Origin of the sequence: Xanthomonas sp. AM6 (assembly GCF_025665335.1) — a bacterium.
Taxonomy (GTDB): Bacteria; Pseudomonadota; Gammaproteobacteria; order Xanthomonadales; family Xanthomonadaceae; genus Xanthomonas_A.
Genome location: NZ_CP106869.1, coordinates 307676 through 362235 on the forward strand (window position 1 = coordinate 307676; position 54560 = coordinate 362235).

Here is a 54560-nt window from a genome sequence, read left to right on the forward strand (position 1 = left end):
TGGATGCGCATCCGCTGGAGTAAGTGCGTGTGCTCGCGCGGCTGGCATTGCAGACGCGCGAGCAGGCCGGCATCGCGCATCCGCAACGGGTCGCCTCGAAGCTGCAGGGCGATGCCGTGTGCGTGATGGAAATGACGCCCTGATGCCGCACCAGGCTGGACATGGCCGAACCGGCGCCTGCGTTGCAATGCACGCTCGGCCAGGGCGGTGCAGGCGCAGGAAGCGCAGCGCATGCAGGCGGACGTGGACCGTCCCCGGCCCGCTGGCATGGAGCGATAGCCGCCCCGGCGCGCGCGCGGGCGCTGGATCATCGCTGGCGCCGGGAACGCAGCGGGCTCATGCGTCGGGAAGATTGCGTTCGACCACGCCGTCCCAGTCGGCCGCGACCAGCAGCGGCAACCCATGCGCCAGCCGCGACTTGTCGCATTGGGCGCTGCGTTCGCCGAACTCCAGCGACGCGGGCACCGCGGCGCAGACCGACGGGCGCCGGTCGTGGATCGTGCAGCGGCTGTAGCGTCCGATCTCGGCATCCAGCGCCACGCAGCGCGGCTGCGATTGCGAGGTGCCGCGCATCACCCGCTCGTGGGTGCGCAACGGTTCGGTGAGTGCGAACGGGACCCGGCCGCCCAGTTCGGGATCGGCTTCGCTCCAGTGGAAGCTGACGCGGAAATAGGCGCAGCATGCGCCGCAGGTGAGGCAGGGGTGGGCCATGGCAGCCGGGCCTTGCGCGGCAAAGAGCGTTGGGGGGCGCGGCATTCTGACCGAACCGCGGCGCGCTGCAAGCGGCGCGGCGTTCAGGCCTGCGGATCAGGCCAGTCGCGGCGCGACCTGCTGCTGCAGGAAGGCGACGAAGCTGGCGAGCTTGGGCAGCGGCTGGCGGTCCTGCCGGTACAGCGCGTGCACCGGCCGGCCGGTTGGCAGGTAGGCATCGAGCACGCCGACCAGGCGCCCCGCGGCCAGGTCCTCGGCCACCAGCACCTGCGGTTGCAGCAGCAGCCCGGCGCCGTGCAGTGCGGCCTGGCGCAAGGCCGCGCCGCTGTTGCAGCGCAGGACGGTGCGCGCCGGCCAGCCCGCCGCTGCGCCGGCCGGGTCCAGCCGCCAGGCCGTGCGCGGGTTCCAGGCGGCGTGGCCCAGGCAACGGTGCGCGGCCAGGTCGGCTGGCGTCGCCGGCACGCCGTGGCGCGCCAGATAGGCCGGCGCGGCGCAGATCACCATGCGGTAGTGGCCCAGCGGGCGCGCCACCAGGTCCAGCGCGGGGTCGAGCGCGCCGATCCGGATCGCCAGGTCGATCCCGTCCTCGATCAGGTCGACCACGCCGTTGCTCAGCTCCAGTTCGACGCGCACCTGCGGAAACCGCGCCTGGTAGTCGGCCACCGCCGCGGCGATCACGCATTCGCCCAGCGTGGTGGCGGCGCTGATCCGCAGCAGCCCGCTGGGCGAGGCGGCCAGGCGCTCGACCGAACTCTCGGCCCAGCGCAGCTGTTCGAGCACGCGCTTGCCCTCCTCGTAGAAACGGCGGCCGGCGTCGGTCAGGCCCTGGCGGCGGGTGCTGCGCTCCAGCAGGCGGGCGCCCAGGTGGGTCTCGAGCTGTCGGACCAGCTTGCCGACCATCACCGCGCTGATGTCCAGCCGGCGCGCGGCGGCACTGAAGCTGCCGGTGTCCACGGCGGTGGTGAAGACCTCGATGCTGCGCAGCTTGTCCACGATTGCGAACCCTGGGTTTGCAGTGCCGGAAAGTCTGCGCCATTTTTCGTCCCGCGGCACAGGGTAAGACTGCTCGCCTCACAACGCAGGAGAAGGTCATGAAGGCAATCGTCATCGGCGGGACCGGCACCTTGGGCCGGGCCGTGGTGCAGGAGCTGGCGCGCGACCACGAGGTCGTCGCGGTGGGCCACACGCGTGGCGAACACACGGTGGACATCACCGACGATGCCAGCGTGCAGGCGCTGTTCGCCGCGCTGGGGCCGGTGGACGCGATCGTCTCGACCAGCGGCGAGCTGCATTTCGGCGATCTCGCCACGCTGCAGCCGGCGCAGTTCGCGCAAGGCCTGCAGCACAAGCTGCTGGGCCAGGTGCGGCTGGCGCTGATCGGTCAGCACCATCTCAACGAGGGCGGGTCGATCACGCTGACCGGCGGCATCGTCGCCGACGAACCGATCCGCGGCGGCAGCAACGCCACCACGGTCAACGCCGCGCTGCAGGGCTTCGTGCGCGCGGCGGCGTGCGAGCTGCGCGGCGGGCGGCGCATCAACGTGGTCAGCCCGACCGTGCTGACCGAATCGGCCGCGCAGTACGGCGCGTTCTTCCCTGGGTTCGAGAGCGTGAGCGCCGCGCGCGCGGCGCTGGCCTACCGCCGCAGCGTGGCCGGCATCCAGAGCGGGCGCACGTACCGGGTCGGGTAGCAGCATGGCCGACGCCATCGGCGATAATCCGCCGATGACCACGACCTGCAACATCGCCGCGACGCTGCCGCGGCTGGCCCGCGAGCGTCCCGACCAGATCGCCATCCGCTGCCCCGGCCGCCGCGGCGCCGACGGCCTGGCCGCCTACGACGTGACCCTGAGCTACGCGCAGCTGGATGCGCGCAGCGACGCGATCGCCGCCGGCCTGGACGGCTACGGCATCGGCCGCGGCACGCGCACGGTGGTGATGGTGCGGCCGTCGCCGGAATTCTTCCTGCTGATGTTCGCGCTGTTCAAGGCCGGCGCGGTGCCGGTGCTGGTGGACCCGGGCATCGACAAGCGCGCGCTCAAGCAATGCCTGGACGAAGCCCAGCCGGAGGCGTTCATCGGCATCCCGCTGGCGCAGCTGGCGCGGCGGCTGCTGCGCTGGGCGCGCTCGGCGCGGCGCATCGTCACCGTCGGCCGGCGCTGGGCCTGGGGCGGCACCACGCTGGCGCGGATCGAGCGCGCGGGCAGCGGCGCCGGCAGCCAATTGGCCACGACCGCGCCCGACGACGTGGCCGCGATCCTGTTCACCAGCGGCTCCACCGGCGTGCCCAAGGGCGTGGTCTACCGGCACCGCCATTTCGTCGGCCAGATCGAGCTGATGCGCAACGCCTTCGACATGCAGCCCGGCGGCATCGACCTGCCGACCTTCCCGCCGTTCGCGCTGTTCGATCCGGCATTGGGGCTGACCTCGGTGATCCCGGACATGGACCCGACGCGCCCGGCCAGCGCCGATCCGCGCAAGCTGCACGACGCGATCGACCGTTTCGGCGCGACCCAGCTGTTCGGCTCGCCGGCGCTGATGCGGGTGCTGGCCGACTACGGCCGGCCGTTGCCGAGCGTGCGCTGCGCGACCTCGGCCGGTGCGCCGGTGCCGCCGGAGATCGTCGCCAGGATCCGCAGCCTGCTGCCGGAGGACGGCAAACTGTGGACGCCGTACGGCGCCACCGAATGCCTGCCGGTGGCGGCGATCGAAGGCCGCGAGCTGCAGGACACGCGCGCGGCCACCGAAGCCGGCGCCGGCACCTGCGTCGGCGCGGTGGTGGCGCCGAACGTGGTGCGCATCGTCGCCATCGACGATGCGGCGATTCCCGACTGGTCGGGCGTGCGCGAACTGCCGGCGGGCACGGTCGGCGAGATCACCGTGGCCGGGCCGACCACCACCGACACCTATTTCAACCGCGACGCGGCCACCCGCATCGCCAAGATCCGCGAACGCCTGGACGACGGCAGCGAGCGCATCGTGCACCGCATGGGCGACGTGGGCTATTTCGACGCGCAGGGCCGGCTGTGGTTCTGCGGGCGCAAGACCCAGCGCGTGGAGACCGCGCACGGGCCGCTGTACACCGAACAGGTCGAGCCGATCTTCAACACCCTGCCGTGGCTGCGCCGCAGCGCGCTGGTCGGGATCGGCGCGGCCGGCGCGCAACGGCCGGTGCTGTGCTACGAACTGCAGCCGGGCGTGGCGGCGCCGGCGCAGCCGCAGGCCGAATTGCGCGCGTTGGCGCAGGCGCACCCGCACACCGCCGGCATCGCCGATTTCCTGTGCCACCCGGGCTTCCCGGTGGACATCCGCCACAACGCCAAGATCGGCCGCGAGAAACTGGCGCTGTGGGCCAAGGACCGCGTGCGCTGAGGCCGTGGCGATGGGCGAGCGCTACCGGCTGGACGACCTGCGCATCGACGTGGCGCGGCAACGGGTCGAGCGCGACGGCGTGGCGCTGGAACTGGGCGGGCTGAGTTTCCGCCTGCTGCACTACCTGCTGCGGCAGGGCCAGCGCGTGGTCGGCTTCGACGAACTGATCGCGCAGGTGTGGGCGCCGGCGCTGGTCAACGAGGAGACCGTGACCCAGCGCGTGCGCCTGTTGCGCCAGGCGCTGGGCGATGCCTCGCGGCAACCGCGCTACCTGCGCTCGGTGCGCGGCCAGGGCTACCAGTTGTGCGCGCCGGTGCGCAGCGACGACGACGGCGACGACGGCGCACCCGTGCGGTCGCGGCGGCGCTGGCGCGTCGCGGCGGTCGCTGCGTTCGTCGTGCTCGGCGTCGGCGCGCTGGCGGCGCTGGCGTGGCGGTGGCATGCGCCGCCGCAGCCCGTGGCGACGGCGCCGCTGCTGCAGCGCGCCGACTACTACGCCGGCATCGGCCAGCGCGACGACAACGAACGCGCGATCGCGCTGTACCGGCAGCGCCTGCAGCAGGCGCCGGACGAGCCGCGCGCGCTGCTCGGGCTCAGCCGCGCCTACAGCGCGCGGGTCTGCCAGTACGGCGGCGATGCGCAGCTCGCCGCGCTCGCGCAGCGCCTGGCGGCGCAGGTGATCGCCGCGCAGCCGCGGCTGGCCGCCGCGCATGCCGCGCTCGGCTACGCGCACGATTGCCGCGGCGAGTACGCGGCCGCCCTGGCCGCCTACGAGCGCGCGCTGCAACTGGATCCGCAGGCCGACGCGGTGCGCGGTTCGGCCGCCTACCTGTACGAACGCAAGGGCCAGCTGGCGCAGGCGCTGGCCGCCAACCTGCAGGTGCGCGACCCAGCGCGGGTGCGGTTCCTGCCGATCCAGATCGCCAGCAACCTCAATCTGCTCGGCTACGTCAGCGCCGCCGAAGCGCGCTATCGCGACAGCTTCCAGCTGTATCCGGACAGCGCCTTCTCCAATCTGGCCTGGCCGAGCTTCCTGTTCGCGCACGGCCGGACCGCCGAGGCGCAGGCGGCGCTGGACGAGGCGTTGACGCGCGGCACCGACTACGCCGGCCTGTACCTGCTGCAGGCGGAACTGGCGCTGGCGCAGGGCGATCGGGCGCGTGCGCGCCAGGCCAGCCTGCAGGCGCTGCGGCTGCGTCCGCACGGCAGCCTGGCGCAGACCGTGGCGTGGACGCTGGACGCGCAGCCGCGGCCGGCGGCGCCGGCACTGCGCGCGCGGGCGCAGGACCTGCTGCGCGGCATCGCCCATGGCGCCGATCCGCTCGACGCCCTGGACGCGGCGCTGTTGCTGCAACTGGCCGGCGACCTGCCCGCGGCGCTGGACGCGCTGCGCCAGGCGCAGGCCGCCGGCTATCGCGACGGCGCCTACCTGCGGGCGTCTGCGCTGCTGGCGCCGCTGCGCACGCAGGCCGGCTTCGCCGCGCTGCTGGCGCGCAACCAGGCCGACATCGCCGCACAGCGCGCGCAGGTGCGCCGCGCCGGCCTGCTGCCGCAGGAGACCGGCGCGGCTACGGCAGCGCCTTGAGCACGTAGTCGGCGAGCAGCGCCTGCGACTGCGGATGCATCTTCGGCGTGTTGTAGGCGCTGCGGGTGATCACCACCACCAGCCGTTCCTCGGGCAGCACGAACACGTAGTTGCCGCCGTTGCCGGACATCGCCCACACCCCGCGCTCCACCCCGCGCACCGGGAAGCGGAAGCGCCACAGCTGGTAGCCGTAGTCGGCGTCCTCGCGCGCCTGCGCGTGCACCGTGGTCATCGCCCGCACCCAGTCCGCCGACAGCACCTGGCGGCCCTGCCAGCGGCCCTGGTCGAGCAGCAGCTGGCCGAACTTGGCCAGGTCGCGGCTGCGGTAGCGGGTGCCGCCGCCGCCCATGCCCACGCCTTCCGAGGCGCGGCCCCAGCGCGCGTCGGTGATGCCCAACGGGCGTTCCAAGGCCTGCGCGGCGAAATCTTCCAGGCGCTGGCCGGTGGCTTTCTCCAGCAGCGCGCCGAGCAGGAAGCTGCCGGCGGTGCAGTAGGAAAAGGCGCGGCCGTGCGGGCTGTCCTCGGGGCGGCGCATCCACGGCGCGTAGCCCTTGATCGGCAGGTCCAGCGCGAACTGGGTCCAGTCCGCGCTGACGTACATGCGTTCCTCGTTGCCGCTGGAGAACGCGTTGTCGTCGTCGCATTCCAGTTGCGAACTCATCGTCAGCAGGTCCTCGACGGTGATCGCGCGCTTGCGCGGGTCCGGGTTCTGCCAGCGGCGCTCGCCGAAGGAATCGTAGACCCTGGCCTGCGCGCCGGGCAGGCGGCCGCGGTCGATCGCCGCGCCGACCAGCAGCGCGGTGACGCTCTTGGTCGCCGAGCGGGTGTCGTGCAGGGTCTGGCGGTCGGCGCCGCCGAAGTAGCGTTCGTAGACCAGCGCGCCGTCGCGCGCGATCAGCACGCTGCTGGTGCCGGGAGCCTTGCCGTCGGCGATGGCCTGCTCCAGCGCCGCGAGCGTGGCCATGTTCCAGCCGCCGGCCTTGGCGTCGGCGACCTGCCAGCCGTCGTCCAGCGCCGGCGGCGCAGGGGCGGCGATGGCGGCAGGCGCGGCGTGGGCGGGAGATACGGCGAGGGCGAGCAGGGTGCACAGCAGGAAGGGGACGCGCGGCATGGTGGACCTCGGGTTGGATGTGGTCCGCGCACTGCGCCAGCGCCGCGGCTGAAGTGCCTGATGCCACGGTGAAGATTTATGAAGTGGCGTCGGATCAAGGACTTGGGATGCGCCGCGGCGCGCCCGCGGGTTCGCGGATCGCGTTCCCGGGCGCCCCCGGCTATCGTGTGCGCCCTGGTGCGATCGGTGCGGCGCGATGAAGATTGTGGTGACGGGCGGTGGTGGATTCCTGGGCCAGGCGCTGTGCCGCGGCCTGGTCGCGCGCGGGCACGAGGTGCTCAGCTACAACCGCGGCCACTATCCCGAGCTGCAGGCGCTGGGCGTGGCCCAGGTGCGCGGCGACCTGACCGATGCGCAGGCGCTGCACCATGCGATCGCAGGCGCCGACGCGGTGTTCCACAACGCGGCCAAGGCCGGCGCCTGGGGCAGCTACGACAGCTACTACCAGCCCAACGTGGTCGGCACCGAGAACGTGCTGGCCGCCTGTCGCGCGCACGGCGTGGGGCGCCTGGTCTATACCTCCACGCCGAGCGTGACCCACCGCGCCACCCATCCGGTCGAGGGCCTGGGCGCGGACCAGGTGCCGTATGGCGAGAACTTCCAGGCGCCGTACGCGGCCACCAAGACCATCGCCGAGCGCGCGGTGCTGGCCGCCAACGATGCGCAGCTGGCGGTGGTGGCGCTGCGGCCGCGGCTGATCTGGGGGCCGGGCGACAACCAGATCCTGCCCAAGCTGGTCGCGCGCGCGCAGGCCGGGCGCGTGCGCCTGGTCGGCAGCGGCGACAACCTGGTCGATTCCACCTTCATCGACAATGCCGCGCAGGCGCATTTCGACGCGTTCGCGCATCTGCGCGTCGGCGCGGCCTGCGCCGGCAAGGCGTACTTCATCTCCAACGGCGAACCGCTGCCGATGCGCGAACTGCTCAACAAGCTGCTCGCCGCGGTCGGCGCGCCGCCGGTGACCAAGACCCTGTCGTTCAAGGCCGCCTATCGCATCGGCGCGGCCTGCGAAACGCTGTGGCCGCTGCTGCGCCTGCGCGGCGAGCCGCCGCTGACCCGCTTCCTGGCCGAGCAACTGTGCACGCCGCATTGGTACAGCATGGAACCGGCGCGGCGCGATTTCGGCTACGTGCCGCAGGTCTCGATCGCGCAGGGCCTGCAGCGCCTGGCGTCATCATGGAGCCGCGACATTCCCGTCACTTCCTGACGACCGGCGGTTTCCGAAGATGGCTGCGCGCCGATTCGGCACGACAACTTTTGGACATTGCCATGCTGCATTACGCCATCATCTTCTTCGTCATCGCCATCATCGCCGCCGTGCTTGGCTTCAGCGGCATCGCCGGTGCGGCGACCAACATCGCCTGGATCCTGTTCGTGGTGTTCCTGATCCTGGCCGTGATCTCGATGTTCCGTCGCGGCAAGGTCTAGTCCTTCCCCGCTGCGCCCGAAACGGCCCGCGGTCACGGAGCGCTGCTCCGCGACCGCGGGCCGTTTCGCATGTATGACAGGCGGAATGCGGAGCTTCGGTCCTCGATCGGCGCGCTCGTTTTCCGTTGATTCAGGCGTCCATGCGCGTGTGCAGCGCCTCGACGCAAGCGCAGTGTGCACGCACTTGCTGCAGCAGGGCCGGTGCAGCGCCCGGCACAGTCGACCCGCAGACGCCACCGCTCAATCATCGCCTCCGGGTACGTCCACCGCGCTGCGCAGCGCCGCATCCTGCGCATGGCGTTCCAGCGCCAGCTCGATCAGGCGCGTGACCAGCGCGCGGTAGTCCATTCCGCTGGCCTGCCACAGCTTGGGGTACATGCTGATGCGGGTGAAGCCGGGCAGGGTATTGATCTCGTTGACGACGATGCGGCCGTCGTCGCCCAGGAACACGTCCACCCGCGCCAGCCCGGCGCATTCCAGCACCCGGTAGGCGCGCAGCGCGACGGCGCGGATGCGCTCCTGGGTGGCGTCGTCGATCGCCGCCGGCACCACCACCTCGGCGCCGGTCTCGCTGATGTACTTGGTTTCGTAGGAATAGAACGCGTCGTGCACCACCACCTCGCCGCACACGCTGGCCTGCGGCGCGTCGTTGCCGAGCACCGCGCATTCGATCTCGCGCCCGTCGATCGCCGCTTCCACCAGCGCCTTGTGGTCGTAGGCCAGGGCCAATGCCAGCGCCGCAGCGAAGCCGGCCGCGTCGTGCACCTTGCTCACGCCCACCGACGAACCCTGGTTGGCCGGCTTGACGAACAGCGGCAAGCCGAACTGCGCGGCCAGCGCGGCGAAATCGGCCTGCGCCGCCTCGGCGCGGCGGATACAGGCGAACGGCGCCACTTCCAGACCGGCATCGCGCAGCAGGCGCTTGGCCACGTCCTTGTCCATCGCCAGCGCCGAACCGAGCACGCCGGAGCCGACGAATGGCAGCCCGGCCATGCGCAGCAGGCCCTGCAGCGAGCCGTCCTCGCCGAGGGTGCCGTGCACGATCGGGAACGCCACGTCGATCCGCTCCAGCGCCTGCGCCGGCTGCAGCGCGCGCAGGGGCTGCGTGGCGTCGCCGGGGATCACCGCCACGCCGCGGCCGCTGCGCTGCAGCGCGATCCGCGCCGGATCGTCGGCATGCAGCAGGAACCCCTCGCGGTCGCTGGCATGCCAGCGGCCCTGCTTGTCGATGCCGATCAGGATGGCCTCGAAGCGCTGCGGGTCCAGCGCATCGACGATGTTGCGCGCCGACTGCAACGAGACCTCGTGCTCGGCCGACTTGCCGCCGAAGAGGATGCCGACCCGGATCTTGCGCATGCACGTCCTCGCCGCAGGGCGCCGCTGTGGGGCGCATAGGATGAGGGTTTTCGCCGCCGCGGCCCAGTCCGGCACGCTGTCGCATGGCGCCACGCCGCGGCCTTGTAGAATGCCCGCATGTCGCCTTCTCCCTTCGATGCCCTCAAGCCCCTGGCCGGCCGCGCGCTGGAAGCGGCGCTCAACCGCGCGCTGGCGCTGGACCCGGATACCCGCGAGGCGCTGCGCGGCCTGGATGGCCAGCGCGTGGCGCTGACCCTGGAGGCGCCGGCGCTGGCGCTGCAGGTCCGGGTGGACGGCACGCGCCTGCAGGTCGGTCCGGTGGACGCGGCGCAGGAGCCGGACCTGGCGGTGCGCAGCACCCTGGGCGGGCTGTTCGCGCAGTTGCCGTTTCTGGCCCAGGCGCGGCGCGGCGCTAGCCCCGGCGGGCGGGTGCGGGTGTCCGGCGACGCCGAGCTGGCGCGGCGCCTGCAGCAGTTGGCGGGGCGCTTCGACCCGGACTGGCAGCGGCCGTTCACCCAGGTGTTCGGCGACGTGCTCGGCGTGCAGTTGGCCAATGCCGCGCGCACGGCGCTGCAGCAGGCGCAGCGCGGCGCGCAGGATCTGGCGCAGAGCGCGGCCGAATACGTCACCGAGGAATCGCGCGACGTGGTGCCGCGCGCGGAGCTGGAGGCGTTCTACGACGACGTGGACGCGGTGCGCGACGACGTCGAGCGCCTGGCCGCGCGCGTGGCGCGCCTGCAGCCGGGGCGCGGCGCATGAAGGCGATGTTCCGCGCCAGCCGCATCGGCCGGGTGATCCTGCGCTACCGCCTGGACGACCTGCTCGACGGCACCCCGGCCGAGCGCTGGCTGCGCCTGGCCAAGCCGTTCGTGCCGCGCGCCAGCCCGGACATCGCCGCGCAGTCGCGCGGCGCGCGGTTGCGCCTGGCACTGCAGGACCTGGGGCCGATCTTCGTCAAGTTCGGGCAGATCCTGTCCACGCGCCGCGACCTGATGCCGCCGGACGTGGCCGAGGAACTGACCCTGCTGCAGGACCGGGTGCGTCCGTTCGACGGGCAGGCCGCGCAGCGCATCGTCGAGCAGGCGCTGGGGCAGCCGATCGCGGTGGCCTTCGCCAGCTTCGACACCACGCCGCTGGCCTCGGCCTCGATCGCGCAGGTGCACGCGGCGACGCTGCACGACGGCCGCGAAGTCGTGGTCAAGGTGCTGCGCCCGGACATCGAGCGGCAGATCGGCGCCGACATCGCGCTGCTCAAGTCCGCCGCCGCGCTGGTCGACCGCGCCCATCCGCGCGCCGACAAGATCCGCCCGCGCGAGGTGGTCGCCGAGATCGAGACCACCCTGGCCGCGGAACTGGACCTGCAGCGCGAAGGCGCCAACGCCAGCGTGCTGCGCCGCTTCTGGCTGCATTCGGACGACCTGTACGTGCCGGAGGTGATCTGGAGCCACACCGCCGAGCGCGCGCTGACCCTGGAGCGGGTGCGCGGCATCCCCTCCGACGACATCGCCTCGCTCGACGCCGCCGGCATCGACCGCAAGGCGCTGGCGGCCAAGGGCGTGCGCGTGTTCTACACCCAGGTGTTCCGCGACAACTTCTTCCACGCCGACGCGCACGCCGGCAACATCTGGGTCGACAGCGATCCGGCGCGGCGGATCAACCCGCGCTTCATCGCGCTGGACTTCGGCATCATGGGCCAGCTGTCGCAGGAAGATCAGTACTACCTGGCCGAGAACTTCATGGCCATCTTCAACAAGGACTACCGGCGCATGGCCGAGCTGCACGTGGAGGCGGGCTGGATGCCGGCCAACGTGCGCATCGACGAACTGGAGGCGGCGGCGCGCTCGGTGTGCGAGCCGTACTTCACCCGGCCGCTGTCGCAGATCTCGCTGGCCGAGGTGCTGATCAAGCTGTTCCGCGTCGCCCAGCGCTACCAGCTGACCCTGCAGCCGCAGCTGATCCTGCTGCAGAAGACCCTGCTCAACATCGAAGGCGTGGGCCGCCAGCTGGACCCGGAACTGGACATCTGGGCGGTGGCGCGGCCGGTGCTCGAGCGCATCCTGATCGAGCGCTACAGCCCGCAGCGCGCGCTGCACGAACTGCGCAAGCGGCTGCCGGAAATCATGACCCACGCGCCGGACATGCCGCGCCTGGTGCACGGCTGGCTGCGCCAGCAGGTCGAAGGCCGCCACGAGCTGTCGATGCGCTCGCGCGACCTGTTCGAGCTCAACCTGATCCTGCTGCGCATGCAGCGCCGGGTGGTCACCGCGATCACCGGCGTGGGCCTGCTCACCGTCGGTACGCTGCTGTACGCGCTCGACGCCGGCGGCCCGCAGCTGGGCGGGGTGTCGCTGTGGGCGTGGGTCGCCGGCGGGGTCGGTGCGCTGAGCCTGCTCGCGGCGTGGTGGCGGCGCTGACCGCGGCCGCGCTTCCCGGGATCGGCTCGGCCATGTCCGGGCGCTTGCCGGGAACCTGCCCGCCCGACCGCGGCACGCGCCGGCACCGCGTGCCGTCGACGACCTGAGCGAGCACAGCATGCAGGACGACACCCTGCACCGTGTGCGCGCCGAACTCGGCGCCGCCGGCCCGCGTCACGACGCCAACGAAACCGAGCGCGCGCGCCGCCTGCTCAACATCACCCCCGAGACCGGCGAGCTGCTGGCGCTGCTGGTGCGGGCCACCGCCGCGCGGCGCGTGCTGGAGATCGGCACCTCCAACGGCTATTCCACGCTGTGGCTGGCCGAGGCGGCGCAGGCGCTCGGCGGCCGCGTGGTCAGCGTCGAGTACGCCGCGCACAAGGCAGAACTGGCGCGGCAGACCTTCGCCCGCGCCGGCGTGCAGGAGACGGTCGCGCTGGTGCACGCCGAGGCGGGCGCGTGGCTGGCCGGCGCGGGCAGCCACGCCTTCGACCTGCTGTTCCTGGATGCCGAGCGCAGCCTGTATTGCGCCTGGTGGCCGCAGCTGCGCCGCGTGCTGCGGCCGGGCGGCCTGCTGGTGGTCGACAACGCCACCTCGCATGCAGCGGAGATGGCGCCGTTCGCCGCATTGCTGCAGGCCGACCCTGCGTTCGCCTGCACCACGGTGCCGGTCGGCAACGGCGAACTGCTGGCGGTCAAGGCCGGCTGAGCGCCGCCGCTCAGTGCCCGGCCGGCACCCCGGCCACCTTGGCGAAGAAATCGTAGATGCCCTGGTCGCTCATCTTGCGCGCGTTCGCCAGTTCGCCTGCCTTGGTTGTGTAGCGCGGCTTGCCGTCGGCGCCGACCACCACCGCGGCCGGAATGCCCTTCTGGATCGGATCGCCGTAGGCCTGGCTCAGTTCGAGGTTGTGGTCGAAGTTGCCGACGTCGATCTTGACCACTTCGAAATGCGCGTTGACCAGCGCGGCGTTCCTGGCCGTGTGCAGCGAGGCGTCGAGCGCGCGGCAGTCGCCGCACCAATTGGCGCCGAAGATCAGCAGGGTCGGCTTGTGCGCCTTCCTGCCGGCCGCCAGCGCCTGTTTCACCTGGGCCTTGGCGTCGGCCGCGGCGTCGTAGGGCAGGTCCAGCGCCTGCGCCAGCGGAACCACGGTCAGCAGCGACAACAGCAGCCAGCGTTTCATGGGGACTCTCCGCAGCGTGGGGGGGGAGGTCATCGTCGAGCCGCGGCACGGCAGCGTCAACGGCTGGCATGGGATGCAGTGTGGCGCGCACATTGTGGCCGGGGCTGCCGCGCGCGGATAATCCGACGGTGAGCACCTCCCCCGATTCCCTGCAGATCCTCCATCTCGATGCGTCCCTGGCCGTGGTCGACAAGCCGGCGCGGCTGATGGTCCACGACAGCAAGCTGGCGCGCGGCGAGGACGACTTCCTGGCCGATCGCCTGCGCGAGCAGCTTGGCCGCCCGATCTTCCTGGTGCACCGGCTCGACCGCGCCACCAGCGGCTGCCTGTTGCTGGCCTTCGACCGCGACACCGCCAGTGCGCTGGGCAAGGCGTTGATGGGCGGGGAGGTGGACAAGGACTATCTGGCGATCTGCCGCGGCTGGCCGGCCGAAGAACGGTTCGACGTCGACCACGACCTCGACGGCGGTCCCGGCAAGCCGCTGAAGAAGCCGGCGCGCACGCGGTTCCAGCGCCTGGCCTGCGGCGAGTTGCCGGTGCCGTCGGGCGAGTTCGGCACCTCGCGCTACGCGCTGCTGCGCTGCAGCCCGGTGACCGGGCGTTTCCGCCAGATCCGCCGCCATCTCAAGCATCTGTCGCACCACCTGATCGGCGACACCAGCCATGGCGACGGCCGCCACAACCGCATCTTCCGCATGCATGGCGTGCACCGCATGCTGCTGCACGCCGAGCGGCTGGCGTTCCCGCACCCGGACGGGCGCCGGATCGAGGTGGTCGCCCCGCTGGACGCCGAGTTCGTGCGCGCGTTCGGGCTGTTCGGGTGGTCGGCGGCGCCGTGGGCGCCGGGCGGCGTTACCTGTTAGCTGGTTTCTGGAGCCGGCGAGAGAGTCCTGTAGGAGCGGCTTCAGCCGCGACAGGCTTTACCGGCAACGCCCGTCGCGATGAAGTCGCTCCCACAATGGGTTCCGTTCGGCGCAACGTTTCCAGATGCGGTGGGAGTATTCGGCCCTGGAATTCCGCCGCAAGCGGGACGCGCACCGCTTCGCTCGTCGCGGTTGACACCGCTCCTACAGCAAGCGCGGCGCAGGACGTGCGGCGATCGGAACGCAGGCGTCGCGTTCGTGCTGGAGCTGCGGCGACGGCAACGGCGCCGCGGCGCGACAAGGGCGGCACGCGCACAGCCACCCGCGCGCCGCCGTCACGGCAGGACTACGGCTTCGCCGGCGGGGGCGTGTTGACGGTCTGTTCCAGGTCCTTCTGCAGGTCGGCGAACAGCGGGGTGATCTTCTGCTGGATCGCGCCCATCAGGTTCTGCATCAGCTGCGGGGTCTTGTCGAGCATGCTCTGGCCGGCCGGGCTCTCGTAGAACTCGGCCATCGCCAGCACGTCCTGCTTGGAGAACGACTGCTTGTACAGGCTCACGTACAGCGGGCGCATCTCCTGCCACGACAGCGCCTTGCGCACGGTGGCCTGGGTGCGTTCCTGGATCTGCTGCACCTTCTGCTGCTGCGCCGCGTCGAGCGGGCGCTGCGCGGTCAGCTGCGCGAACTGCTGGCGCTGCATCGCCTCGATCTGCGGCAGCATGCTGTCGAGCATGTTCTGCGCGCGCGAGGCCGACAGCAGGCGGTTGACGTCGCCGTCGCTGGGCGGCTCGGCCAGCGCGGGCGCCGCGGCCAGGGCCAGCAGCGCGGCCAGCAGCAGGCGCTGCGGCCAGGTACGGGAAAAGATCGGGGTCGGGTTCATCGAGCGTCCTGCAAGGCGGTGACCGGCGGCCAGGATACGGGAATCGCCGTGGCCTCGCCGTCTGCGCCCTGCGGCGAGCCGGCCTGCCGGCAGGTTGGCGATCGGGCGGGCCGCGGCAGGGGAATCCGGGACCGGGCCGCCCGCGACGGCGGCGCGCGCGCCCGCCGTTCAGCCCGCGCGCCAGGGGAAATCAAGCGGTATGGCGGATGCCCTACAATCCGCGGATGGGTAACGGGGCCATCCACATCTCGAGCAGCCTGGCGATTCCGGAAACGGAAATCGTCGAGCGCTTCGTGCGCGCCAGCGGCGCCGGCGGGCAGAACGTCAACAAGGTCTCCACCGCGGTGGAGCTGCGCTTCGACCTGGCCGGCTCGCCGTCGCTGCCGGAGCCGTTGCGCGCGCGGCTGCTGGCGCGGCGCGACCGCCGCATCACCGCCGAGGGCGTGCTGGTGATCGATGCGCAGCGCTTCCGGACCCAGGACCGCAACCGCGACGACGCGCGCCAGCGCCTGGCCGAGTTCATCGCCGCCGGGCTGTCGGTGCCGAAACGGCGCATCGCCACCAAACCCTCGCACGGCGCCAAGCTGCGACGCCTGGACGCCAAGCGCGAGCGCAGCCAGATCAAACGCGGCCGTTCGCCCGGCCGCTGGGAGTGACTTTTGAGCGAACGCGATTTCTCGTTGCCGCCCGCGACCCCGAACATGCCGATGGTCAAGCCCAGCCGCTTCGTGCGCTGGCTCGGCCGCACCGCGCTGCGCCTGACCGGCTGGCGGGTGGTGGGCGAGTTCCCGGACGTGCCGAAGCTGGTGATGATCGTCGCCCCGCACTCGTCCAACTGGGACGGCTTCCTGGGCTTCGCGGTCAAGTTCGCGGTCGGTTTCGACGTGCGCGTGCTCGGCAAGACCCAGCTGTTCTGGTGGCCGCTGGGGCCGCTGCTGCGCAAGCTCGGCGGCATCCCGCTGGACCGCAAGTCGCCGCGCGGGGTGGTCGAGCAGGCGGTGGCGCTGATCCGCGCCGCGCCGCGCATGTGGTACGTGATCACCCCCGAAGGCACGCGCAAGCGCGTGGAGAAGTGGAAGGTCGGCTTCTGGAAGATCGCCCACGGCGCGGAGATCCCGATCTTCCCGGTGTACTTCGACTATCCCAGCCGCACCGTCGGCCTGGGCCCGCTGTTCCACACCAGCGAGGACATGCACGGCGACGTCGCCGCGATCCGCACCTGGTACCGGCCGTGGCGCGGCAAGCATCGCGATACGTTGTGAGGCCGGCCGGCACGTCGGTGCGGATGCGGTTCCTGTAGGAGCGGCTTCAGCCGCGACAGGGCGCTGGCGGTAAAGCCCGTCGCGGCTGAAGCCGCTCCTACAAGGGCGCGCGACCTGCAGCAGCCGAACATGCCTGGCAGCGCCGCGACAGCACGCTGCCGCCGGACTGTGCGTGTACTGCAGGTACAGGCCGCGACCTCCCGTCGAACCAGGACACCGCGTAGGCGGGCGCAGTGCACGTGCGTCGTGGCGGCATCATCGGCCACGCGATCCCACCTGCAGGAGCGACTTCGGTCGCGACTGAAGTCGCTCCCACACTATCGCCGCGACCTGCAAGGAGTCGAAAAAAGCCCCCGGCGCGGTGCCAGCGGCGTCGCCGCTACAGCGCGCTGCCGCCGAACTTGTGGGTGTACTGCAGGTACAGGCTGCGGCCCACCGTGTCGAACCAGGACACGTCGTAGTACGGGTACGCGGTGTAGGTGCGGTCGTGCGGCGGCATCTTGTCGAACAGGTTGGTCACCGCCAGCGACAGTTGCGCGTGGTCGCCGATGCGGTACTGCACCGAGGCGTTGTAGCGGTAGGTGGCGCCGATCCACGGGCTGTCGCCGCTTTCGGGGTCGAAGATCTGGTCATAGGAATCGGAACTGGGCAGCCGTCCCAGGCGCTCGCCATGCAGCGTCGCCGACCACGCCTTGCGCTCCCACGACACGCTGGCGCTGGCCTTGGTACGCGGGATGTCGTAGCCGCTGTTGACCGCGAACTCGTCCACCATCGCTTCGCCGGCGTAGACCTGGATGTCGTGGCGGCGCACCCAGGTGTAGCTGCCGCCGAAGCGGAAGGTGCCGATCGCGGTGTCCAGCCGGTAGTGGGTGCTCAGGTCGATGCCGCTGGTGCTCTCGCGGGCGATGTTGATCGGGTTGACGAAGACCCCGTACAGGTCGCCGTCGGCGCTGCGGGTGACCCGCGCCAGCGCCTGCCGGCAGGTGGTCGAGGCCGCGTCGAGTTCGCCCAGCCGGCACGCGGATTCGTCGCGCAGCACCTGGTCCACGCGCAGGTCCTGCACCTGGTTGCGCATGTCGATGTCGAAGTAGTCCACCGACACGTCCAGCTCCGGGCGCGGCGACCAGACGACGCCGGCGGTCCACGAGGTGCTGGTCTCCGGATCCAGGTCGCGGTTGCCGCTGCGGCCGCGGATGATGCCCTCGTCGTTGTAGCTGCAGTCCTCGATCGCCACCCCGGGCTCTTCGCTGGCGCAGCGGTAGTAGTCCACGCCGGAGGTCTCGTCGTTGCCGGGGCCGGCGTAGACGTAGTGCAGGTCCGGCGCGCGGAACGCGGTGCCGTAGGAGCCGCGCAGCAGCAGCGTGTCCAGCGGCCGCCATTCCAGCCCGCCGCTGTAGGTGAACTTGCCCAGGGTGCGGCCGGAGAAGCGGTACTGGTCGTAGCGCCCGGCCAGGCTCAGCGACACCGTCGACAGCACCGGCAGGCGCAGTTCGCTGGCCAGCGCCCAGCGGTTGCGGCTGCCGTGGCCGTCGGAGTCCTTCCAACTGTAGTAGTAGTACTGGGTGGCCAGCGGATCCGGACGCAGGTCGTAGCCCTGGTTGCCGAACTCGGCGGTGGCCGACAACCCGGCGTCGCCGCCGGGCAGCGCGAACAGGCTGGTGTTGGTCACGGTGAAGGCGGCGGTGTCGGTGCGCGAGCGCGGCTGGTAGACGCTGCGCCGGGCGATGCTGTCGTACTCCTCGCGGCTCAGCGGCGTGTACAGGCGCTGCGGATCGGCGTTGAAGATCGGCAGGCCCGAATCGTCGTCCACGCCCAGCTGCGGGCCGAGGAACAGCGCATTGGCGCGCTCGGCGACGATCTGCGGCCAGCTGATCGTGGCCTGGTATTGCGAATGGCTGAGGCTGGCCTCGTAGTCCCAGTCCGCGGCCAGCTTGCCCTTGAAGCCGGTGGTCAGGCTGAAGGTCTTCTGCCGCGTGCGGATGGTGCCGGCGTCCAGCCCGCCCATTTCCTCGGGGCTGAACTGGCGGCCCCAGGCTTCGATCTGATCGGTGGCCTGGTTGTAGAAATAGCCTTCCTCGTTGCCGTCCGGGGCCATGTACCCCCACTGGGTCACGTCACGGAACAGCGACAGCTCGTGGTAGCCCAGCTGCAGGTCGGCGAACCACTGCGTGCCGCCGTCGAAGGCGTAGTTCAGCGAGGCATAGGCGTTGATGCCACGGCGCTTGTTGCCGATGGTGCCGTAGCCGATCGAGGCGCTGCTGCCGCAGAACTCGCCGTAGCCCGGGCGCGAGGCGTAGCCGGTGCTGCCGCGGTTGAGGCCGGCAACCGCCTCGCAGGTGGCCGCGCCCGGGTCGAGATAGTTGTCGTCGTAGTCGGTGCGCAGGAAGGTGCGCCGCGGCACCTGCGAACGCTCGGTCGGGCCGTCCAGGGTGCTGTCCTGGCGGCTGCGCTGGTAGGCCCACAGCGGATTCTGGGTGACCGCTTCGGCGCCGAACACCGCATCGAACGCGCCGCGCGAGAAGCCGCTGCTGATGCTGAGGTTGAAGCTGTCGCCGCCGCCGCCGCTGGTGTCGCCGAAACGGTAGTCCAGGGTGGTGCCGTCGGCCTGCTTCTTGAGGATGAAGTTGACCACGCCGGAGATCGCGTCCGAGCCGTAGATCGCCGAGGCGCTGCCGGTCAGGATCTCGATGCGCTCGATCATCCCCAGCGGGATGTTGGAGATGTCGGTGAAGTTGCTGCGGCCCTTGAACGGCATCGGGAAGTCGGCGATGCGGCGGCCGTTGACCAGCACCAGGGTGTGGTTGGGGCCGAGCCCGCGCAGGTCCACCTGCTGCGCGCCCGGCGAGAAGTCCGCGCCGCTGGCCGACTGCGGGCTCTGCGTCTCGCCGCCGTTCTGGGTCATCGCGCGCAGCACGTCCGGCACCGAGGTGAAGCCGTTGGCCTTGATCTGTTCGGCGCTGATCACGCTGATCGGCGCCGGCCCTTCCAGTTGCGCGCGCGGGATGCGCGAGCCGGTGACCTGCAGCGTCTGCAGGTCGGCGACCGGTGCGATGGGCGCGGCGGCGGGCAGCGCGGCGCGCACCGGCTGCGCGCGCGGCGGCGCCGGGTCCTGGCGCCGTACCAGCCAGGCGCCGGAGGCATCGCGCTGGGCGAGGAAGCCGCTGCCCTGCAGCACGCGCTGCAGCGCCTGCGCGGTGTCCAGCTGGCCGTGCGCACCGCCGCTGCGCGCGTCGCCGAGCTGGTCGGCGCGGTAGATCAGCTGCGCGCCGGATTGCCGCGCCAGCGCTTCCAGCGCCGCGCGCAACGGGCCGGCGGGAACGTCGATCCGCACGCTGGCGGCCTGGCCGCCGGCAGCGGGTTGCGCCTGCGCCGCGCAGGCGGTCGCACAGGCCATGCTCAGCAACAGCACACGCATCGGATATCGCATCGCGTTTCTCCCCTGACACAGGCGCAAGGCCACGCCCCCGCTAGTCAGGACGAACGACCCGCGCAAATCCCCCCCGGCCTCGATGCACGCCCGCGCATCGCAGCGCTCAGCGGCTGTGCAGCAGCACCTGGTCGCCGCGGCGCTCGGCGCGGATCGGGAAGCCCTGTTCGAGCAGGCGCACGAACGCCTCGGTGTTGGACCAGCGGAAGTTGCCGCCCACGCGCAGCGCGCCGGCGCCGGCGTCGGCCACCTGCAGCTTGACCGTGTTGTAGCGGTTGAACTCGGCCACCGCGGCCTGCAGCGGGGTGTCGTCGAAGGTCAGGTAGCCGTTGCGCCAGTCCAGCGCGCGTTCGGCCTCGGCCAGCGCGACCCGGCGCACCAGCACCCCGTGCGAGCCGGCCAGGGCGATGCTGCCGGCCGGCAACAGGGTCGGCGGCGCCTGCGGATGGGCGGCCGATTCCAGCCGCACCGTGCCTTCGGTGACGACCACGCGCAACGCGTCGGCATCGCGGCGCACCGCGAAGCGCGTACCCACCGCGACCACCCGGCGCGCGCCGCTGGCGACCACGAACGGCCGCGCCGGATCCTTGCTGACCTCGAAGAACGCCTCGCCGCGCTGCAGGTCGATGCGCCGCTGCGCGCGCGACAGCGCCACGTCGATGCGGCTGTCGCTGCTCAGCGTCGCGTGCGAGCCGTCGGCCAGGGCCAGCGGACGCAGGCTGCCGGTGGCGCTGGCGTAGGCGACCGGCACGACCGTGGCGGATGGGCGCCAGCCCAGGCCGAGCACGGCGCCGAGCAGCAGCGTCGCCGCCAGCGCCAGCGGCCAGCGCCGCCGCGCGCGTGGCGGCGGGCGCGGCGCGAAGCGCAGCTGGCCAAGCTCGGGCCGTGCGCCGGGTGCGGCCGTTCCCGGCATGCCGTCGCCCGCTTCGATGTCGTGTGTCGCCAGCCCGCGCCAGCTGCCGCGCGGCGGAACGCCGCCGCCACGCTGGCCCGCGCCCAGCGCCTGCAGCCGGCCGCTTTCCTGCCATGCGGCCTGCAGCCGCACGAACGCCACGCGGTGCGCGGTGGCCGCCGCCAGCCAGGCGTCCAGCCGCGCCTGCTGCCGCGGCGACCAGTCGCCGCGGTCGCGCCGCGCCAGCCATGCCGCCGCGCGCAGCTCAATCCGCCTGCTGTCCATCCTGCGCCCGTGCCTGCCGCGGCGCCGCGGCCGCACGCGCGCCGTCGTCGCCATGAAAATGGTCGGCCAGCAGGCGCATGCCCTTGGCCACGTGCTTTTCCACGGTCTTCTCGCTGATGCCCAGGCGCATGGCCACCTCCTTCTGCGACAGTTCCTCGACCCGCCGCAGCCAGATCACGCTGCGGCAGCGGTCGGGCAGGCGGTCGAAGGCGGCCGCCAGCCGTCCCAGCACCTGCCGCCCGCCGCACCAGCGTTCCGGCGACAGCTCGTCTACCAAGACGTGCATCGACTCCAAATCACCCACTGCCTCGATCGACACCACCCGGCTGCGGCGCAGCCGGTCGGTCATCAGGTGCCGCGCGGTGGCGAACAGGAACGACTTGGGCAGGGTCGGCCGCGCCTTGCCGGCGGCCTCGTAGACGCGCACGTAGATTTCCTGGCGCAGGTCGTGCCACTCGTCGCGGTGCGGCCAGCAGCGTCGCAGGTAGCCGCTCAGCGCCTGCTCGTGGACGAGGATCTCGTGGACGAACCAATCGTCGAGGGAAGCGGGCATGCAGTCCACATTAGCCGATCGCCCGCCCGCGTGGCAGCGCCCGCACGCCGCCGCGAACGGGTACAACACGACGGGGGAAACCGCGCCGCCGTTCGTCCCCTCTCTGCAACGGGCCGCCAGGCCCGGTTTCCGCCCGCCCCTCGAGGAGATCCGCATGACCCGTTTCGTCGGCACGTTCCGGCCCTGGATGGTGGCGTTGCTGGGCCTGTGCCTGGCCGCGCCCGCCGCCGCGCGCGACTACCGCCAGTACCTGGTCGGCGACCCGACCCTGCCCACGCCCGGCCCGGTCGCGCCGGGCCTGCTGCTGATGGGCGGCGGCGACCGCAACTACGACGCGCTGCGCTGGTTCATGGCCAAGGCCGGGCACGGCCACGTGGTGGTGCTGCGCGCTTCCCAGGGCAACGAGGTGGCCGAGGAGTTCTACCGCGACGTCGGCGGCGTGGCGTCGGTGGAGACCTTCGTGTTCAAGGGCCGCGGCGCGTCCAGCGATCCGGCGCTGCTGCGCAGCCTGGCCCGCGCCGACGGCATCTTCATCGCCGGCGGCGACCAGTCGCGCTACGTGCGCTACTGGAAAGGCACGCCGGTGGCCGCGGCGCTGGACGCGCACGTGCGCGCCGGCAAGCCGCTCGGCGGCACCAGCGCCGGCCTGGCGATGCTCGGCGAATACCTCTACGGCGCGATGGACGGCGGCAGCCTGACCAGCGCCCCGGCGCTGGCCGATCCGCTGGGCCCGGCCACCACCATCGAGACCGATTTCCTGCACCTGGACCTGCTCAAGCGGGTCATCACCGACACCCACTTCAAGGAACGCGACCGGCTCGGCCGGCTGTTCGCGTTCCGCGCCAAGGCCGCGACGCTGGCGCCGGCCGGGCAGCCATTGATCGGCCTGGGCGTGGACGAGAGCGCCGCGCTGGCGGTGGAAGGCGACGGCAGCGCGCGGGTCTACGCCACCGATCCGCAGGCCGGCGCCACCGTGGTCGCCGGCCCGCTGCAGCCGGCCACGCCGCCGGGGCGGCCGCTGCAGGCCGCGCGCATCGAGACCGTCGGCGTGGGCCCCGGCTCCACCCTGCACCTGCCCGAGGGCCGGGTCGACGCGCCGGTGTTCCACCGCTACTACGCGGTGCAGGACGGGCGCATGCGCGAGATTCCCGCCACCACCCTGGTGATCCACGGCGGCGCCGGGGTCGAGCGCGCCAGCAGCAGCGCCGCCGACCTGGCCGAGGCGCGTGCGGCGATGGAACACGCGCTGCGTGCCGGGCAGGCGCTGCTGGCGCAGGGCAAGCCGGCGGTGGACGCGGTCGCCGCGGCGATCGCGGTGCTGGAGGACTCGCCGCAGTTCAACGCCGGCAAGGGCGCGGTGTTCACCCACGACGGCCGCAACGAACTGGACGCGGCGATCATGGACGGCGCCAGCGGCAAGGCCGGCGCGGTGGCCGGCGTGCACCGGGTGAAGAATCCGATCCGGCTGGCGCGCGCGGTGATGGAGCAGTCCGAGCACGTGATGCTGGTCGGCGACGGCGCCGAGACGTTCGCGCGCCAGCACGGCGTGACCCTGGTCGCGCCGTCGTACTTCCGCACCGACAAGCGCTGGAAGCAGCTGCAGCAGGCGCTGAAGGAAGAGGCCAACAAGCAGGCGCACGCCGACCTCGAAACCGCCAAGCACTTCGGCACCGTCGGCGCGCTGGCGCTGGACACGCAGGGCCGGCTGGCCGCGGGCACCTCCACCGGCGGCATGACCAACAAGCGCTACGGCCGCGTCGGCGACTCGCCGATCATCGGCGCCGGCACCTATGCCGACAGCCGCTGCGCGGTGTCCGGCACCGGCTGGGGCGAGTACTACATCCGCGCGGTGGCGGCCTACGACATCTGCGCGCGGGTCAGGTACGCCGGACAGAGCCTGGCGCAGGCGGCCGAGGCGGTGATCGACCGGCAGATCCCCAAGGCCGGCGGCGACGGCGGCGCGATCGCGCTCGGCGCCGACGGCAGCGTGGCCTTCCCGTTCAACACCGAAGGCATGTACCGCGGCTGGATCGGCGCCGACGGCGTGCCGCACGTGGCGATCTTCAAGGACGAGGCGCTGCCGCTGCCCGGGGCGCCGTAACGCCAGGGCAACATGTGTTTCGGGCAAGTCCCTGTCGCGGCTGAAGCCGCTCCTACAGTGCACCCAGCCGCCTTGTAGGAGCGGCTTCAGCCGCGACAGGCTCTATCCGCAAAGCGCCTGCCCAGGTCGCTGCGCCGAGGCGTTGGGCGCCGTGTCCACGCCGCGACCCCCACCCCCAGATCCAATGGCACATGCCCGCCCCGCGCAAACCGCGTAGCGTGCGCGGCTGCCTCGCCATCATGTCCCTGTCAGGAGTTCCACCCCATGTCGCGTACTGTCGTTCTGGCCGCCGCCATCAGCCTGGCGCTGGCGGCCTGTTCCGGTAAGGAGTCCACCCCCGTGCCCGCCGCCCCCGCCGCCTCGCAAAGCCCCGCCCCCGCCGCCGCCAATCCGCTGTTGAGCGCCAGCACGCTGCCGTTCCAGGCGCCGCCGTTCGACAAGATCAAGGACGCCGACTACCTGCCTGCCTTCGAAGAGGGCATGAAGCAGCACCTGGCCGAGATCCGCAAGATCGCCGACAACGCCGAGCCGGCCACCTTCGCCAACACCATCGAGGCGATGGAGCGCAGCGGCGAGACCCTGAACCGGGTCAACCGCATCTTCTTCGGCCTGGTCCAGGCCGACACCAACGACGAACGCCAGAAGATCCAGGAAACGGTGGCGCCGAAGCTGGCCGAACACCAGGACGCGATCAGCCTGGACCCGAAGCTGTTCGCGCGGATCAAGACCATCTACGACCAGCGCGACACCCTGAACCTGGAGCCGGAGCAGAAGCGCCTGGTCGAGCGCGACTACGAGGAGTTCGTGCGCGCCGGCGCGCAGCTGTCCGACGCCGACAAGGCCACGCTGCGCAAGCTCAACGTCGAGGAAACCACGCTGGCCACCCAGTTCCACACCAAGCTCGTGGCGGCCACCGCCGCCGGCGCGGTGGTGGTGGACGACAAGGCCAAGCTCGACGGCCTGTCCGAGGGCGACATCGCCTCGGCCGCGCAGGACGCCGCGGCGCGCAAGCTCGACGGCAAGTACCTGCTGGCGCTGCAGAACACCACCCAGCAGCCGGTGCTGGCCTCGCTGAAGAACCGCGAGCTGCGCACCCAGGTGATGGCCGCCTCGCAGTCGCGCGCCGAGAAGGGCGACGCCAACGACACCCGCCAAACCATCCAGCGCCTGGCCCAGCTGCGCGCGCAGAAGGCCAAGCTGCTCGGCTTCGACAGCTACGCCGCCTACAGCCTGGGCGACCAGATGGCCAAGACCCCGGCCGCGGCGCTGAAGCTGCTCACCGATACCGTGCCGGCGGCCACCGCCAAGGCGCGCAGCGAGATCGCCGAGATGCAGAAGGTGATCGACGCGCAGCAAGCCGGTTCAAAGACCGGCGGCTTCAAGCTCGCCGCGTCGGATTGGGACTTCTACGCCGAGCAGGTGCGCAAGGCCAAGTACGACCTGGACGAATCGCAGATCAAGCCGTACTTCGAGATGGACAACGTGCTCAAGAACGGCGTGTTCTACGCCGCCACCGAGCTGTACGGCATCACCTTCAAGGAACGCACCGACATTCCGACCTACCACCCGGACATGAAGGTGTACGAAGTGTTCGACCAGGACGGCACCTCGATGGCGCTGTTCTACACCGACTACTACAAGCGCGACAGCAAGTCCGGCGGCGCGTGGATGGACGTGTTCGTCGAGCAGGACGGCCTGACCGGCGCCAAGCCGGTGGTCTACAACGTGTGCAACTTCACCAAGCCCGCGCCGGGCCAGCCGGCGCTGCTGAGCTTCGACGACGTCACCACCATGTTCCACGAGTTCGGCCACGCGCTGCACGGCATGTTCTCCAAGGTGAAGTACCCGTCGATCGCCGGCACCAGCACCTCGCGCGACTTCGTCGAGTTCCCGTCGCAGTTCAACGAGCACTGGGCCACCGACCCGAAGGTGTTCGCCAACTACGCCAAGCACTACCAGACCGGCGCGCCGATGCCGCAGGAACTGGTCGACAAGATCCAGAAGGCCAAGACCTTCAACAGCGGCTACGCGACCACCGAATACCTGTCGGCGGCATTGCTCGACCTGGCCTGGCACACCCAGCCGGCCGACGCGCCGCTGCAGGACGTGGCCAAGTTCGAGGCCGACGCGCTGAAGAAGTACAAGGTGGACCTGGCCGAAGTGCCGCCGCGCTACCGCACCACCTATTTCGACCACATCTGGGGCGGCGGCTACTCGGCCGGCTACTACGCCTACTTCTGGTCGGAAGTGCTCGACGACGACGCGTTCGAATGGTTCAAGGAGAACGGCGGCCTGTCGCGCAAGAACGGCGACGTCTTCCGCGCCAAGATCCTCTCGCGCGGCAACACCGTCGACCTGGCCACCCTGTACCGCGATTTCCGCGGCAAGGACCCCAGCGTCGAACCGCTGCTGGAGAACCGTGGCCTGAAGGACTGAATGTCCTGACGCGCTGCACGCGGTAACGAGAACGGGATGGCCAGCGGCCATCCCGTTTTTCGTTGTGGCGGATGCGAAACGGCGGCCGCAACCCCTGTAGGAGGGGCTTCGGCCCCGCGAGCATCCGCAGCCGCAGGCACGCGCGTGTGGAGCGTCATGGTTTGCGAAGCCGGCCGCCAACCGGCTCCGTGCCCGCAACCGATGGTCCGAGGCTTCAGGGGCCTCTCTCATGGAGCGCATGCGCTTGCCGGCCGGGTGCACTGTGGGAGGGGCTTCAGCCCCGACAGCCGTGAACCCGTCAGCGCCCGACTCCCGGCGGCGGAAGCGCCACCCATGCCTTCCGTCACTGGCAGGCCACGCGGCCACGCGCGCACTGTCGCCAAGGCATCGCCACGATGCACGCCCGCCCCGATCCCACAGGTGTCCCATGGCCTCGACCGACCCGCAAGACTCCCGCCTGCACCGCGCCGCGCGCTGGACGCGCAAGGAACTGCTGCCGATCGCGGTGATGCTGCTGTTGCTGACCGCCGCGCGCTCCTCGTTCGCCAACCACTACGTGGTGCCCACCGGTTCGATGCAGCCGACCCTGCAACCCGGCGACCGCGTCGCGGTGGACATGAGCGCCTACGGCCTGCGCGTGCCGTTCACCCTGTGGCGCGTGCTCGAGCGCGGCCGGCCGCAGCGTGGCGAGGTGGCGGTGTTCGATTCGCCGCGCGACGGCACCCGCCTGATCAAGCGCGTGGTGGCGGTGGCCGGCGACCGGGTGGACATGCGCGACGGGCACCTGTCGATCAACGGCCAGCCGCTGCAGCTCGGCGGCGAGGGCGACAGGGAACGCTTCGGCGCGCGCATCGCGCAACTGGACCTGGACGCCGGCGGCGGCCCGGACCTGCACGACGTGCGCGTGCCGCCCGGCAAGCTGCTGGTGGTCGGCGACCATCGCGGCGACAGCCTGGACGGCCGCTACTTCGGTTTCGTCGACGCCGACAGCGTGTACGGCAAGGCGCTGGCGGTGTACTACCGCCGCGGCGAAGGCCTGGAGTGGTCGCCGCTGTAGCGGGATTGCGCGCGTGCCGGTCGCAAGACGCGGCCGGCCTGCGCAGTATCCGCGCGCGACGCCGGTGCAGGCTCCGCATGCCGCCGCTGGCGGTCGGAGCGTCTGCCCGCCTGCGCGTCAGCGCGCCGCCGCGGGAACCTCGGCCAGGCTGCGCCACCAGCGCCCGCCGGCGGCAGGCGCGTCCAGGTCCACCCGCTCGCCCATGCGCGGCGTGGCCAGCGGCACGCCGGCCGCCTCTGCCAGCGCGACGATGCGCTCGAACGGTTCGTGCCAGGTGTGCAGGGCCAGGTCGAAGGTGCCGTTGTGGATCGGCAGCAGCGTGCGCCCGCCCACGTCCAGGTGCGCCTGCAGGCTCTGCTCCGGCTGCATGTGCACGTGCGGCCACTGCGCGTCGTAGGCGCCGGTTTCCATCAGGGTCAGGTCGAACGGGCCCAGCCGCTGGCCGATCGCCTTGAAGCCGTCGAAGTAGCCGCTATCGCCGCTGAAGAACACCTTCAGCGCGTGATCCTGGATCGCCCACGAGCACCACAGCGAACGGCCGCTGTCGAACAGCCCGCGGCCGGAGAAGTGCTGCGACGGCGTCGCGGTCAGCGTCACCCCGTCCACGGTGGTCGACTGCCACCAGTCCAGCTGCCGCACCCTGGCCGGGTCCACGCCCCAGCGCAGCAGCAGGTCGCCCACGCCCAGCGGCGTGACGAACACGCCGACGCGGTCGGCCAGGCGGCGGATCGTGGCGCGGTCCAGGTGGTCGTAGTGGTTGTGCGACAGGATCACCCCGGCGATCGGCGGCAGATCGTCCAGCGCGATCGGCGGCGCATGGAAGCGCTTGGGGCCGGCGAACGCGAACGGCGAGGCGCGCTCGGAGAACACCGGATCGGTCAGCCAGAAACCGCCGCGCAGCTTCATCAGCACCGTGGAGTGGCCGAGCCGGAACAGGCTGTGGTCCGGCGCGGCCAGCAATTGCGCGCGGGTCAGCGGTAGCACCGGCAGCGGCCGCGGCGGCACCGTGTGCGCCGGCTTGTTGAACGCGAACTCCCACAGCAGCCGCAGGGTCGGGAAAAAGCCCAGCGCGCTGGTCGCGGTGGGCACCGTATTGCGGAAGCGCCCGTCGCGGTACTGCGGCGAGGCCGCATGCGACGGCGAAGGGGACATCTGGCAGGCGGAGGCGAGCACGGCGGATTCCATCAGGAGGGAAGGGACGGCATCGGATGGACGCCGGCGGAACTTACACTACACAGTGTAGTTTTCTTTCCAGAAAAGTAAACTGCCCGGTGTAAACTTCCCCCATGTCCAGTTCATCCGCCCCCGCGCCGGCCCCGGTGCGCCTGACCGAGCGCAAGCGCCAGGCGATCCTGGAGGCGGCGATCGCCGAGTTCCGCAGCCAGGGCTTCGACGCGACCAGCATGGACCGCATCGCCGCCAGCGCCGGCGTGTCCAAGCGCACCGTCTACAACCACTTCCCGAGCAAGGACGCCCTGTTCGCCGAGATCCTGCGCAGGCTGTGGCAGCGCAGCGCGGACATGCTCAGCGTCCCGTACCGGCCGGAGCGGCCGCTGCGCGAGCAGCTGGTGCAGATGCTGCAGCAGAAGCTGCGGCTGCTCGACGACCCGGCCTTCATCGACCTGTCGCGCGTGGCCATCGCCCAGGGCGTGCACTCGCCCGAGCGCGCCCGCGAACTGATCGCGCAACTGGGCAGCAAGGAAGAGGGCACCACGGTCTGGATCCGCGCGGCCCTGGACGACGGCCGCCTGCAGCCGCTGGACCCGCAGTTCGCCGCGCAGCAACTGGAGGGCCTGGTCAAGGGCTTCGCGTTCTGGCCGCAGATCGCCATGGGCCAGCCGGCGCTGAGCCCGGAGCAGCAGGCGCAGGTGGCGGAGTCGGCGGCGGAGATGTTCCTGAAGCACTACGCGCGCGGATGAGCGCGTAGCGCGTGGCGCGCCATCGCGGTGGCGCGCCGCCGGCTATCGAAGGTTTCCGCGCCGCGCGCCGCGGCTCAGCCCTCCGACCACACCGCCAACTCGTAGCCGTCCTGGTCGGCGAAATGGAAGCGGCGGCCGCCCGGGAAAGCGAAGACCGGGCGCACGATGCGGCCGCCGGCGGCCTCGATGCGCGCCTGGGTGTCGGCCAGGTCGTTGGAGTACAGCACCACCAGCGCGCCGCCGGGTTGCGCGGTGCCGTGGAAGAAACCGCCGGTCAGGCGGCCGTCGCGGAACTCGCAGTAATCGGGACCGTAGTCCTGGAAGGTCCAGTCGAAGGCCTGGCCGTAGAAGGCCTTGGCCGCGGCGATCGAGGCGACGGCGAATTCCAGGTAGTCGATGCGGTGCTGCTGGTCGGCGCGGGGCATGGCGGGCTCCGTGAAAAGGGAGTCCAGTATCCACCGCCACGCCGGCGCCCGGCTTGGCGAAAACGGCCAGCTCAGCGCGCGTGCCGCCGCACCAGTTCGCGCGGGCTGAGGCCCGTCAGCTGGCGGCTGTCGCGCACCAGGTGCGGGGCATCGCCGTAGCCGGCCTCCAGCGCCGCCGCGGTCAGCGTGGCGTGGCCCGATGCCAGGCGCAGGAAGCGTTGCAGGCGCAGGATCCGCTCCAGGGTCTTGGCGCCGTAGCCGAACGCGTCCTGGCAGCGGCGCCGCAGCGAGCGTTCGCTGATGCCCAGGCTGCGCGTCAGGTCGGCCATGCGCGGCGCGGCGTCGCCGGCCAGTTGGGCGAACACCCAGGCCATCGGCAGGTCCGCCGCGAGCGGGCGGCTGGCGCACAGCGCGTGCAGCAACGGCAGCGGATCGGCGCCGTCTTCCAGCCGCGCCTGCCAGTCGCGGCCGCGGCCGCCCCACAGCGCCTCCAGCGCGATGCGCTGGTCGACGATGGCGTGCAGCGGCTCGCCGAGCAGGCCGGCGCCGGCGCCGGCGGCCAGGCGCACGCCGCTCAGCACGCTGCCCGGCGCCAGCGTCGCGGTGCTGGCGCAGCGGTCCGGCCCGGCCACGAACAGCGCGCGGCCGTCCCAGATCAAGTCCACGCAGCCATCGGGCAGCACCTGCGCCGGCAGCGGATCGGCGTCGCCCTGGCGGAAGCGCCAGCTGCAGCGCAGGCGATCGCGCAGTGCCGGCGGCGCGGCGGTTTCGGTGTAGCGGGAGTCGGTGGGCAAGGCGGCGGTCATCGCGCGATCGCGCCGGTGCACCGGACGGCATGCGCCGCGGCCCGGCGCAGCCTGGCGGCGTGCGCCGATGCCCCGGGTTGCCGGTTCGCCGCAAGCACCGCGGGCCCGCCCGGCATCTGGCGCTCAGCGATTGGAGCGGCCGGCGCCCAGCGCGCCGGCGCCGGTGGCCTGCCGTTCGCGATGGAACCAGGCCACCATCGGCGAGGCCATCAGCGTGGTCACCAGGGTCATCCCGAACAGCAGGGTGAACAGGTCCGGGCCGATCAGGCCGCTGTCCAGGCCGATCTTGATCACCACCAGTTCCATCAGCCCGCGCGCGTTCATCAGCGAGCCCACGGTCAGGCTGTCGCGCCAGTCGTGGCCGCTCAGGCGCGCGCCCAGCGTGCAGCCGAGCAGCTTGCCGAGCACCGCCACGCCGACCACCAGCACGAAGCCGGCAAGCCCCGCGCCGGCGAGCGCGCTGGGGCTGGTGGCCTGGCCGGCGACCGCGAACAGCACCGGCATCAGCAAGGTGATCGCCAGCGGTTCGATGCGCCCGGCCAGGTGTTCCAGCAGGCGGTCCTCGCGCGGCAGGCAGATGCCGAACAGGAACGCGCCGAAGATCGCGTGCAGGCCGATCCATTCGGCCGCGGCCGCGCACGCCAGCAGGCCGATCAGCACCCACACCAGCGCGGCCGGGGCGTAGCCGCCGTCGCCGACGCGCGGCCGCAGCAGGCGCGCATACAGCGGGCGCAGCGCGCCGAAGACCACGGCGATCAGGGCCAGGGCGCCCACCGCGGTGAAGCCGACGCCGCCGTGCGCGTTGCCGCCGGTCAGGGTCAGCACCACCGCCAGGAAGATCCACACGGTCGCATCGTCGATCACCGCCGCGCCCAGCGCCAGGCGCCCGGCCGGGGTGCGGGTCATGGTGCGGTCCTTGAGGATCCGCGCCAGCACCGGAAACGCGGTGACCGACATCGCCGCGGCGATGAACAGCGCGAACGGCCAGAAACCGATGCCGTGCGGCGCGAAGCGCGGGAACAGCCACGGCGCCGCGGCCAGGCCGAGCAGCAAGGGCAGCACGATCCCGGACAGCCCCACCGTGATCGACGAACGCACCTGCGCCTTGGTGCCTTCCGGCGCGCGCAGCTCCACGCCGACGATGAACATGAAAAGCACCACGCCGATGTTGGCCAGGCCCGACAGCGGCGGCAGGCTGGCGCGCGCGAACAACGCGCCGTGCAGCTCCGGCAGCCATGCGCCGAACGCGATCGGGCCGAGCAACAGGCCGGCCGCCATTTCGCCGATCACCGGCGGTTGGCCGAAGCGTTGCAGCAGCTTCCCGCACAGGCGCGCCGCGCCGAGGATCACCGCCAATTGCACCAGCAACAGCGTGGTTGGATTCATCGCATCAGCCCTTCCATTGGATCGGATCGACGCGGCTGGGCAAGCCGGCCGCGGTGTGCATGCTCGTCGGCCCGCTCCCCGGCGCAGACCCGTCGAATCGCCCAGCGCCGATGGCGCAGCGTCGGCTAGTCTATGCCGACCCGGGCGCGCGAGTCAGCCGCGGCGGCGGCTGGCATCGAGGCCGCCGGCCAGCCGTCCCGCCCGCCGTGGCACGCACGGCCGGGTGCCTCTCCGGCCACGTCCGGCAACGCCGAATCCGCGCCGCGCTGCCACGCGCGCACGTGGCGACGGCGTGGCTCAGCGCTCCGACGGCCCGCTCTCGTCGTAGCCGCGCGGGGTGAACAGGTCCGGCTGGATCAGTTCGATGAAGGCGCGCGCCTGCGGCGACAGGAACTTGCCCTTGCGCACCACCACCCCGTAGCTGCGGGTGGGGAAATAATCGCCCAGCGAGCGCGTGGCCAGCCTGCCGCGGTCGGCCTCGGTGACGCAGATCGAGCTGACGATGGAGATGCCCATGCCCATCGCCACGTACTGCTTGATCACCTCCCAGCCGCCCACCTCCAGCGCCACCGTGTACGGCACCCGCGCCTGCTGGAACACCAGGTCGACCAGGCGGTAGGTCACCTGGCGCTTGGGCGGCAGGATCAGCGGGTACGGCGACAGGTCGTCCAGGGTCAGCTTGGGCTTGCCCGCCAGCGGGTGGTCGCGCGGGGCGATCAGCAGTTGCTCGAAGCGGTACACCGGCGCGTAGCTGAGGTCGGCCGGCACGTCGAGCATCGAGCCCACCGCCAGGTCCACCGCGTCCTCGCGCAGCAGGTCGGTGCCGTCGGCGCTGATCGCGTTGTGCAGGGTCAGGCGCACGTCCGGATGGCGGGCGCGGAAGTTCTCCACGATCTTCGGCAGCAGGTACAGGATGGTGGAGCTGTTGGCGGCGATGTTCAGTTCGCCGGCATCCAGCCCGCGCGCCTTCTCGCGGAAATCGGCCTCCAGCCGGTCCAGGCTTTGCACCAGCGGCTGCGCCATTTCGTACAGCAGCTGGCCCTCGCGGCTGGGGATCAGACGCCGCCCGCTGCGTTCGAACAGCACCACCCCCAGTTCCCGTTCCAGCGCCTGCAATTGCAGGGTCACCGCCGGCTGGCTGACGAACAGCGCCTCGGCCGCCCGCGAGACCGAGCCCAGCCGCACCGTCTGGCAGAACGCGCGCAGCGGCTTGAGCCGGTCGGATTTGTAGGGAAAACGGGGGGTTGCGGTGCCGCGCGTGGGCATGGCGTGACAACTATAAGGTGTACTTATTTAATGCATTGATAAAACTGTATTGTCAAATAGTTGCTTCGGAAGCACGGTGAGGGCCCGGAAACACCGAGGAACCCCACCATGTCCGCCGCCGCCTTCGCCGCTTCTTCCCCTCCCGCCGAGCGTTCCACCCCCGGCATCACCCTGACCGCCTCGCTGGCCGGCCAGGACGCCTTGCTGCCGCCGGCGGCGCTGGCCCTGCTGGTGTCGCTGCACCGGGCGATCGAGCCGGAGCGGCAGGCACGGCTGGCCGCGCGGCGCGAGCGCCAGGCCTGGTTCGACGCCGGCGGCCTGCCGGACTTCCGCACCGACACCCAGGCGATCCGCGACGGCGACTGGCGCGTGGCGCCGCTGCCGGCGGCGCTGCAGGACCGCCGGGTCGAGATCACCGGCCCGACCGATCCGAAGATGGTCATCAACGCGCTGAACTCCGGCGCCAAGGTGTACATGGCCGACTTCGAGGACTCGACCGCGCCGACCTGGCGCAACCTGGTCGCCGGCCAGCGCGCGCTGGCCGAGGCGGTGGCCGGCACGCTGAGCTTCAGCGCGCCGCCGGCGCGCGACGGCAGCCCGGGCAAGCGCTACGCGCTCAAGCCCTATGAGGAGCAGGCGGTGCTGATCGTGCGCCCGCGCGGCTGGCACCTGGACGAGAAGCACGTGCTGGTCGACGGCCAGCCGCTGGCCGGCGGCCTGTTCGACGCGGCGCTGTTCGCCTTCCACAACGGCCGCGCGCTGCAGGCCAAGGACCGCGGCCCGTACCTGTACCTGCCCAAGCTGCAGTCGATGGAAGAGGCGGCGCTGTGGGAGGCCGCGCTGTCGCACATCGAGGCGATGCTGGGCCTGCCGCAGGGCCAGATCAAGGTCACCGTGCTGATCGAGACGCTGCCGGCGGTGTTCGAGATGGACGAGATCCTGCATGCGCTGCGCGAGCGCATCGTCGGCCTGAACTGCGGCCGCTGGGACTACATCTTTTCCTACCTGAAGACCTTCCGCCGGCACCCGGACAAGGTGCTGCCCGAGCGCGGCCAGGTGACCATGACCCAGCCGTTCCTGAAGGCGTATTCGGAACTGCTGATCCGTACCTGCCACCGCCGCGGCGCGCATGCGATGGGCGGCATGGCGGCGCAGATCCCGATCGGCCACGACGAGGCGGCCAACGAGCAGGCGATGGCGCGGGTGCGCGCGGACAAGCTGCGCGAGGTCACCGCCGGCCACGACGGCACCTGGGTCGCGCACCCGGCGCTGATCCCGATCGCCCGCGCCATCTTCGACGAGCACATGCGCGCGCCGAACCAGCACGATGTGCGCCGCGAGGACGTGCAGGCCGACCGCGACACGCTGATCGCCCCGTCCGCGGGCACCATCACCCGCGCCGGCTTCGAGGGCAACATCGAGGTGTGCGTGCGCTACCTGGCGGCGTGGCTGGACGGCAACGGCTGCGTGCCGATCCACCACCTGATGGAGGATGCCGCCACCGCCGAGATCAGCCGTGCGCAGCTGTGGCAGTGGCTGCACGTCGGCGGCCTGCACCTGGACGACGGCACCGCGATCGACTTCGCGCTGTTCGACACGTGCATGCGCCAGCTGCCGGCGCGGCTGGGCGAGCGCGCGCTGCTGCCCGGCGGCAACCGCGTGGACGATGCCATCGCGCTGCTGGATGCGCTGACCCGCAGCGACGAACTGGCCGAGTTCCTGACGTTGCCGGCTTACCAGATGATCGATTGAAAGGCCGGGAGTGGGGATTCGGGCATGGGGAATCGTGGAAGCGATGTCCCTGGGTCTGATCCCTTCCGAGCCTTCCGCGTCTTTTCACCCGCACGACCGCTCCACCGTTCCATCGCCGTATCCATTCCGAGGAGAACGCAAGATGAGCACCACGTTGCAGACCGCCGAACAGATCCAGCACGACTGGGACACCAATCCGCGTTGGGCCGGGATCACCCGCAACTACACCGCCGCCGACGTGGTGCGCCTGCGCGGCACCGTGCACGTGGAGCATTCGCTGGCCCGGCTCGGCGCCGAGAAGCTGTGGAAGTACCTGCACGAGAAGGACTTCGTCAACGCGCTGGGCGCGCTGACCGGCAACCAGGCGATGCAGCAGGTCAAGGCCGGGCTCAACGCGATCTACCTGTCCGGCTGGCAGGTCGCCGCCGACGCCAACCTGGCCGGGCAGATGTACCCGGACCAGTCGCTGTACCCGGCCGATTCGGTGCCGGCGGTGGTCAAGCGCATCAACAACACGCTGCTGCGCGCCGACCAGCTGCACCACGCCGAGGGCAAGGACGAGATCGACTTCCTGCAGCCGATCGTGGCCGATGCCGAGGCCGGTTTCGGCGGCGTGCTCAACGCCTTCGAGCTGATGAAGGCGATGATCGAGGCCGGCGCCGCCGGCGTGCACTTCGAGGACCAGTTGGCCTCGGTGAAGAAGTGCGGGCACATGGGCGGCAAGGTGCTGGTGCCGACCCGCGAGGCGGTGGAGAAGTTGAACGCCGCGCGCCTGGCCGCCGACGTGCTGGGGGTGCCGACGCTGCTGGTCGCGCGCACCGACGCCGAGGCCGCCGACCTGGTGACCAGCGACATCGATGCCAACGACCGCCCGTTCACCACCGGCGAGCGCACCGTCGAAGGCTTCTTCAAGACCCGCAAGGGCCTGGACCAGGCGATCAGCCGCGGCCTGGCCTACGCCCCGTACGCCGACCTGATCTGGTGCGAGACCGGCAAGCCGGACCTGGCGTTCGCGCGCCAGTTCGCCGAGGCGATCCACGCCAAGTTCCCGGGCAAGCTGCTGGCCTACAACTGCTCGCCGAGCTTCAACTGGAAGAAGAACCTGGACGACGCCACGATCGCCACCTTCCAGAAGGAGATCGCGCGCTACGGCTACAAGTTCCAGTTCATCACCCTGGCCGGGTTCCACGCGCTGAACTACTCAATGTTCAACCTGGCGCACGGCTATGCGCGCCGCCAGATGAGCGCCTTCGTCGAGCTGCAGGAGGCCGAGTTCGCCGCCGCCGATCGCGGCTTCACCGCGGTCAAGCACCAGCGCGAGGTCGGCACCGGCTACTTCGACGCGGTGACCCAGGCGATCCAGCAGGGCCAGTCCTCCACCACCGCGCTCAAGGGCTCGACGGAGGAAGAGCAGTTCCACGGCGAGAAGGCCGCCTGACCTGCAGCCAGGCGCGCGTTGCTGGCCGAATCCCCAAGGGAGGGGAGCCCGGGTTCGCCCGGGCTTTTTTTTGCGCGCGCCGCAGCGCCGGCGGTGCGCGCCGCCGCGGTGTCTACGATTTGCGACAGGCGTTTGCGGCAGCGCCGACGCCGCGCGATTTCCGGCCTGTTGCCGGTCTCCGCCGTGTGCGAGATCGCCTGTGACCGCATCGTGACCACTGCATTCAGGTGCTATGCTGCGTGCACGATGGCGAGCGCCGCCAGGAGCCAGTGGGGGCCCGGATGAGCCGCGACAGCGCCGCATCCAACGTACGCGAGACAATTCCGATGGGTGGCGTGGTCGCGCCCAAGCCCAGCGAGCTGGCGGTGCTGACTGCGGCGGAATTGCGCCTGTTTTCCGAATTCGGCCGCTCGCGGGCGGTGCGTGCCGGCGACGTGCTGTTCCGGCGCGGCGACGGCGGCAGCGCCATGTTCGTGATCAGCAGCGGCGTGATCGATCTGGATTTCGGCGAGGACCTGGTGGTCAAGCATCTCGGACATGGCGAATTCTTCGGCGAACTCGGGTTGTTGATCGGCAGCCACATGCGCAGCGCCGATGCGATCGCCGCCAGCGACGGCGTGCTGGTCGAACTGGACCACGACGACTTCCAGCGCCTGGTGGAACGCGACCCGGGCCTGGTCGCCTACTTCCTGCGCCGCACCATCATGCGCGTGGTGATGAACGAGCAGACCCTGATCCGCCAGCTGCGCCGCCGCAACCACGACCTGGAGGCGGCGCTGGACAACCTCTACGCCACCACCCACCAGCTCAGCCAGACCGAAGAACTGGTACGCACCGACGAACTGACCGGCCTGCACAATCGCCGCGGCCTGCTCCTGCGCCTGCAGGAATGCCTGCGCGACGGCCGCTCGCCGGGACCGGGTCTGCTGCTGATCGACTGCGACCGCTTCAAGCACATCAACGACGAACACGGGCACCTGGTCGGCGACCGCGTGCTGCAGAACGTCGCCAACATCCTGCGTTCGGTCGCCGGCGAGGACGACATCGCCTGCCGCCTGGGCGGCGACGAATTCTGCCTGCTGGTGGCGAACGGCAACGAGGAAGACCTGCGCCGCATCGGCGAGTTCGTGATCGCCACGGTGCAGAACCTGCTCGGCGTGCCGCATCCCTCGCCGCATATCTGCCCGGTCAGCATCGGCATCGGCCGGGTCGATCCGCAGTCCGACTGGAACGACTGGTACGCCAACGCCGACGCCGCGCTGTACGAAGCCAAGCGCCGCGGCGGCAACTGCCTGTACTGGCACGACCTCGCCTCCGCCGCCTACTGACCCGCCGCGCCCGCCCAGCCGAGTTGCCCATGAACGACGCGCACCAGCCCCAGCCCGAGGTCCCGCAGCTGCGCACCCTGTTGCTGACCGACCTGTGCGACTCGATGGCGCTGGTGGAACGGCTGGGCGATGCCAACGCCGCCGAACTGTTCAAGCAGCACGATCATCTGGTGCTGGAGCTGCAGCAGCGCTGGCGCGGGCGCCTGATCGACCGCTCCGACGGCCTGCTGCTGCTGTTCGAGCGCCCGATCGACGGGCTCGGCTTCGCCCTGGACTACAGCCGCGGCCTGCGCGAACTGGGCGCGCAGCGCAAGCTGGAGCTGAAGGTGCGCGCCGGCCTGCACGTCGGCGAGGTGCTGACCTGGCGCAACAGCGATGCCGCCGTGCAGGTCGGCGCCAAGCCGCTGGAAGTGGAGGGCCTGGCCAAGCCGACCGCGGCGCGGCTGATGACCCTGGCGCGGCCCGGGCAGATCCTGTTGTCGGCAGTGGCCGAGTCGCTGACCCACCGCGCCGCGCGCGAACTGGGCGAGCGCGGCGAGCGCCTGCTGTGGAAAGCGCACGGCCGCTGGCGCTTCAAGGGCGTGCCGACGCCGCAGGAGATCTACGAAGTCGGCGAGATCGGCAACACCCCGCTGCGCGCGCCGAAGCCGACGCCGAAGGCGTGGCGGGACATCCCGCTGTGGCGCCGCCCCGCGGCGCTGGTGGCGGAAGCGGCATTGACCCTGATGGTGGTCGCCGCGCTGCTGTTCTTCGGCCGCCCGGAGCCTGCGATCGCCTTCGCCGAGCGCGACTGGATCGTGGTCGGCGACCTGCGCAACCTCACCGGCAACGCGACGCTCGACGCCTCGCTCGACCAGGCGTTCCGGATCAGCCTGGAGCAATCGCGCTACGTCAACCTGCTCAGCGACCTCAAGGTGCGCGACACCCTGAGCCGGATGAACCGCAGCCCCGACAGCAAGATCGACCGCGCGGTCGCCTCGGAGATCGCGCTGCGCGATGGCGCGCGCGCGGTGATCCTGCCGACCGTCGCCGAAGTGGGCGGGCGCATCCGCGTCACCGTGGAAGTGGTCGACCCGGCGACGCAGGCGACCGTGTATACCGAGACGCAGACCGGGCGCGGGCTCGAATCGGTGCTGGCGTCCGTGGACACGGTCAGCGGCCAGTTGCGGCGCCAACTCGGCGAAGCCATCCAGGCGGTCGAACAGGCATCCAAGCCGCTGCCGCAGGTGACGACGTCCAATCTGGACGCGTTGCGGTCCTATGCGTTGGGAGTGGAGGCGACCGCCACGGGAAGCTGGAAGCAGGCCGAGCAGAATTTCCGCGTGGCGGTCCAGCTGGATCCGCAGTTCGCCCTGGCCTATGTCGGTATCGCCCGCGTACTTGCGGCGACCTCCGACCGCGCCGCGGCGGTGCCGTATCTGCAGAAGGCCCAGGAGTACGCAGCGCGGTTGCCGACGCGCGACCGGCTGTACCTTGCGGCATGGGCCGACGAACTCAGGGACAGTCCAGCCGCGCTGGGCGGGTGGCAGCAGCTGGTGCATCTGTACCCCGACAGCTTCGCCGGACACGGCAACGCGTTCTGGCACCTGTTCCAGGCCAACCGGTTCGCCGAGGCCCTGCCGCATGCCACTGCCGCCGACACCTCGCAGGATCCGTATCGGTCCATCGCCACCGACGACATCGGCCGCGTCTACCTGGTGCAGGGAAAGCTGGAACAGGCCAAGGCCCAGTTCACCCAGATCGCGCTCCGGGACAAGAGCGGTCCCGGCCGGCGCCTGGCCAATGTCCTGGCGCTGCAGGGCAATTACGCCGAAGCCGAAGCGCGGCTGCGCGCGATTCCCAAGAGCGATTACGCGAACGACGACATGGTGCCGCGCCTGGACCTGATCGCGCTGAAGGTGGACCAGGGCAAGTGGGACGAGGCCGCCACCGAGCTCGACGACGCGCTGGAGGCCAGCCGCTCGGCCAACGAGTTCACCCGGGCCCAGTTCGGCTTCGTGCAACTGTCGATCCAGGCGTTGACGCAACCGTCCGGCAAGGTGCTGCCGCGGTTGCAGCAGTGGCAGAACGCCCAACTGCGAAGGCAGGAGCAGGCGCTTCCCGGCGAGCCGTATGCCAGCGATCGCGCCGCGCTGATTCTCGCTGCCGCCTATCTGGCGCAGCGGCTCGGCGACGATGGATTGTCGACGCGTGCGCTGAAGGTCGCTGGCCCGTGGGTGGAGGCCTCGGCCGATCCGACCCTGGGCAAGCTGCTGCGCATCGTGCAGGCCGGCCAGTACCGCTTGCGCGGCGAGTACGCGCAGGCGCTGGCCCTGCTGGAACCGCGCGAGGACGATCTGCTGCAGGCGCGTGTGGCGCTGTACCTCACCCTGCAGGCGGCCGGCGAGCATCGCCAGGCGCTGGCGCAGGCGGACTGGATCGGCGGACACCGAGGCCTTGCCTATGGCGAGGCCTCGGTGTCGCAGTCATTGCAGGCCTTGAATGTCGCCGATACGCGCATGGCCGACCGCTGGGCCGCGCAAGCCCTGTCGGATCTGGACCGGGCCCCGGATGCGCGGCGGCGGCTCGACGCGCTGTTCGCCGCCTGGCCCAGCGCCGCGATGCCGGCTTACTTGAGGGAAACGGTCGAGGCGACCTTGCCGGCTTCGAAGCAAAAAATGACGTGATGGTTGCCGTCCACCGTCAGGTGGCTGACCAGCTCCCTGCGCGCCTTGGCGATCTCTTCCTTCGATGCCAGTTCCTGCGAGGTCATGCAGTAGAACGGCGCGCCCTGCTTGGGCGGCGTCGGGTCGGCGGCCAGCGCCTCGTCCGCCGGCTTGTAGCCGAGACTGGCCAGGGCGGCGACCGGATTGTCCTGGAAGCTGGCGCGGAAGGCGTCGTCGGTGCTCAACAGCTCCAGCAGGCGGTCGGCGATGTCGGCAGGCAACGGGTCGTGGGGGGCGCTAGTCATGGCAATGTCATCTCGCAGGAAGGATGGTGTTCGGCGCAACGCACAGGGGCGCAGCCACTATATCTATCGGCATAATCACCTGCCAGGTTGAGCAGGTCTTTCCACATGCGCGTGCGCCGCTGTCTGCATTTGTTTCTCGAGCCGCGCGAGGTCAGCCGCTTCGATCTGGCGTCGCTGTTGGCCGGGGGCAACGGCCTTGCGCGCGAACGCCAATGGGTGGCGCTGGCGCCGCATCTGGAGCAGGAGGTCGACGTCGATGCGCTGGAGCGCGAACTGCTGGGCACGCTCAGCGCGGGCGATTGGACCGACGCGCAGGCCTTGCCGCCGCATTGCGCCGCCGCCGCCGCGCGCCTGCTCGAGGTCGGGCTGCTGCTGCGCGACGACGATGCGGTGCGCGGCGGTTTCGCCGAACGCGATGCGTCCATGCGCCAGGCCTACTGGTGGGGGCCGGCCGCGCTGGCGCACCGGTTCGGGCGCTGGCACGGCAGCGACAGCGTCGCGGCGATGGAGGCCAACGGGCTGACCACGGCCGCCGGCCTGTGCGAGAAGCTCGGCCCGCCGCCTGCGGAAGTGGGCGCGCGCGGCGCGCCTGCCGCGCGCCTGCCGCTGCCGCGCGAGCGCGAGGACGATTTCGATGGCTTGCTCGCGCGGCGCGCCACCTGCCGCAATTTCGATACCGCGCGGCCGTTGCCGCTGGCCGCGTTCGCGCAGCTGATGCAGCGTGTGTTCGCGGCGCGCGCCAGGGTCGAGGCCGACGGCGTCGCCGCGTTCCTGAAGAAGAACGCGCCTTCCGGCGGCGGCTTGCACGCCACCGAGGCCTACCTCATCGTGCAGCGCGTCGAGGGCCTTGCGCCGGGCCTGTATCACTACCATCCGGTCGATCACGCCCTGGAACCGTTGCCGGCCCCCGACACCGGGCTGGATACGTTGGCCCGGACCGCAGTGGCCGGCCAGCACTGGTTCGCCGACGCGCCGGTGCTGGTGGTGATGGCGCCGCGGTACGCGCGCAGCTACTGGAAGTACCGCCACCACCCCAAGGCCTACCGGGCCTTGCTGCTGGACATCGGGCACCTGTCGCAACTGCTCTATCTGTGCGCGACGCAGGCGCAGTGGGGCGCATTCGTGACCTCGGCGATCAACGAGGTGGACATCGAGCAGGCGTTCGGCATGGACCCGCTGCACGAAGGGCCGCTGGCGGTGTGCGGCTTCGGTTGGCGGGCGCAGGCATTGACCACCGCCGAGTTCGATCCAGCCGGCGCGGTGTGGCAGGCGAGCGCCTCCTGAGCGCACCGCCGGGGCGAGCGCCCGGCGGTGCGCCGGTGGCGGCGAGGTCGGCCGTTGCAGCGGCGCTGCGTGTCGGCCCGTCGCCGGCCGCTCAGCGCGCGCCGTCGCCGGGCGATGCGGCTGCGGCGACGGTCGCTTGGCCGGGCGTGGCCGGCTTGGCCGGCGTCTGTTCCTGTTCCAGCAGCTGCAGGCGCTTGCCGCCAGGTAGCCGGTAGTCCAGCTGCTGCTGCAGCGCGTCCAACGCCGCGACCTGCGTGCACAGCGCATCGGCCCTGGCTTCCAGCGCCTTGCCGCGGGCCTCCATGCGCCGCTCCAGGTCCTTCTCCATCGCGTCGGTGCGCTTGTCCATGGCATCGGCGGCGCCGGTGAACACCGCGAACAGCACGCCGCGGGTCAGGGCGCCGGCCATCTCCTCGGCGGCGGCGCCGACCTCCGCTTCGAATGTCTTGTCGAACGCGTCCTGCTCCCAGCGGCCCTTGCCGAGGGTGCGGTCGAGGTGGGCGAGCGCCGCGTCGCGGTGCCGGTCGATCTTGCGCGCCTTGCTGCGACTGCCGGTGATCGCTTCGACCACGCCACCGAAGGCGTCGAAGGTGATCCCGACCGTCTCGCGGGCGATTCCGGCCACCTCCGGCATCAATGCCTGTGCGCCCAGTTCCATTTGCCGCAGGCGCTGTGCGTCGGCACTGCCCAGCGGCTGCGCCACGCCGTCCACCTGCAACTGCCCGTCGTGCAGGAACACGGTCCTCGGGGTGCCGGCGCTGCGCATCAGGGCGACCCCGGTCCGATCGACGACGACGTCGTAGGGCGTGGAAAAGCCGCACTGCCGCGAGGAGAGCTGCGGACCGGCGACGGCGCCGGTGGCGGCGCCGAACAGGCAGAGCGTGCACGCGGACAGCAGCAGGCGCATGGCGGCGATTCCTTGGGTGTGGCATCAGCATCGCCGGTGGACAGGGCCGTGTCGTCTGCGGGAAGTCAGGGTGCGGGAAGTCATGCCCGCGCCCGCCGTCGCGCCCCTAGGTCGTGCCGGGTCAGCCCGGGGCCTCGGGCATGCGCCAGCGTTCCAGCAGCGGGCCGTCCGCGCCGGCAACCGGATCGCGATGCGGGAACGGCAGCCGGGCGATGCGGCGCAACGCCTCGGCGTCCGGCGCCTGCCGGCAGATGTCCCAGTCCTGGCCGGCGGGGTAGGCGCCGACGACCAGGAAATCGCTGCTGGAGGCGATGCAGCAATGGCCGGTGCCGGCCGGCAACAGCAAGGCGTCGTCGGCCGCGAGCGTGGTCTCGGGTCCGCCTGGACCGCCGATGACCAGCCGCGCGGTGCCGCGGGCCACGCCCAGGACCTCGTGCGCGGTGGAGTGGTAGTGGTGGTAGTCGTAGATGCCGTCGCGCCATTGCGGCGGCCAGCCGTGCTCGGCGAAGCGGCGCTCGAAGGCGTCGGCGCCGCCGTCGCGATCCACGTCGCGATACAGCAGCACCGGCAGGAACGGATGATTGGGTACCCAGTCGTGTGGCGGCAGAAGCCAGTGTTCCAGGCGCATCGGCGGATCCTCGCGGGACGGGCAGCGTCGGCTGCGGCGGGAAAATGCTAGCCGGGTGGCGTCGTCGTCGCGTCATCGCACGGTGCAATGGACCGCGCCGGGCCGCGGGTGGGGCGCGCGGAATGGAATACCCGGACATCCGCACCGTGTGGCGCACGGCTCACAATCCCATCACTATTTGCGCGCAGAATGCTGCAATCAGATGGCACGACGTGGAGCGCCGGCGAATGAACGATTTACGCATCGACCATGTCGACGGTGCCTTGTCCGCGCTGGACCAGGCCGATCCGCAGCTCAAGGCCGCGCTGTGGCAATGGGCGTATCTGGAGATGCTGCACGAGACCCTGAGCGCGATGCACCAGTTGTCGCACCGGGTCGGCGTGGCCGAACTCGTCGCTGATGCCTGGCTGGCGCCGGTGGACGTGATCGCATTGGAGCAACCCTTCCTCGACCGGGCCACGCTGGCGGATGCACGCGTGCAGGCGTTCGCCTTGGCGCTGGGCGAGGCGTCCTCGCGCCAGTCGCGTGCCGCGCTGTGGCGCAGCGGCTACGCCAGCGCGGTGCAGGCCACGCTGCAGGGCATGCAGGCGCTGGCGGGGAAGCACCGGATCGATGCGCAGGTCGCTGCGCAGGTGGCGCCGGCCTGATCGCTCGGTTCATGCCGCAGCGACGCCGTGTCGTGCGTTGCAACGGCATGCGAAAGGCCGGCAGTGCCGTTGCGTCCCCGAGGTATCGCTAACGCACTGGACACGTCGCGTTCACCATGCCGCAACGCCGTCGCCGACAGCCTTGTGCGCATGGCCGACCCCCACCGCCATTCGCAGCCGCCCGCCGCGCAGCAGGTACCGCCTGCGCCAAGCGCTACCCCTGCCGATGCCCCGGGCGTCTCCGAGGCGGGCGCCTGGTGGCGACAATTGCGCGGCACCACACCGATGCGCGTCGCCGGGGCCGTGCTGCTGGTGGCGCTGTTGATCGCCGCCCTGCTGGTCTGGCGTACGCATGCTTGATCCCGCCTCTTCCTGCTCCCGCGGAGTGCCACCGATGGCGTTTCCCGTCGCTCGCGACCATGTCCGCCGCCACAGCGTCCGCACGCATCCGCCCGGCGGGCACGAGGCCGCGACGCACGCGTGGGTGGTTGCCGAAGTCGCGCGGCTGATGCGCTTGCCGCTAGGGGATGCAGCCACGGCGGGAAGCGGCTTCTATGTGCCGGACGACACCCTGACGGTCGCGCAGGCCCTGCAACTGGGCGTGCGCGACGCCGGCGGCCTGCTCGGCGGCGTGGTGCCGCATGCGTTCGTCGCCACCAAGACCATCAGCCATCCGCTGGTCGAACCCGGCGCGGCCGCGCCGCACGGCTGGAGCCACGCGCTCGGTGCCGCGCTGGCCGAGGCGACGGTGCCCGGCTACACCGCGTTCGCCGCCGCCGATGCGCGCGCGGCCTATGCGCGCCTGTGCCGCGGCGGCCAGGTGCGACTGAAGCTGCCCCACGGCATCGGCGGGCAGGGCCAGCTGCTGCTGCACGACGCGCATGCGCTGGACGCGGCGCTGGAAGCGGTGGCGCCAGCGGATCTGGCGCAGCAGGGCGTGGTGCTGGAACGGCAACTGGACCGCTCGACGACCTTCAGCGTCGGCGAAGTGGACTGCGCCGGAATGACCATCGCGTACTACGGCACCCAATCGGCGACCCACGACGGCGCCGGCCGCGAGACCTATGGCGGCTCGCAGCTGTTCGTGATCCGCGGCACGCTGGATGCGCTGCTCGAACGCGCGTTGCCGCCAACGCAGCGCGAGGCGGTGCTGAAGGCGCGCCACTACGATCGCTGCGTCGCCGAGGCCTATCCCGATTTCTACGCATCGCGCCGCAACTACGACGTGATCGAGGGTGTCGCCCAGGATGGCGCGCGCATGAGCGGCGTGCTCGAACAATCCTGGCGCATCGGTGGCGCCACCCCGGCCGAACTGGCCGCGGTCGATGCGTTCCAGCGCGAACCGGCGCTGCACGCGGTGGTCGCGGCCACCGTCGAGCGCTATGGCGACACGGCGCTGCCGGCCGGCGCCGAGGCCTATTACATGGGCGAGGATCCGCGCGTGGGCCGCCTGACCAAGTACCGCTACGTGAACGTTGCAGACTGACGATGGAAACCAAACTCTCCAGCATCGACATCGCAGTGGACGGCGACGCCTTGAGCGGCACGCTGCTGACGCCGACCAACGGCATGCCCGGCGTGCTGTTCGTGCACGGCTGGGGCGGCAACCAGCACCACAACCTGGTGCGCGCGCGCGAAGCGGTCGGCCTGGGCTGCGTGTGCCTGACCTTCGACCTGCGCGGCCACGAAGGCATGGCGTCGATGCGCGAGACGGTGACGCGCGCGCAGAATCTGGACGACATCAAGGCGGCCTACGACCGCCTGGTGGCGTCGCCGCAGGTGGACCCGGAATCGATCGCGGTGGTGGGCCTGAGCTACGGCGGCTATCTCGCCTCGCTGCTGACCCTGGAGCGGCCGGTGGAGTGGCTGGCGCTGCGTTCGCCGGCGCTGTACAAGGACGCGCACTGGGACGGCCCGAAGGTGGCGCTGAACCAGGACCCGGACCTGATGCCGTATCGGCACCGCGCGGTGGCGCCGGCCGACAACATCGCACTGGCCGCGTGCGAGCGCTTCCGCGGCGACGTCTTGCTGGTGGAGGCCGAGCAGGACGTGATCGTGCCCGGGCAGGTGCTCAAGAACTACGCCGCCGCGTTCTCCAACGCGCGTTCGCTGACCTCGCGGGTGATCAAGGGCGCCGACCATGCGCTGACCCGCAAGGAACACCAGCTCGAATACACCCGTTACCTGATCGACTGGCTGACCGAGATGGTGGTCGGGCGCCGCGTGGCGCTGGCCAAGAACGTGGTCGAGCGGCGCAAGCAGAGCCTCAAGCACACGCAGGGCGATGCGGCGACCTCGCCCGGGCAGGGTTCGAAGGAGTTCCAGGGCCAGATCGAGGCCAAGGAGCGCACGTCCGAGGCGGCGACCTCGCGCTGACCCGGGCGCCGCTGCGCGCGACGCGGCCGCAGCGCAGGCGCGGCAGCACGCCGTAGCGCCCGCAGGGCGCCAGTGCCGCGCTGCGTTCGCGCCGGATCAATGAGTGCCGGCGGATTGCTCCAGATGGTGCCAGGCATGGCGGACCAGCCAGCGCGCTTCGTCCCACGGCACCGACAGCGACGGCGCCAACTGGTGGTAGGACTCCTGCAGCACGTGGTACAGCTGCGCCTCGGTGGCGCGCGGATGGGCCAGATAGACGTCGTAGCCCATCTTCAGCAGCACTGCGTAATCGGAAAAGCCATGCTGACCGAGGCGCCCGCTGGCATGGGCATGCTGCCAGTAGGCCATTTCGGCATCCAGATCGACGGCGGGACGAGCGCGGGCAGGACGAGCGAGAGCGGAAACGGTCTGCATGGGTAGGACTCCTCACGAGACTACCCCCTGTGATCCGATCCTAGCGGATCTTTTCGCGGTTTACGCACCCGTGGCCGGATTCGGGCGCGAATCGCTGAACCGATCACGCTACCGAGCGCGCACGGCGCTCTGGAAGCGTTTGCAGCGCATGGAATGGACTGCGCAGGCTCCCTTGCCGCATCGCGCTGGCACGCCAAGGCCGATGCGCCGCCGCGCGTTCGCTGCCTACCGTGCAGCCGATTCGCCGCCGCGTCGGCATGCGATCGGCACTGCGACGGCGGGATCGAATCTGCGTACTGCAGCGCCACCGCGATGTCGGCGACGCTGCGGTCCCCAGGCTGCCGCCGGCTCCGTCGCGGCCGCGCCGCGGTTGCCGCTGGCGACGCGGCGTGGCCTCAGTCCCAGTCCGGCGCGATGCCGGCCGGATTGGCCAGGCGTTCGCCGCGGTCCAGCGTGGCGATCTGCGCCATGTCCTGTTCGTCCAGGCGCAGCGATTGCGCGAGCAGGTTGCTGGCCAGGTTCTCGCGCTTGGTCGAGGACGGAATCACCGCGTAGCCCTGCTGCAGCGCCCAGGCCAGCGCCACCTGCGCCGGCGTGGCGTCGTGGCGCGCGGCAATTGCGGCGATCACCGGATCCTGCAGCACCTTGCCGTAGGCCAGGGTCATGTACGAGGTGACGTGGATGCCCTGCTCCTGCAGGAAGCCGATCAGCTTGCGGTTCTGCAGGTAGGGATGCACTTCGATCTGCTGGGTGGCGATGGCGTCGGCGCCGAGGATCGCGATCGCCTGCTTGGTCAGCGCGATGGTGAAGTTGGACAGGCCGATCTGCCGGGTGAGGCCTTGCTGCCTGGCCGCCGCCAGCGCCTGCAGGTACTCGGCCATCGGCACCGCATCGCGCGGCGAGGGCCAGTGCACCAGGGTCAGGTCCACAGAGTCGGTACGCAGCTTGTCCAGGCTCTGCCGCAGGCTCGGCAGCAGCGCGTCGGCGGCCAGGTTGTCGATCCACACCTTGGTGGTGACGAACAGCTCGGCGCGCGGCACGCCGGACGCGGCGATGGCCTGGCCGACCTCGGCTTCGTTGCCGTAGATCTGCGCGGTATCGATGGCGCGGTAGCCCAGTTCGAGCGCATTGCGGACCGAGTCGACGACGACCTGGTCCTTGAGCCGGAACGTACCAAGGCCGAAGGCGGGGATGCTCATGTGGGTGATTCCTTGAAAGAAGAGGGGGAAAGGGGCGGATTTCAGTATGCGGACCGCATGGTTGCGGCAGCGTCGCCGCGACCCGACCCGACCCGACCCGCGCCTGAGGCGGCGACGAAAACGCCGAGTTCGCTGCCGGCAAGGGCCGGATGCAAGAAACGGCGTCGGAGCGGACAGGCGCAGTCTGGCCGCGAAAGGCCACCGGAACCACCCGCCGGCAGGTCAATCACCTTTGCGTTTCAGTCAATAATCGGCTTCCGATTCCGACACCCTGCCGCCATGAAGACGACGCTGGACGAACTGCAGGCCTTCATCGCGGTGGTCGATACGCACTCGATCACCGCGGCCGCCGACGCGCTGGGGCAGACCGCCTCGGGGGTCAGCCGCGCGCTGGCACGGCTGGAGGACAAGCTGCAGACCACGCTGTTGCGGCGGACCACCCGGCGCCTGGCGTTGACTGAGGAAGGCCAGGCCTTCCTGCAGCGCGCCCGCGCGATCGTGGCGGCGGTCGAGCAGGCCGAGGAACAGATGGTCGCGCGCGGCCAGCGCCCGGCCGGGCGCCTGCGCGTGGACGCGGCGGCGCCGTTCATGCTGCATGCGATCGTGCCGCACGTGGCCAGCTATCGCGCGCGCTATCCGCAGGTGGAGCTGGAGCTGACCAGCAACGACGGCGTGATCGACCTGCTCGAACGCCGCACCGACCTGGCGATCCGCATCGGCGCGCTGCGCGATTCCAGCCTGCATGCGCGCGCGCTCGGCAGCAGCCGGGTGCGCGTGCTGGCCAGCCCCGATTACCTGGCCAGGCATGGCACGCCCAGGCGCGTGGACGATCTGGCGCGGCACGACCTGCTCGGCTTCACCCAGCCCGAATCGCTCAACGCCTGGCCGCTGCGCGGCAGCGATGGCGAGGCGTTGCAGATCCGCCCGGCGGTCGCCTGTTCCAGCGGCGAGACGCTGCGCCAGCTGGCGCTGGCCGGCGACGGCATCGTCTGCCTGTCCGACTTCATGACCGTAGCCGACCGCCGCGCGGGCCGGCTGGTGCAGCTGCTGCCCAAGCACACGCTGGACGTGCGCCAGCCGATCCACGGCGTCTACTACCGCAATACCGCGGTCTCGGCGCGCATCGCCTCGTTCCTGGACCACCTGGCCGACGCGCTGGGGCCGGCGCCATTCGCGGTCTAGCGCCGACCCGCGCCGTGCACGCGGTGCAGACGGCGCCGCCGATAGCCTGCATACACACAAAACGGCACTGCGCGCAGCGTTCATGCGTGCATGGCGAGGCGGTCCCGAGCTGGCGCGGCACAGGCACTGGACAGTCCGCCGAATATGTAACTATGATGGTTACATGAAGCGAAACACCCAGCTTTCCGATGTGCTGCACCTATTGGTCCACATGGCGCAGCACGGCGAACCGATGACGTCCGAACAGATGGCGGCTTGCCTGCAGAGCCACGCGGTGGTGGTGCGGCGGTTGCTGGCGCGGCTGCGCGAAGCGCAACTGGTCGAGTCCAGCCGCGGCCACGGCGGCGGCTGGCAACTGGCGCGCGCGCCGGAGGCGATCAGCCTGTACGACGTCTATGTCGCCCTGGGCGAGCCGCTGCTGCTCGGCCATGGGGTGCGCGGCCCGCATCCGGATTGCGCGATCGAGCGCGCGGTCAACGATGCGTTGGACGACGGCTATCGGCAGGCCCAGGCCGCGCTGTCCGCCCAGTTGCAGGCATTGACGCTGCGCAAGCTGGCCCGGCGCGTGCAACGTGAACACAAACAGGAGAAGACCCATGCAGCATGACGCAGTCGTCATCGGCGGCAGTTTCGCCGGCCTCTCGGCCGCCCTGATGCTGGCACGCGGGCACCGCAAGGTGCTGGTGGTCGATGCCGGCCTGCCGCGCAACCGCAGCGCCGCGCACTCGCATGGCCTGTTGGCGCTGGACGGCATGCCGGGCAGCGCAGTGCTGGCGCAGGCCAGGACGCAGCTGCTGGCCTATCCCACGGTCGAATGGTGGGACGGACAGGTCGAGGATGCGACGGCGTTGCCCGGCGGCTGGGAGGTGGCGCTGGCCGATGGCCGGCGGGTCCGCACGCGCGGCATGGTGCTGGCGACCGGCGTCGCCGACCAGCTGCCGGACCTGCCGGGCGTGGCCGAGCGCTGGGGGCACACGGTCATGCACTGCCCGTACTGCCACGGCTACGAACTGGGCCGGCAGGCGCGCATCGGCGTGCTCGGCAACGGCACCAGCATGTCGGCGGAACAGGCGCTGATGCTGGCCGACTGGGGCCGGGTGACCTTGTTCGCGCAGGGCATGGCGCTGGACGACGCCGAGTTGATGGCCAAGCTGGCCAGGCGCGGCGTGCAGCTGGAAACGCGGCGCGCGGTCGCGCTGGAAGGCGAGGGCACCGCGATCGACGGCATGCGCATGGACGACGGCGCACGGGTGGAGATCCAGGCGCTGTTCCTGTCCGCGCCGACGCGCATGGCCAGCCCGCTGGCCGAGCGCCTGGGCTGCCGCTTCGACGAAGGCCCGCTTAGTCCGTACCTGAGCGTGGACGAAAAGAAGCTGACCAGCCTGCCGCGGGTCTTCGCGGCCGGCGACGCGGCGCGCATGTACGGCAACGCGACACTGGCCTCGGCCGACGGCGCGCTCGCCGGCATCGGCCTGCACCACGCGTTGATCGCCGAAGACAGCGAGCAGGACACGGCGGCCGCGGCATAAAAAAAGGCCGCCCGCGAACGGACGGCCTGCCACCGGCGCTGCGCCGCCCACACGCGGGCGGGCCGCCTCAGCCCTTCACGCACAGCACCTGCCGCAGCGTGTGCACCACTTCCACCAGGTCGCGTTGCGCGGCCATCACCGCATCGATCGACTTGTACGCTGCCGGCGACTCGTCGATCACCGCCGCATCCTTGCGGCATTCCACGTGCGCGGTGGCCTCGCGATGCTGGGCCAGGGTGATCTGCTGGCGCGCCGCGGTGCGGCTCATCACCCGGCCGGCACCGTGGCTGCAGCTGTGGAAGCTCTCGCCATTGCCCAACCCGCGCACGATGAAGCTCTTCGCGCCCATGCTGCCCGGGATGATGCCCAGCTCGCCGGCACGCGCGCTGACCGCGCCCTTGCGGGTCACCAGCAGTTCCTCGCCGGCGTGCGTCTCCTTCTGCACGTAGTTGTGGTGGCAGTTCACCGCCAGCTTCTCCAGCTGGAACTTCGGCAAGCGGTGGCGCATTTCCGCCAGCACCCGCGCCATCATCGCCTCGCGGTTCTCGCGCGCGTAGTCCTGCGCCCAGGACACCGCCTCGACGTAGTCGTCGAACAACGGCTCGCCTTCCATGAAGAACGCCAGGTCCTTGTCCGGCAGGTGGAAGCCGAGCACGCGGTGCGCCAGCTGCTCGCGCGCCTGTTCGATGAAGTACGTGCCGATCAGGTTGCCGGTGCCGCGCGAGCCGCTGTGCAGCATCACCCACACCGCATCGCTCTCGTCCAGGCAGACCTCGATGAAGTGGTTGCCGCCGCCGAGCGTGCCGATCTGGCAGTCCAGCTTGTCGGTGCGGATGCGGCGGTGCCTGGCCTTGATCGTGTCCAGGCGCTCGACCAGCCCCGACTGCGCGATGCGCGTGGCGATGCTGTCGGGCAGCTTGCGGTGCTCGCCGCCACGGCCATTGCCGACCGGCACGCTGCGCTCGATGCTCGAACGCAGCTGCGCCAGATTGTCGGGCAGGTCGGACGCGCGCAGCGTGGTGCGCACCGCGGCCATGCCGCAGCCGATGTCCACGCCGACCGCCGCCGGGATGATCGCGCCGCGGGTCGGGATCACCGAGCCCACGGTCGCGCCCTTGCCCAGGTGCACGTCCGGCATCACCGCCACCCACGGCCCGACGAACGGGATCGCGGCGATGTTGCGCAGCTGCTCGTGGGCCTGCGTTTCCAGCGGCACGCCGCGCACCCAGCCCTTGATCGGCGTGGCGCTGCCTTCGGCGTGCAGCAACTCGTAATTGTGCATGTTCATGTCTTCGTTCCTTCGAGGCCATGCGCGGCGGTTCCTTCCGCCGCGCATGGCGGTGTCACTTCATCGTCACCAATTGCTTCAGCACGCCATCCAGGCCGCCGAACACGGTGAGCTTGTCGATCTTCTCGGTGACCTTCTCCAGCGCCTCCAGCTCCTTCAGCCGCATCAGCACCGGGTTGTCCTCGATCAGCTTGGCGGTGTTGAGCAGCGAACGCGTGGCGTTGGCCTCCTCGCGCCGGCGGATCACGTTGGCCTGCGCCGACTTCTCCGCCTGCACCACCGCGTTGAGGATCTCCTTCATCTCGCCGGGCAGGATCACGTCCTTGACGCCCACGCCCAGCACCTCGATGCCGAAGCCGGCAACCTGCTCGCGCACGTAGCCGAAGATGTCCGCGTCCAGCGAGGCCTTGTCGCCGAGCAGTTCGTCCAGCGTCTTGGCCGAGACCGCTCGGCGCAGGCCGTACTGCAGCTCGCGGTACAGCTGGTCGCCGTACTTGGCCACCCGCGTGCGCGCGGCGACCGGGTCGGCGACGCGCATGCTGGCGGCCAGGTTGACGCGCAGGCTGACCTTGTCGCGGGTCAGCAGCTCCTGCCCGGACACCTCCACCGACTGGATCCGCAACTCGATCACCTCGGTGGCGATGTTCTTGCGGAAGTTCCAGAACGCGTAGTGGCCCGGCGCCAGGGTCCGCTGCAGGCGCCCGTCGACGAACACCAGCCCGGCCGACTCGGCCGGAACGTCCAGCGCGACCGCGAACCGCGACAGCACGCCGAGCTGGCGCAGGCGCTGGGCGACGTCCGGCGGCACCGCCAGGCTCTCGCCCAGCGGCAGGCGCAGCACCTCCACCGCGACCAGCCCGCGCCAGTACAGCCGGCGCGATCCGGGCGGCAGCACGTCCTCGAGCTTGCCCTGCTTGACCACCAGGCCCACCTCGTCGCTGCCCAGGTCGGCCAGCACGAACACCTCGTGCAACTGTGCGCCCAGCCGCGCGATCAGCGCGTCGACATCGTGGCCGGCGTACTCCGGCGCGGCGATGTCGAAGGTCTTCACCTCGATGCGCCGCGACGGGTCGAACAGGCGGTAGACGCCGGGCGCGAGCACGCGCTCGAAACGCCGGTTGCGATACATCAGGCCGCGCTCGCTATCGCCGATCACGACCCGCTTGGTCCAGAACATGGCACGTTCTCCTTGTGTGTGGCTCTGGTGGTCCGGTCCTGTGGGAAGTCGCCGCGCCGGACCGAGGAGCGCGATGAGCCGCGGTGCGCGCGCCGTGGCGCCGCACCGCTGCAAGGAAGGGAGGCAAGTGCGCGCACGGCGTCGCCGCGGCGGCCAGCGGGCGCTGTCGGTGCGGTGGCCGGCGCGTGCGATCGGCAGCGCGTTGCATTGCGATGCGATCGAGTACGCAGGCGCGCACGTCCAGGGCGGCGCGGCGGCGGCAGCGACGCTGCGGTGCAGGCCGTGCGCAGCGCCGTGGCGATGCGTGCAGCGTGTCCCGCGCGGCGCGACTTGCTGGGCTTGCGCCCGGTATTGCACATGACGTGAAAGGTCATGGTTTTCGGAGCGGGAATCGAACCCGCAACATTCGGATTAAGGTTCCGATGCTCTACCAATTGAGCTATCCAAAAGCGACGTGCCGGAATCGAACCGGCGACCAGTGGATTAACCACCGCTCTACCTCTGAGCTAACGTCTGGTGGAAACCGCACGTCCCGGCCGCAGGCATACGCGACGGCAGTGCCGTGCGCACCGGACGGGAATGGCATCCCGTACCGCTAGCGACCATTAAGTGCAGTTTCCCGATTGACGCCTCCTGCGAAGCGGCAATTCCGGCATCGATCCTTTCCCTGCCGCCCGCGTCCGGCACCTGGACGCAGCGCTTGCGCGCCTCGCGAGCGAAACTTCCCTGTTTCCGGGCATTCCATGCCCGGGTGCCTGGGACGGGATCGATAATGAAACGGCGTGCGAACGCGCAAAGCAAAACGCCCCCGGCGCGGTGTCCGAGGGCGTTCGCGTTCCTCGGAGATCGATGCAACCGATCTCCGCAGGGGAAGATCAGTCGATCAGGGGTGTCCGCCCAGCGGCAGCGCATCGCCGCACAGCGCACGCGGCGCCGCTGCGCGCGTTTCGCGCTGCAGGCTGGGCACAAGGGCGTTGAAGGGGCGGAAGATCATGGTCGTCGGCTGCGTTGTTGCCGAACAAGTCGGCTGATGGGCGCGCACATTACCTGCGTTATTTTCATTGCGCAAGGGGTCTGTGCAATTATTTTTATTATCTCGGCGGCGCGTCGAACGCGAAGCGCCATCGCGTTGATCACCGGCGCGGCAGATAGGCAGGCACCGTGCGCAACAGGCGTTCCACCAATGCCGGCGCCATGAACGCGTAGTCGTCGGGAATCCCGAGACACACCACGCGCTTGCCGCCCAGGTGGCGCTTGAAGCGCGCCGACAGCTTGCTGCGATGCCGGCGCTCCATCACGAAGATCAGATCGGCCCAGGCGAGCAGTTCGGGCGTCAGCGGCGTGTCGGCGTCGGCCTGGATGCCGGCCGATGCGGTCTCGATGCCCGGCCAGTCGGCGAACACCTGCTCGGCGGTGGGGCTGCGCAAGCGGTTGCGGGCGCACACGAACAGGACGTTGCGGATGGACGACATGGCATGTGGCGCGATGGTGGAATGTGCGGATGGTAAACGCCAGATGGCGCAAGCGGCGACACGCGCCGCTTGCGTGCATCGCCGGCGTGGGACCCGCGCGCCGCACATGGTGCGGTGTCCTTGCTCGCGCAGCAAAGGTCGGTTCGACAGACCAGTATCCGGCCGAGCGGATCGCTTGGCGCCGGCGTGGCGTGCGCCGGCGCATCCCCGCGTTTGCGGCACCAGGCATCACCCGGAAATGCGCCCGACCATGCCGGAATCGATCGCCGCCAT

50 protein-coding genes, 1 tRNA gene and 1 pseudogene (1 of these 52 cut by a window edge) are annotated in these 54560 nt (G+C 71.0%); 29 read left to right on the forward strand and 23 right to left on the reverse strand.

What is annotated here, in order from left to right:
- Positions 1 to 23, forward strand: the final stretch of a protein-coding gene (locus tag OCJ37_RS01300) for an alpha/beta fold hydrolase (protein ID WP_263113543.1). Its footprint begins 883 nt before the window's first position; the window shows 23 of its 906 coding nt (coding positions 884-906); its start codon lies off the left edge, out of view; the stop codon is at positions 21 to 23.
- A gap of 313 nt (positions 24 to 336) precedes the next feature.
- On the opposite strand, the gene OCJ37_RS01305 is transcribed toward OCJ37_RS01300, so the two are convergent.
- Positions 337 to 711, reverse strand: a complete 375-nt coding sequence (locus OCJ37_RS01305; protein ID WP_263111868.1) for a YkgJ family cysteine cluster protein — start codon at positions 709 to 711, stop codon at positions 337 to 339.
- Positions 712 to 807: 96 nt separating this feature from the next.
- The gene (locus OCJ37_RS01310) at positions 808 to 1704 is read right to left on the reverse strand and encodes a LysR family transcriptional regulator (protein WP_263111869.1); all 897 of its coding nucleotides are present in this window, start codon (positions 1702 to 1704) and stop codon (positions 808 to 810) included.
- Positions 1705 to 1802: 98 nt separating this feature from the next.
- On the opposite strand from OCJ37_RS01310, the gene OCJ37_RS01315 reads away from it, so the two are divergent.
- From OCJ37_RS01315 to OCJ37_RS01325, 3 genes are read left to right on the forward strand one after another with little or no spacing between them, the layout of a single operon-like run.
- Positions 1803 to 2402, forward strand: a complete 600-nt coding sequence (locus OCJ37_RS01315; protein ID WP_263111870.1) for a short chain dehydrogenase — start codon at positions 1803 to 1805, stop codon at positions 2400 to 2402.
- Positions 2403 to 2436: 34 nt separating this feature from the next.
- Complete coding sequence (gene oleC / locus OCJ37_RS01320; RefSeq protein WP_263111871.1) at positions 2437 to 4083, forward strand: olefin beta-lactone synthetase; 1647 nt, start codon at positions 2437 to 2439, stop codon at positions 4081 to 4083.
- 10 nt (positions 4084 to 4093) lie between these two features.
- Positions 4094 to 5668, forward strand: a complete 1575-nt coding sequence (locus tag OCJ37_RS01325; protein WP_263111872.1) for a winged helix-turn-helix transcriptional regulator — start codon at positions 4094 to 4096, stop codon at positions 5666 to 5668.
- On the opposite strand, the gene OCJ37_RS01330 is transcribed toward OCJ37_RS01325, so the two are convergent.
- A complete protein-coding gene (locus OCJ37_RS01330) occupies positions 5652 to 6779 on the reverse strand; it encodes a serine hydrolase domain-containing protein (protein WP_263111873.1) in 1128 nt (375 codons plus the stop codon). The genes OCJ37_RS01325 and OCJ37_RS01330 overlap by 17 nt on opposite strands.
- Before the next feature lie 196 nt (positions 6780 to 6975).
- Between OCJ37_RS01330 and oleD the strand changes: the two genes are divergently transcribed.
- Together oleD and OCJ37_RS01340 are read left to right on the forward strand one after the other, a co-directional pair.
- Positions 6976 to 7986 (forward strand): 2-alkyl-3-oxoalkanoate reductase, encoded by a 1011-nt coding sequence (oleD, locus tag OCJ37_RS01335; protein ID WP_263111874.1) that lies wholly within the window; start codon positions 6976 to 6978, stop codon positions 7984 to 7986.
- 62 nt (positions 7987 to 8048) lie between these two features.
- On the forward strand, positions 8049 to 8207 hold the full coding sequence (locus OCJ37_RS01340; protein ID WP_003468167.1) for a DUF1328 domain-containing protein: 159 nt from the start codon (positions 8049 to 8051) through the stop codon (positions 8205 to 8207).
- Between the two features lie 240 nt (positions 8208 to 8447).
- On the opposite strand, the gene ddlA is transcribed toward OCJ37_RS01340, so the two are convergent.
- Complete coding sequence (ddlA, locus tag OCJ37_RS01345) at positions 8448 to 9563, reverse strand: D-alanine--D-alanine ligase (RefSeq protein ID WP_263111889.1); 1116 nt, start codon at positions 9561 to 9563, stop codon at positions 8448 to 8450.
- Between the two features lie 117 nt (positions 9564 to 9680).
- Between ddlA and OCJ37_RS01350 the strand changes: the two genes are divergently transcribed.
- The 3 genes from OCJ37_RS01350 to OCJ37_RS01360 all read left to right on the forward strand — a co-directional run bounded on the left by OCJ37_RS01350 (position 9681) and on the right by OCJ37_RS01360 (position 12686).
- Positions 9681 to 10322: a ubiquinone biosynthesis accessory factor UbiJ gene (locus tag OCJ37_RS01350; protein ID WP_263111890.1), complete on the forward strand. Its 642-nt coding sequence runs from the start codon at positions 9681 to 9683 to the stop codon at positions 10320 to 10322.
- Entirely contained in the window at positions 10319 to 11977 is a 1659-nt protein-coding gene (gene ubiB, locus OCJ37_RS01355) for a ubiquinone biosynthesis regulatory protein kinase UbiB (protein WP_263111891.1), read from the forward strand. The genes OCJ37_RS01350 and ubiB overlap by 4 nt, the downstream gene beginning before the upstream one ends.
- A gap of 118 nt (positions 11978 to 12095) precedes the next feature.
- Positions 12096 to 12686, forward strand: a complete 591-nt coding sequence (locus OCJ37_RS01360) for an O-methyltransferase (RefSeq protein ID WP_263111892.1) — start codon at positions 12096 to 12098, stop codon at positions 12684 to 12686.
- Positions 12687 to 12696: 10 nt separating this feature from the next.
- Here OCJ37_RS01360 and OCJ37_RS01365 read toward each other — a convergent pair whose 3' ends face one another.
- Positions 12697 to 13158, reverse strand: coding sequence for a thioredoxin family protein (locus tag OCJ37_RS01365; RefSeq protein WP_263111893.1), 462 nt, complete (start codon positions 13156 to 13158; stop codon positions 12697 to 12699).
- Positions 13159 to 13226: 68 nt separating this feature from the next.
- Between OCJ37_RS01365 and OCJ37_RS01370 the strand changes: the two genes are divergently transcribed.
- Positions 13227 to 14021: a pseudouridine synthase gene (locus tag OCJ37_RS01370; protein WP_263111894.1), complete on the forward strand. Its 795-nt coding sequence runs from the start codon at positions 13227 to 13229 to the stop codon at positions 14019 to 14021.
- Between the two features lie 346 nt (positions 14022 to 14367).
- Here the strand turns inward: OCJ37_RS01370 and OCJ37_RS01375 are convergent, their stop codons facing one another.
- Positions 14368 to 14901, reverse strand: coding sequence for a DUF2059 domain-containing protein (locus tag OCJ37_RS01375; RefSeq protein WP_263111895.1), 534 nt, complete (start codon positions 14899 to 14901; stop codon positions 14368 to 14370).
- A gap of 224 nt (positions 14902 to 15125) precedes the next feature.
- Between OCJ37_RS01375 and arfB the strand changes: the two genes are divergently transcribed.
- Both arfB and OCJ37_RS01385 read left to right on the forward strand, forming a co-directional pair.
- Positions 15126 to 15557, forward strand: a complete 432-nt coding sequence (arfB, locus tag OCJ37_RS01380) for an alternative ribosome rescue aminoacyl-tRNA hydrolase ArfB (protein WP_263111896.1) — start codon at positions 15126 to 15128, stop codon at positions 15555 to 15557.
- A gap of 3 nt (positions 15558 to 15560) precedes the next feature.
- A complete protein-coding gene (locus OCJ37_RS01385) occupies positions 15561 to 16163 on the forward strand; it encodes a lysophospholipid acyltransferase family protein (protein ID WP_263111897.1) in 603 nt (200 codons plus the stop codon).
- 379 nt (positions 16164 to 16542) lie between these two features.
- Here the strand turns inward: OCJ37_RS01385 and OCJ37_RS01390 are convergent, their stop codons facing one another.
- The 3 genes from OCJ37_RS01390 to OCJ37_RS01400 form a co-directional block, all read right to left on the reverse strand.
- Entirely contained in the window at positions 16543 to 19578 is a 3036-nt protein-coding gene (locus OCJ37_RS01390; protein WP_263111898.1) for a TonB-dependent receptor, read from the reverse strand.
- Between the two features lie 118 nt (positions 19579 to 19696).
- Positions 19697 to 20767: a FecR family protein gene (locus OCJ37_RS01395; RefSeq protein ID WP_263111899.1), complete on the reverse strand. Its 1071-nt coding sequence runs from the start codon at positions 20765 to 20767 to the stop codon at positions 19697 to 19699.
- Positions 20748 to 21320 carry an RNA polymerase sigma factor gene (locus tag OCJ37_RS01400; protein ID WP_263111901.1) on the reverse strand — a complete coding sequence of 191 codons (573 nt, stop codon included), beginning with the start codon at positions 21318 to 21320 and terminating at the stop codon, positions 20748 to 20750. The genes OCJ37_RS01395 and OCJ37_RS01400 overlap by 20 nt, the downstream gene beginning before the upstream one ends.
- 349 nt (positions 21321 to 21669) lie before the next feature.
- Between OCJ37_RS01400 and OCJ37_RS01405 the strand changes: the two are divergent.
- From OCJ37_RS01405 to lepB, 4 genes and pseudogenes are all read left to right on the forward strand, one after another.
- Positions 21670 to 22191: pseudogene (locus tag OCJ37_RS01405) on the forward strand (cyanophycinase); the annotation flags it as partial.
- A 264-nt stretch (positions 22192 to 22455) separates the two neighbouring features.
- Complete coding sequence (locus OCJ37_RS01410; protein ID WP_263113544.1) at positions 22456 to 23421, forward strand: isoaspartyl peptidase/L-asparaginase family protein; 966 nt, start codon at positions 22456 to 22458, stop codon at positions 23419 to 23421.
- A 264-nt stretch (positions 23422 to 23685) separates the two neighbouring features.
- The gene (dcp, locus tag OCJ37_RS01415) at positions 23686 to 25857 is read left to right on the forward strand and encodes a peptidyl-dipeptidase Dcp (RefSeq protein WP_263111902.1); all 2172 of its coding nucleotides are present in this window, start codon (positions 23686 to 23688) and stop codon (positions 25855 to 25857) included.
- 427 nt (positions 25858 to 26284) lie between these two features.
- Entirely contained in the window at positions 26285 to 26914 is a 630-nt protein-coding gene (gene lepB, locus OCJ37_RS01420; RefSeq protein WP_263111903.1) for a signal peptidase I, read from the forward strand.
- A 117-nt stretch (positions 26915 to 27031) separates the two neighbouring features.
- Here the strand turns inward: lepB and OCJ37_RS01425 are convergent, their stop codons facing one another.
- Positions 27032 to 28066: an MBL fold metallo-hydrolase gene (locus OCJ37_RS01425; RefSeq protein WP_263113545.1), complete on the reverse strand. Its 1035-nt coding sequence runs from the start codon at positions 28064 to 28066 to the stop codon at positions 27032 to 27034.
- Positions 28067 to 28200: 134 nt separating this feature from the next.
- Between OCJ37_RS01425 and OCJ37_RS01430 the strand changes: the two genes are divergently transcribed.
- Entirely contained in the window at positions 28201 to 28833 is a 633-nt protein-coding gene (locus tag OCJ37_RS01430; RefSeq protein ID WP_263111904.1) for a TetR/AcrR family transcriptional regulator, read from the forward strand.
- Positions 28834 to 28907: 74 nt separating this feature from the next.
- Here OCJ37_RS01430 and OCJ37_RS01435 read toward each other — a convergent pair whose 3' ends face one another.
- From OCJ37_RS01435 to OCJ37_RS01450, 4 genes are all read right to left on the reverse strand, one after another.
- Positions 28908 to 29258, reverse strand: coding sequence for a VOC family protein (locus tag OCJ37_RS01435; protein WP_263111905.1), 351 nt, complete (start codon positions 29256 to 29258; stop codon positions 28908 to 28910).
- A gap of 71 nt (positions 29259 to 29329) precedes the next feature.
- A complete protein-coding gene (locus OCJ37_RS01440) occupies positions 29330 to 30064 on the reverse strand; it encodes a helix-turn-helix domain-containing protein (protein ID WP_263111906.1) in 735 nt (244 codons plus the stop codon).
- A gap of 123 nt (positions 30065 to 30187) precedes the next feature.
- Positions 30188 to 31450 (reverse strand): cation:proton antiporter, encoded by a 1263-nt coding sequence (locus OCJ37_RS01445; RefSeq protein WP_263111907.1) that lies wholly within the window; start codon positions 31448 to 31450, stop codon positions 30188 to 30190.
- A 297-nt stretch (positions 31451 to 31747) separates the two neighbouring features.
- Entirely contained in the window at positions 31748 to 32716 is a 969-nt protein-coding gene (locus tag OCJ37_RS01450; protein ID WP_263111908.1) for a LysR family transcriptional regulator, read from the reverse strand.
- 108 nt (positions 32717 to 32824) lie between these two features.
- Between OCJ37_RS01450 and aceB the strand changes: the two genes are divergently transcribed.
- From aceB to OCJ37_RS01470, 4 genes are all read left to right on the forward strand, one after another.
- On the forward strand, positions 32825 to 34468 hold the full coding sequence (aceB, locus tag OCJ37_RS01455; protein ID WP_263111909.1) for a malate synthase A: 1644 nt from the start codon (positions 32825 to 32827) through the stop codon (positions 34466 to 34468).
- Positions 34469 to 34610: 142 nt separating this feature from the next.
- A complete protein-coding gene (gene aceA / locus OCJ37_RS01460; RefSeq protein WP_263111910.1) occupies positions 34611 to 35906 on the forward strand; it encodes an isocitrate lyase in 1296 nt (431 codons plus the stop codon).
- Positions 35907 to 36187: 281 nt separating this feature from the next.
- The gene (locus OCJ37_RS01465; protein ID WP_263111911.1) at positions 36188 to 37234 is read left to right on the forward strand and encodes a GGDEF domain-containing protein; all 1047 of its coding nucleotides are present in this window, start codon (positions 36188 to 36190) and stop codon (positions 37232 to 37234) included.
- A gap of 29 nt (positions 37235 to 37263) precedes the next feature.
- Positions 37264 to 39900 (forward strand): putative peptide modification system cyclase, encoded by a 2637-nt coding sequence (locus tag OCJ37_RS01470; protein ID WP_263111912.1) that lies wholly within the window; start codon positions 37264 to 37266, stop codon positions 39898 to 39900.
- On the opposite strand, the gene OCJ37_RS01475 is transcribed toward OCJ37_RS01470, so the two are convergent.
- A complete protein-coding gene (locus tag OCJ37_RS01475; RefSeq protein WP_263111913.1) occupies positions 39843 to 40184 on the reverse strand; it encodes an NHLP-related RiPP peptide in 342 nt (113 codons plus the stop codon). The genes OCJ37_RS01470 and OCJ37_RS01475 overlap by 58 nt on opposite strands.
- Before the next feature lie 105 nt (positions 40185 to 40289).
- Here OCJ37_RS01475 and OCJ37_RS01480 point away from each other — a divergent pair, with 105 nt between their 5' ends.
- Complete coding sequence (locus OCJ37_RS01480; RefSeq protein WP_263111914.1) at positions 40290 to 41468, forward strand: putative peptide maturation dehydrogenase; 1179 nt, start codon at positions 40290 to 40292, stop codon at positions 41466 to 41468.
- Between the two features lie 91 nt (positions 41469 to 41559).
- On the opposite strand, the gene OCJ37_RS01485 is transcribed toward OCJ37_RS01480, so the two are convergent.
- Both OCJ37_RS01485 and OCJ37_RS01490 read right to left on the reverse strand, forming a co-directional pair.
- On the reverse strand, positions 41560 to 42375 hold the full coding sequence (locus OCJ37_RS01485; RefSeq protein WP_263111915.1) for a DUF2884 family protein: 816 nt from the start codon (positions 42373 to 42375) through the stop codon (positions 41560 to 41562).
- Positions 42376 to 42496: 121 nt separating this feature from the next.
- Complete coding sequence (locus OCJ37_RS01490) at positions 42497 to 43003, reverse strand: cupin domain-containing protein (RefSeq protein ID WP_263111916.1); 507 nt, start codon at positions 43001 to 43003, stop codon at positions 42497 to 42499.
- Between the two features lie 227 nt (positions 43004 to 43230).
- On the opposite strand from OCJ37_RS01490, the gene OCJ37_RS01495 reads away from it, so the two are divergent.
- From OCJ37_RS01495 to OCJ37_RS01510, 4 genes are all read left to right on the forward strand, one after another.
- On the forward strand, positions 43231 to 43650 hold the full coding sequence (locus tag OCJ37_RS01495) for a hypothetical protein (protein WP_263111918.1): 420 nt from the start codon (positions 43231 to 43233) through the stop codon (positions 43648 to 43650).
- A 150-nt stretch (positions 43651 to 43800) separates the two neighbouring features.
- Positions 43801 to 44010 carry a hypothetical protein gene (locus tag OCJ37_RS01500; RefSeq protein ID WP_263111919.1) on the forward strand — a complete coding sequence of 70 codons (210 nt, stop codon included), beginning with the start codon at positions 43801 to 43803 and terminating at the stop codon, positions 44008 to 44010.
- 34 nt (positions 44011 to 44044) lie between these two features.
- Entirely contained in the window at positions 44045 to 45136 is a 1092-nt protein-coding gene (locus OCJ37_RS01505; RefSeq protein WP_263111920.1) for a DUF3182 family protein, read from the forward strand.
- 2 nt (positions 45137 to 45138) lie between these two features.
- A complete protein-coding gene (locus tag OCJ37_RS01510; protein ID WP_263111921.1) occupies positions 45139 to 46026 on the forward strand; it encodes an alpha/beta hydrolase family protein in 888 nt (295 codons plus the stop codon).
- A 96-nt stretch (positions 46027 to 46122) separates the two neighbouring features.
- Here OCJ37_RS01510 and OCJ37_RS01515 read toward each other — a convergent pair whose 3' ends face one another.
- The gene (locus OCJ37_RS01515) at positions 46123 to 46440 is read right to left on the reverse strand and encodes a hypothetical protein (RefSeq protein ID WP_263111922.1); all 318 of its coding nucleotides are present in this window, start codon (positions 46438 to 46440) and stop codon (positions 46123 to 46125) included.
- Positions 46441 to 46835: 395 nt separating this feature from the next.
- Entirely contained in the window at positions 46836 to 47639 is an 804-nt protein-coding gene (dkgB, locus tag OCJ37_RS01520) for a 2,5-didehydrogluconate reductase DkgB (RefSeq protein ID WP_263111923.1), read from the reverse strand.
- A gap of 279 nt (positions 47640 to 47918) precedes the next feature.
- Here dkgB and OCJ37_RS01525 point away from each other — a divergent pair, with 279 nt between their 5' ends.
- The 3 genes from OCJ37_RS01525 (at position 47919) to OCJ37_RS01535 (ending at position 50350) form a co-directional block, all read left to right on the forward strand.
- A complete protein-coding gene (locus OCJ37_RS01525; RefSeq protein WP_263111924.1) occupies positions 47919 to 48821 on the forward strand; it encodes a LysR substrate-binding domain-containing protein in 903 nt (300 codons plus the stop codon).
- A gap of 163 nt (positions 48822 to 48984) precedes the next feature.
- Positions 48985 to 49428, forward strand: coding sequence for an RrF2 family transcriptional regulator (locus OCJ37_RS01530; protein ID WP_263111925.1), 444 nt, complete (start codon positions 48985 to 48987; stop codon positions 49426 to 49428).
- Positions 49418 to 50350, forward strand: a complete 933-nt coding sequence (locus tag OCJ37_RS01535; RefSeq protein ID WP_263111926.1) for an NAD(P)/FAD-dependent oxidoreductase — start codon at positions 49418 to 49420, stop codon at positions 50348 to 50350. Before OCJ37_RS01530 ends, OCJ37_RS01535 begins: the two co-directional genes overlap by 11 nt.
- A gap of 67 nt (positions 50351 to 50417) precedes the next feature.
- Here the strand turns inward: OCJ37_RS01535 and OCJ37_RS01540 are convergent, their stop codons facing one another.
- The 4 genes from OCJ37_RS01540 to OCJ37_RS01555 all read right to left on the reverse strand — a co-directional run bounded on the left by OCJ37_RS01540 (position 50418) and on the right by OCJ37_RS01555 (position 54287).
- A complete protein-coding gene (locus tag OCJ37_RS01540) occupies positions 50418 to 51638 on the reverse strand; it encodes an RtcB family protein (RefSeq protein WP_263111927.1) in 1221 nt (406 codons plus the stop codon).
- Positions 51639 to 51693: 55 nt separating this feature from the next.
- Positions 51694 to 52815 (reverse strand): slipin family protein, encoded by a 1122-nt coding sequence (locus OCJ37_RS01545; RefSeq protein WP_263111928.1) that lies wholly within the window; start codon positions 52813 to 52815, stop codon positions 51694 to 51696.
- 373 nt (positions 52816 to 53188) lie between these two features.
- A tRNA-Lys gene (locus OCJ37_RS01550) sits at positions 53189 to 53264 on the reverse strand.
- A 684-nt stretch (positions 53265 to 53948) separates the two neighbouring features.
- Positions 53949 to 54287: a low molecular weight protein tyrosine phosphatase family protein gene (locus tag OCJ37_RS01555; RefSeq protein ID WP_263111929.1), complete on the reverse strand. Its 339-nt coding sequence runs from the start codon at positions 54285 to 54287 to the stop codon at positions 53949 to 53951.
- Positions 54288 to 54560 lie beyond the last annotated feature (273 nt).

Excerpts from the sequence above, each read along its gene's own strand:
- OCJ37_RS01485 (WP_263111915.1), bottom strand. The coding sequence starts at position 42,375 with ATGCGCCTGCTGCTGTCCGCGTGCACGCTCTGCCTGTTCGGCGCCGCC.
- OCJ37_RS01450 (WP_263111908.1), bottom strand. The coding sequence starts at position 32,716 with ATGCCCACGCGCGGCACCGCAACCCCCCGTTTTCCCTACAAATCCGAC.
- OCJ37_RS01535 (WP_263111926.1), top strand. The coding sequence starts at position 49,418 with ATGCAGCATGACGCAGTCGTCATCGGCGGCAGTTTCGCCGGCCTCTCG.
- OCJ37_RS01465 (WP_263111911.1), top strand. The coding sequence starts at position 36,188 with ATGAGCCGCGACAGCGCCGCATCCAACGTACGCGAGACAATTCCGATG.
- OCJ37_RS01470 (WP_263111912.1), top strand. The coding sequence starts at position 37,264 with ATGAACGACGCGCACCAGCCCCAGCCCGAGGTCCCGCAGCTGCGCACC.
- OCJ37_RS01525 (WP_263111924.1), top strand. The coding sequence starts at position 47,919 with ATGAAGACGACGCTGGACGAACTGCAGGCCTTCATCGCGGTGGTCGAT.
- OCJ37_RS01375 (WP_263111895.1), bottom strand. The coding sequence starts at position 14,901 with ATGAACCCGACCCCGATCTTTTCCCGTACCTGGCCGCAGCGCCTGCTG.
- OCJ37_RS01425 (WP_263113545.1), bottom strand. The coding sequence starts at position 28,066 with ATGTCCCCTTCGCCGTCGCATGCGGCCTCGCCGCAGTACCGCGACGGG.
- arfB (WP_263111896.1), top strand. The coding sequence starts at position 15,126 with ATGGGTAACGGGGCCATCCACATCTCGAGCAGCCTGGCGATTCCGGAA.
- OCJ37_RS01445 (WP_263111907.1), bottom strand. The coding sequence starts at position 31,450 with ATGAATCCAACCACGCTGTTGCTGGTGCAATTGGCGGTGATCCTCGGC.
- OCJ37_RS01315 (WP_263111870.1), top strand. The coding sequence starts at position 1,803 with ATGAAGGCAATCGTCATCGGCGGGACCGGCACCTTGGGCCGGGCCGTG.
- aceA (WP_263111910.1), top strand. The coding sequence starts at position 34,611 with ATGAGCACCACGTTGCAGACCGCCGAACAGATCCAGCACGACTGGGAC.
- OCJ37_RS01430 (WP_263111904.1), top strand. The coding sequence starts at position 28,201 with ATGTCCAGTTCATCCGCCCCCGCGCCGGCCCCGGTGCGCCTGACCGAG.
- OCJ37_RS01325 (WP_263111872.1), top strand. The coding sequence starts at position 4,094 with ATGGGCGAGCGCTACCGGCTGGACGACCTGCGCATCGACGTGGCGCGG.
- OCJ37_RS01490 (WP_263111916.1), bottom strand. The coding sequence starts at position 43,003 with ATGCGCCTGGAACACTGGCTTCTGCCGCCACACGACTGGGTACCCAAT.
- lepB (WP_263111903.1), top strand. The coding sequence starts at position 26,285 with ATGGCCTCGACCGACCCGCAAGACTCCCGCCTGCACCGCGCCGCGCGC.
- OCJ37_RS01370 (WP_263111894.1), top strand. The coding sequence starts at position 13,227 with ATGGGATGCAGTGTGGCGCGCACATTGTGGCCGGGGCTGCCGCGCGCG.
- OCJ37_RS01515 (WP_263111922.1), bottom strand. The coding sequence starts at position 46,440 with ATGCAGACCGTTTCCGCTCTCGCTCGTCCTGCCCGCGCTCGTCCCGCC.
- OCJ37_RS01365 (WP_263111893.1), bottom strand. The coding sequence starts at position 13,158 with ATGAAACGCTGGCTGCTGTTGTCGCTGCTGACCGTGGTTCCGCTGGCG.
- OCJ37_RS01530 (WP_263111925.1), top strand. The coding sequence starts at position 48,985 with ATGAAGCGAAACACCCAGCTTTCCGATGTGCTGCACCTATTGGTCCAC.
- OCJ37_RS01435 (WP_263111905.1), bottom strand. The coding sequence starts at position 29,258 with ATGCCCCGCGCCGACCAGCAGCACCGCATCGACTACCTGGAATTCGCC.
- oleC (WP_263111871.1), top strand. The coding sequence starts at position 2,437 with ATGACCACGACCTGCAACATCGCCGCGACGCTGCCGCGGCTGGCCCGC.
- OCJ37_RS01545 (WP_263111928.1), bottom strand. The coding sequence starts at position 52,815 with ATGTTCTGGACCAAGCGGGTCGTGATCGGCGATAGCGAGCGCGGCCTG.
- OCJ37_RS01350 (WP_263111890.1), top strand. The coding sequence starts at position 9,681 with ATGTCGCCTTCTCCCTTCGATGCCCTCAAGCCCCTGGCCGGCCGCGCG.
- OCJ37_RS01390 (WP_263111898.1), bottom strand. The coding sequence starts at position 19,578 with ATGCGTGTGCTGTTGCTGAGCATGGCCTGTGCGACCGCCTGCGCGGCG.
- OCJ37_RS01305 (WP_263111868.1), bottom strand. The coding sequence starts at position 711 with ATGGCCCACCCCTGCCTCACCTGCGGCGCATGCTGCGCCTATTTCCGC.
- dcp (WP_263111902.1), top strand. The coding sequence starts at position 23,686 with ATGTCGCGTACTGTCGTTCTGGCCGCCGCCATCAGCCTGGCGCTGGCG.
- OCJ37_RS01410 (WP_263113544.1), top strand. The coding sequence starts at position 22,456 with ATGCGCGAGATTCCCGCCACCACCCTGGTGATCCACGGCGGCGCCGGG.
- OCJ37_RS01510 (WP_263111921.1), top strand. The coding sequence starts at position 45,139 with ATGGAAACCAAACTCTCCAGCATCGACATCGCAGTGGACGGCGACGCC.
- OCJ37_RS01395 (WP_263111899.1), bottom strand. The coding sequence starts at position 20,767 with ATGGACAGCAGGCGGATTGAGCTGCGCGCGGCGGCATGGCTGGCGCGG.
- OCJ37_RS01440 (WP_263111906.1), bottom strand. The coding sequence starts at position 30,064 with ATGACCGCCGCCTTGCCCACCGACTCCCGCTACACCGAAACCGCCGCG.
- OCJ37_RS01505 (WP_263111920.1), top strand. The coding sequence starts at position 44,045 with ATGGCGTTTCCCGTCGCTCGCGACCATGTCCGCCGCCACAGCGTCCGC.
- OCJ37_RS01340 (WP_003468167.1), top strand. The coding sequence starts at position 8,049 with ATGCTGCATTACGCCATCATCTTCTTCGTCATCGCCATCATCGCCGCC.
- OCJ37_RS01495 (WP_263111918.1), top strand. The coding sequence starts at position 43,231 with ATGAACGATTTACGCATCGACCATGTCGACGGTGCCTTGTCCGCGCTG.
- ddlA (WP_263111889.1), bottom strand. The coding sequence starts at position 9,563 with ATGCGCAAGATCCGGGTCGGCATCCTCTTCGGCGGCAAGTCGGCCGAG.
- OCJ37_RS01360 (WP_263111892.1), top strand. The coding sequence starts at position 12,096 with ATGCAGGACGACACCCTGCACCGTGTGCGCGCCGAACTCGGCGCCGCC.
- ubiB (WP_263111891.1), top strand. The coding sequence starts at position 10,319 with ATGAAGGCGATGTTCCGCGCCAGCCGCATCGGCCGGGTGATCCTGCGC.
- OCJ37_RS01540 (WP_263111927.1), bottom strand. The coding sequence starts at position 51,638 with ATGAACATGCACAATTACGAGTTGCTGCACGCCGAAGGCAGCGCCACG.
- dkgB (WP_263111923.1), bottom strand. The coding sequence starts at position 47,639 with ATGAGCATCCCCGCCTTCGGCCTTGGTACGTTCCGGCTCAAGGACCAG.
- OCJ37_RS01500 (WP_263111919.1), top strand. The coding sequence starts at position 43,801 with ATGGCCGACCCCCACCGCCATTCGCAGCCGCCCGCCGCGCAGCAGGTA.
- oleD (WP_263111874.1), top strand. The coding sequence starts at position 6,976 with ATGAAGATTGTGGTGACGGGCGGTGGTGGATTCCTGGGCCAGGCGCTG.
- OCJ37_RS01400 (WP_263111901.1), bottom strand. The coding sequence starts at position 21,320 with ATGCCCGCTTCCCTCGACGATTGGTTCGTCCACGAGATCCTCGTCCAC.
- OCJ37_RS01475 (WP_263111913.1), bottom strand. The coding sequence starts at position 40,184 with ATGACTAGCGCCCCCCACGACCCGTTGCCTGCCGACATCGCCGACCGC.
- OCJ37_RS01555 (WP_263111929.1), bottom strand. The coding sequence starts at position 54,287 with ATGTCGTCCATCCGCAACGTCCTGTTCGTGTGCGCCCGCAACCGCTTG.
- aceB (WP_263111909.1), top strand. The coding sequence starts at position 32,825 with ATGTCCGCCGCCGCCTTCGCCGCTTCTTCCCCTCCCGCCGAGCGTTCC.
- OCJ37_RS01330 (WP_263111873.1), bottom strand. The coding sequence starts at position 6,779 with ATGCCGCGCGTCCCCTTCCTGCTGTGCACCCTGCTCGCCCTCGCCGTA.
- OCJ37_RS01480 (WP_263111914.1), top strand. The coding sequence starts at position 40,290 with ATGCGCGTGCGCCGCTGTCTGCATTTGTTTCTCGAGCCGCGCGAGGTC.